General features: G+C 57.7%; 45 protein-coding genes and 1 pseudogene. 20 read left to right on the top strand and 26 right to left on the bottom strand.

Annotated elements, in window-relative coordinates; translation table 11 throughout:
- Positions 1-194 precede the first annotated feature (194 nt).
- The 4 genes from ACVW0C_RS09540 to ACVW0C_RS09525 form a co-directional block, all read right to left on the bottom strand.
- Positions 195-890 (bottom strand): chorismate pyruvate-lyase family protein, encoded by a 696-nt coding sequence (locus ACVW0C_RS09540; protein WP_457385110.1) that lies wholly within the window; start codon positions 888-890, stop codon positions 195-197.
- Positions 891-1,022: 132 nt separating this feature from the next.
- Positions 1,023-1,526, bottom strand: a complete 504-nt coding sequence (locus tag ACVW0C_RS09535) for an AbrB family transcriptional regulator (RefSeq protein ID WP_414330730.1) — start codon at positions 1,524-1,526, stop codon at positions 1,023-1,025.
- Positions 1,523-2,005, bottom strand: coding sequence for a Fur family transcriptional regulator (locus ACVW0C_RS09530; protein ID WP_457385108.1), 483 nt, complete (start codon positions 2,003-2,005; stop codon positions 1,523-1,525). Before ACVW0C_RS09530 ends, ACVW0C_RS09535 begins: the two co-directional genes overlap by 4 nt.
- On the bottom strand, positions 2,002-2,325 hold the full coding sequence (locus tag ACVW0C_RS09525; protein WP_011434128.1) for a DUF1825 family protein: 324 nt from the start codon (positions 2,323-2,325) through the stop codon (positions 2,002-2,004). Before ACVW0C_RS09525 ends, ACVW0C_RS09530 begins: the two co-directional genes overlap by 4 nt.
- Positions 2,326-2,475: 150 nt before the next feature.
- On the opposite strand from ACVW0C_RS09525, the gene cobT reads away from it, so the two are divergent.
- On the top strand, positions 2,476-3,603 hold the full coding sequence (cobT, locus tag ACVW0C_RS09520; protein WP_041436788.1) for a nicotinate mononucleotide-dependent phosphoribosyltransferase CobT: 1,128 nt from the start codon (positions 2,476-2,478) through the stop codon (positions 3,601-3,603).
- Here cobT and clpS read toward each other — a convergent pair.
- The 3 genes from clpS to ACVW0C_RS09505 all read right to left on the bottom strand — a co-directional run bounded on the left by clpS (position 3,552) and on the right by ACVW0C_RS09505 (position 6,406).
- Entirely contained in the window at positions 3,552-3,857 is a 306-nt protein-coding gene (gene clpS / locus ACVW0C_RS09515; RefSeq protein ID WP_011434126.1) for an ATP-dependent Clp protease adapter ClpS, read from the bottom strand. The two genes, cobT and clpS, sit on opposite strands and share 52 nt — an antisense overlap.
- 171 nt (positions 3,858-4,028) lie before the next feature.
- Positions 4,029-5,870, bottom strand: coding sequence for a hypothetical protein (locus tag ACVW0C_RS09510; RefSeq protein WP_457385106.1), 1,842 nt, complete (start codon positions 5,868-5,870; stop codon positions 4,029-4,031).
- A gap of 140 nt (positions 5,871-6,010) precedes the next feature.
- A complete protein-coding gene (locus ACVW0C_RS09505; protein WP_414349609.1) occupies positions 6,011-6,406 on the bottom strand; it encodes a hypothetical protein in 396 nt (131 codons plus the stop codon).
- A 112-nt stretch (positions 6,407-6,518) separates the two neighbouring features.
- Here ACVW0C_RS09505 and ACVW0C_RS09500 point away from each other — a divergent pair, with 112 nt between their 5' ends.
- The 3 genes from ACVW0C_RS09500 to ACVW0C_RS09490 all read left to right on the top strand — a co-directional run bounded on the left by ACVW0C_RS09500 (position 6,519) and on the right by ACVW0C_RS09490 (position 10,237).
- Complete coding sequence (locus tag ACVW0C_RS09500) at positions 6,519-7,187, top strand: RibD family protein (RefSeq protein ID WP_457385105.1); 669 nt, start codon at positions 6,519-6,521, stop codon at positions 7,185-7,187.
- Positions 7,188-7,802: 615 nt separating this feature from the next.
- On the top strand, positions 7,803-8,003 hold the full coding sequence (locus ACVW0C_RS09495; RefSeq protein WP_041436785.1) for a DUF2811 domain-containing protein: 201 nt from the start codon (positions 7,803-7,805) through the stop codon (positions 8,001-8,003).
- 428 nt (positions 8,004-8,431) lie between these two features.
- The gene (locus ACVW0C_RS09490) at positions 8,432-10,237 is read left to right on the top strand and encodes a tetratricopeptide repeat protein (RefSeq protein ID WP_457385104.1); all 1,806 of its coding nucleotides are present in this window, start codon (positions 8,432-8,434) and stop codon (positions 10,235-10,237) included.
- Here the strand turns inward: ACVW0C_RS09490 and rpaB are convergent.
- The 4 genes from rpaB to ACVW0C_RS09470 all read right to left on the bottom strand — a co-directional run bounded on the left by rpaB (position 10,210) and on the right by ACVW0C_RS09470 (position 13,633).
- Positions 10,210-10,950, bottom strand: coding sequence for a response regulator transcription factor RpaB (gene rpaB / locus ACVW0C_RS09485; RefSeq protein ID WP_011434119.1), 741 nt, complete (start codon positions 10,948-10,950; stop codon positions 10,210-10,212). The two genes, ACVW0C_RS09490 and rpaB, sit on opposite strands and share 28 nt — an antisense overlap.
- Positions 10,951-11,413: 463 nt before the next feature.
- Complete coding sequence (recO, locus tag ACVW0C_RS09480) at positions 11,414-12,271, bottom strand: DNA repair protein RecO (protein ID WP_457385102.1); 858 nt, start codon at positions 12,269-12,271, stop codon at positions 11,414-11,416.
- A complete protein-coding gene (deoC, locus tag ACVW0C_RS09475) occupies positions 12,268-12,963 on the bottom strand; it encodes a deoxyribose-phosphate aldolase (protein ID WP_011434117.1) in 696 nt (231 codons plus the stop codon). The genes recO and deoC overlap by 4 nt, the downstream gene beginning before the upstream one ends.
- Before the next feature lie 205 nt (positions 12,964-13,168).
- Positions 13,169-13,633, bottom strand: a complete 465-nt coding sequence (locus tag ACVW0C_RS09470) for a redox protein (RefSeq protein WP_414343843.1) — start codon at positions 13,631-13,633, stop codon at positions 13,169-13,171.
- 174 nt (positions 13,634-13,807) lie between these two features.
- On the opposite strand from ACVW0C_RS09470, the gene ACVW0C_RS09465 reads away from it, so the two are divergent.
- Entirely contained in the window at positions 13,808-14,689 is an 882-nt protein-coding gene (locus tag ACVW0C_RS09465) for a LysR family transcriptional regulator (protein WP_414343826.1), read from the top strand.
- A gap of 572 nt (positions 14,690-15,261) precedes the next feature.
- Here ACVW0C_RS09465 and ACVW0C_RS09460 read toward each other — a convergent pair.
- On the bottom strand, positions 15,262-15,900 hold the full coding sequence (locus tag ACVW0C_RS09460; RefSeq protein ID WP_011434112.1) for a response regulator transcription factor: 639 nt from the start codon (positions 15,898-15,900) through the stop codon (positions 15,262-15,264).
- A 508-nt stretch (positions 15,901-16,408) separates the two neighbouring features.
- Here ACVW0C_RS09460 and ACVW0C_RS09455 point away from each other — a divergent pair.
- Positions 16,409-18,469: a ribonuclease catalytic domain-containing protein gene (locus tag ACVW0C_RS09455; protein WP_457385100.1), complete on the top strand. Its 2,061-nt coding sequence runs from the start codon at positions 16,409-16,411 to the stop codon at positions 18,467-18,469.
- 104 nt (positions 18,470-18,573) lie between these two features.
- Positions 18,574-19,587, top strand: coding sequence for a phosphate ABC transporter substrate-binding protein (locus ACVW0C_RS09450; RefSeq protein WP_457385099.1), 1,014 nt, complete (start codon positions 18,574-18,576; stop codon positions 19,585-19,587).
- 257 nt (positions 19,588-19,844) lie between these two features.
- Here the strand turns inward: ACVW0C_RS09450 and ACVW0C_RS09445 are convergent, their stop codons facing one another.
- Entirely contained in the window at positions 19,845-20,642 is a 798-nt protein-coding gene (locus ACVW0C_RS09445) for an ABC transporter permease (protein ID WP_457385121.1), read from the bottom strand.
- Positions 20,643-20,908: 266 nt separating this feature from the next.
- A complete protein-coding gene (locus ACVW0C_RS09440; protein WP_457385097.1) occupies positions 20,909-21,727 on the bottom strand; it encodes an ABC transporter ATP-binding protein in 819 nt (272 codons plus the stop codon).
- A gap of 196 nt (positions 21,728-21,923) precedes the next feature.
- Here ACVW0C_RS09440 and argJ point away from each other — a divergent pair, with 196 nt between their 5' ends.
- The 3 genes and pseudogenes from argJ to hypA all read left to right on the top strand — a co-directional run bounded on the left by argJ (position 21,924) and on the right by hypA (position 24,194).
- On the top strand, positions 21,924-23,141 hold the full coding sequence (argJ, locus tag ACVW0C_RS09435) for a bifunctional glutamate N-acetyltransferase/amino-acid acetyltransferase ArgJ (RefSeq protein WP_457385120.1): 1,218 nt from the start codon (positions 21,924-21,926) through the stop codon (positions 23,139-23,141).
- 126 nt (positions 23,142-23,267) lie between these two features.
- Positions 23,268-23,792: pseudogene (locus ACVW0C_RS09430) on the top strand (arginase family protein); the annotation flags it as partial.
- 3 nt (positions 23,793-23,795) lie between these two features.
- Positions 23,796-24,194, top strand: a complete 399-nt coding sequence (hypA, locus tag ACVW0C_RS09425) for a hydrogenase maturation nickel metallochaperone HypA (protein ID WP_457385096.1) — start codon at positions 23,796-23,798, stop codon at positions 24,192-24,194.
- Here hypA and ACVW0C_RS09420 read toward each other — a convergent pair.
- The 4 genes from ACVW0C_RS09420 to ACVW0C_RS09405 form a co-directional block, all read right to left on the bottom strand.
- Positions 24,191-24,508 (bottom strand): TMEM14 family protein, encoded by a 318-nt coding sequence (locus ACVW0C_RS09420; RefSeq protein WP_011434105.1) that lies wholly within the window; start codon positions 24,506-24,508, stop codon positions 24,191-24,193. The genes hypA and ACVW0C_RS09420 overlap by 4 nt on opposite strands.
- A gap of 27 nt (positions 24,509-24,535) precedes the next feature.
- Positions 24,536-24,742, bottom strand: a complete 207-nt coding sequence (locus ACVW0C_RS09415) for a hypothetical protein (protein WP_238376795.1) — start codon at positions 24,740-24,742, stop codon at positions 24,536-24,538.
- A 329-nt stretch (positions 24,743-25,071) separates the two neighbouring features.
- Positions 25,072-25,878 carry a PPC domain-containing protein gene (locus ACVW0C_RS09410; RefSeq protein ID WP_457385094.1) on the bottom strand — a complete coding sequence of 269 codons (807 nt, stop codon included), beginning with the start codon at positions 25,876-25,878 and terminating at the stop codon, positions 25,072-25,074.
- A 165-nt stretch (positions 25,879-26,043) separates the two neighbouring features.
- On the bottom strand, positions 26,044-27,288 hold the full coding sequence (locus ACVW0C_RS09405; RefSeq protein WP_457385118.1) for a methionine gamma-lyase family protein: 1,245 nt from the start codon (positions 27,286-27,288) through the stop codon (positions 26,044-26,046).
- Between the two features lie 1,226 nt (positions 27,289-28,514).
- On the opposite strand from ACVW0C_RS09405, the gene hpf reads away from it, so the two are divergent.
- The 3 genes from hpf (at position 28,515) to ACVW0C_RS09390 (ending at position 31,168) form a co-directional block, all read left to right on the top strand.
- Positions 28,515-29,087 (top strand): ribosome hibernation-promoting factor, HPF/YfiA family, encoded by a 573-nt coding sequence (gene hpf / locus ACVW0C_RS09400; protein WP_011434101.1) that lies wholly within the window; start codon positions 28,515-28,517, stop codon positions 29,085-29,087.
- Positions 29,088-29,099: 12 nt separating this feature from the next.
- Entirely contained in the window at positions 29,100-29,840 is a 741-nt protein-coding gene (locus ACVW0C_RS09395; protein ID WP_457385092.1) for an urease accessory protein UreF, read from the top strand.
- 134 nt (positions 29,841-29,974) lie between these two features.
- A complete protein-coding gene (locus ACVW0C_RS09390; RefSeq protein WP_457385116.1) occupies positions 29,975-31,168 on the top strand; it encodes an RNA-guided endonuclease InsQ/TnpB family protein in 1,194 nt (397 codons plus the stop codon).
- Here ACVW0C_RS09390 and psbV2 read toward each other — a convergent pair.
- Together psbV2 and psbV are read right to left on the bottom strand one after the other, a co-directional pair.
- The gene (psbV2, locus tag ACVW0C_RS09385; RefSeq protein WP_238376794.1) at positions 31,140-31,610 is read right to left on the bottom strand and encodes a photosystem II cytochrome PsbV2; all 471 of its coding nucleotides are present in this window, start codon (positions 31,608-31,610) and stop codon (positions 31,140-31,142) included. The two genes, ACVW0C_RS09390 and psbV2, sit on opposite strands and share 29 nt — an antisense overlap.
- 26 nt (positions 31,611-31,636) lie before the next feature.
- The gene (gene psbV / locus ACVW0C_RS09380) at positions 31,637-32,179 is read right to left on the bottom strand and encodes a photosystem II cytochrome c-550 (RefSeq protein ID WP_457385090.1); all 543 of its coding nucleotides are present in this window, start codon (positions 32,177-32,179) and stop codon (positions 31,637-31,639) included.
- A gap of 330 nt (positions 32,180-32,509) precedes the next feature.
- Between psbV and ACVW0C_RS09375 the strand changes: the two genes are divergently transcribed.
- Positions 32,510-33,397, top strand: coding sequence for a hypothetical protein (locus ACVW0C_RS09375; RefSeq protein WP_414343577.1), 888 nt, complete (start codon positions 32,510-32,512; stop codon positions 33,395-33,397).
- Between the two features lie 10 nt (positions 33,398-33,407).
- On the opposite strand, the gene ACVW0C_RS09370 is transcribed toward ACVW0C_RS09375, so the two are convergent.
- Complete coding sequence (locus tag ACVW0C_RS09370; RefSeq protein WP_457385089.1) at positions 33,408-34,649, bottom strand: hypothetical protein; 1,242 nt, start codon at positions 34,647-34,649, stop codon at positions 33,408-33,410.
- Between the two features lie 71 nt (positions 34,650-34,720).
- A complete protein-coding gene (locus tag ACVW0C_RS09365) occupies positions 34,721-36,571 on the bottom strand; it encodes a M61 family metallopeptidase (protein ID WP_457385114.1) in 1,851 nt (616 codons plus the stop codon).
- A 305-nt stretch (positions 36,572-36,876) separates the two neighbouring features.
- Here ACVW0C_RS09365 and ntcA point away from each other — a divergent pair, with 305 nt between their 5' ends.
- Positions 36,877-37,551 (top strand): global nitrogen regulator NtcA, encoded by a 675-nt coding sequence (gene ntcA, locus ACVW0C_RS09360; protein ID WP_457385087.1) that lies wholly within the window; start codon positions 36,877-36,879, stop codon positions 37,549-37,551.
- A gap of 238 nt (positions 37,552-37,789) precedes the next feature.
- Entirely contained in the window at positions 37,790-39,073 is a 1,284-nt protein-coding gene (gene eno, locus ACVW0C_RS09355; protein WP_011434092.1) for a phosphopyruvate hydratase, read from the top strand.
- On the opposite strand, the gene ACVW0C_RS09350 is transcribed toward eno, so the two are convergent.
- Complete coding sequence (locus ACVW0C_RS09350) at positions 39,070-41,133, bottom strand: prolyl oligopeptidase family serine peptidase (protein ID WP_457385085.1); 2,064 nt, start codon at positions 41,131-41,133, stop codon at positions 39,070-39,072. The genes eno and ACVW0C_RS09350 overlap by 4 nt on opposite strands.
- Before the next feature lie 455 nt (positions 41,134-41,588).
- On the opposite strand from ACVW0C_RS09350, the gene treZ reads away from it, so the two are divergent.
- On the top strand, positions 41,589-43,415 hold the full coding sequence (treZ, locus tag ACVW0C_RS09345; protein ID WP_457385112.1) for a malto-oligosyltrehalose trehalohydrolase: 1,827 nt from the start codon (positions 41,589-41,591) through the stop codon (positions 43,413-43,415).
- A gap of 62 nt (positions 43,416-43,477) precedes the next feature.
- Here the strand turns inward: treZ and ACVW0C_RS09340 are convergent, their stop codons facing one another.
- The 3 genes from ACVW0C_RS09340 to ACVW0C_RS09330 form a co-directional block, all read right to left on the bottom strand.
- Positions 43,478-43,867, bottom strand: coding sequence for a hypothetical protein (locus ACVW0C_RS09340; protein WP_457385083.1), 390 nt, complete (start codon positions 43,865-43,867; stop codon positions 43,478-43,480).
- 299 nt (positions 43,868-44,166) lie between these two features.
- Positions 44,167-45,693, bottom strand: coding sequence for an NAD(P)/FAD-dependent oxidoreductase (locus tag ACVW0C_RS09335; protein WP_457385082.1), 1,527 nt, complete (start codon positions 45,691-45,693; stop codon positions 44,167-44,169).
- Positions 45,694-45,712: 19 nt separating this feature from the next.
- Positions 45,713-47,035 (bottom strand): four-carbon acid sugar kinase family protein, encoded by a 1,323-nt coding sequence (locus ACVW0C_RS09330; protein ID WP_457385080.1) that lies wholly within the window; start codon positions 47,033-47,035, stop codon positions 45,713-45,715.
- Positions 47,036-47,243: 208 nt separating this feature from the next.
- Here ACVW0C_RS09330 and phoU point away from each other — a divergent pair, with 208 nt between their 5' ends.
- The 3 genes from phoU to ACVW0C_RS09315 all read left to right on the top strand — a co-directional run.
- Positions 47,244-47,885, top strand: a complete 642-nt coding sequence (gene phoU / locus ACVW0C_RS09325; RefSeq protein ID WP_457385078.1) for a phosphate signaling complex protein PhoU — start codon at positions 47,244-47,246, stop codon at positions 47,883-47,885.
- A 67-nt stretch (positions 47,886-47,952) separates the two neighbouring features.
- The gene (locus ACVW0C_RS09320) at positions 47,953-50,238 is read left to right on the top strand and encodes a ribonuclease R family protein (protein WP_457385076.1); all 2,286 of its coding nucleotides are present in this window, start codon (positions 47,953-47,955) and stop codon (positions 50,236-50,238) included.
- Positions 50,239-50,437: 199 nt separating this feature from the next.
- Positions 50,438-52,576: AAA family ATPase (locus tag ACVW0C_RS09315; protein WP_457385074.1), on the top strand; the 2,139-nt coding region annotated here is incomplete at its 3' end.

The following is a 52,576-nucleotide window of genomic DNA, read 5'->3' as shown; positions in this document are numbered from 1 at the left end:
TCAGGACTTGGGTCATGGTTCTATCGTAACTTCCGCATTCCTCCCGACACTGACCCTACGGGTACAGTGCGGGGCTCCTGCGATTTCTAGCTGACCCCAGAGGACTATCAGCGCATCTCCGCCAGCGCCCAATTGGATCCGCAGGTGGCAGCCGCCATCACCGCAGCCGTGCGCCGTTGGAGGTCTCCGTCGCGCTAGCGGGACAGGGCCCTTGCGGCCAGCCGTGGAGAAAACACCTCGTAGATGACGGTCAAAGGCTGGCCCCTGTGCAACAAAAGATAATGCCTAGCCCAGAAGGGACCGGGACACTGCAGCAGCCGGGCAACCGGGTCTGCCTCGCCGTGGTAAAGGCCGCGCAGCTCGCGAAAGGTCTCCAGTTTTTCTTGGATCAGATTTTGGCCAATGGGCCGATCGGGATGGGGCAAGTATTGAACCAGATGTTCGGAGTTCCACCAAGAGGTGGCATAGAGCAAGGGCTGCTGAGAGGTTGCCCCGCACAGCCAAACCCGCCGCCGCATCAAAGGGGATCCCAGCCGCCCCAAATCTCTGGCCAGCTGTTGCATGGACTTGGGGGCAGTGCCCTGCTCTGCCTGTAAATCAACCCGGCCCGTGTCCAGCAGATGAGCCTGAATCGGCTCTTGGATCAAGGCAGCAAGATTACGGGTGGTAAAGCCATCCCCCAAAAGCAGCAAGCGCAGCACGGGATCCACCTGCACCAGCTCAGGCTGTACCGGGTCTGGCTCCCCCTGCCAATGCAGCTGTAGAGGCCACCAATCGCCTTGGCCAGAGGAGACATTGCCCAAAGAGCCATCTGCAGAACGGAGAGCAGCGCTCCAAGGGGATCCGGCAGCGGCGGCATGGCAGGTGAGGGGAGAAGGGGAAAGTTCCAAGGCGGCGGTTCAGTTGTTAAGTTCTGTATCGCCCCTAGTCTAACCCACCCACCGTCTCTGCTCCGAGGACTTTCGTGACATACTCCGGCACTCATGCTGATGCACAGAGGGCGGGGCTTCCCGGCGGTCTAGCTAACTCGTGCCCGGCTGAACCAACAGCCGCACCACCCAGGGGACGACCACGACGACACTGATCAGGCGTGCCAAGTGCATGACCACCACTGTGCTGGTTTGGGCTCCCATGTCCAGGGCTATCAGGCTCATGTCGGAAATGCCTCCTGGAGCTGTGCCCAAGATGGCAGTCAAGCGCTCGATCCCCAGCCAACGGGAGATCAGGTACCCCGACAAGACCCCCGTGCCCACCGCAATCACCGTACAGAGCAGGGCTGGTCGCCACAGATCTTTCAGGGCCAGAAGCGTATCGGCAGTGAGCTTAGTACCCAAAAGAATGCCCAACACCACCTGCATGGCAAAACGGATCCCGGCTGGGGGAGCGGGAATTGGGATCGCCCCCCAGACATTCACCAAACCCACCGCCACCATGGAGCCCACCAGCGCTCCTGCCGGAAGCCTCAGCTTGACCCCGATCAGGGCGCCGGCCAGCCCGATCAACACCGTCCAGAGATAGCTCATCATTTGGGCTTAGCTTTGAGAAAAGAGGAACGCCGTGAGTCCGGGCTTGGCCCAACCCCTCTACGGCACTGGGCACAGACGCCGTAGAAGTCAAGCACATGGTACTCGATCGCAAATTGGTACTGACTGGAAAGCTGTGCCTCCAAATCTTCCACCGGACAATCGGGCAAAGGCACCACCCGCCGACATTCGGTGCAGATCAGGTGGTGGCGGTTGTGGCCATTGCTGGGCAGAACCTGGTAGTAGGTCTGCTGATCTCCCAAGTTGACCGCCTGCAGCTTGCCCTCATTGCGCAGAGCATCCAAAACTCGGTAAACCGTGGCCAGACCGACGGTGTGGTTGGCATTGCGCAACTCCAAAAAGATCTCTTGCGCCGAAAGGGGTTGTGAACGATGCTCTAGCACCTCCAGAATCAATTTCTGGTTGCGGGTCTGGCGGGAAGAAGACATGATCCCTTCGTGTAGGTCGTTCTTGGGGGTCAACGCTCAGCGTCTGCCTCAGCTTTCATGCGCTCTAGGGTCTGGTGCATTTGGTCAAACATTTGGGTCAGGGAGAGCCCAAACCCCCCAAGCTGAGTTTGCAGTTGTTTGATGGTCATTTGAGCCATAAAGTCGTCGGAGAGTTCCAGCCGCTTCATGAAAATGCGCTGGCGCTCCAGCAACTCCTCCATCTGTTCGATGAAGATTTTTTTGCCTTCCCGGTCGAATTGGCCGTACCGTTGACCAAGCTGCATCAGGTTTTGGAAATCCTGAAACAGTTGCTTGGCTTCCTCTTGGACGATCTCAGAGTCGAAGAAGCTCATGGCCTTCCGTTTGCCCTGAATAAACTGCATTGGGTATACCCATCCTATCCGAATCCGATTGCCTCAGCAGGAGGCAACCCCTCCTGCGAGTACGGGATCCCGCCCTTCTGGCTCAGGATAGACTCTGGCTTGTTTGCCTCGGTGTCCGGTATGCTTCCGTTTCCTTGCGTTAAGGCTTACACTCAGCCGGCTGTGGCCCGGCGGTGGTGCGAACGGGTGCAGGGATCCCGACCTCTGTTTCTGGCCTGCTTGGGGTTTACCGAAACGGCTCTCGTTCCCGGCATTTCGGCTGCCGGCGCTACCCCCTCCTTGCGTCGCTACACAGCTCTTGCCGATGGGGAAGTGTTGCTAGCGGGCCATTCTCACCGCTTGCCCACCTCTCCGGATGGCTATCCTTCCCCAGTGGTGATCAGCTGCGCCATCCTGAGGGAGTTGGGGATCCCGTGCCGAGTGTTCGATTGTGGCTTGCCGGAACCTTTGCCGGGGGCAGAAATGGTGAGCTCTGGGGGAGTGGCCCGCTGCTTGAGCACAGGACAGGCTCTGTCTTTGGAGCAGGTGGGATCCCTGTGGCAAGAAGGGTACGACCGCGGATCCCGGCTGGAGCAAGGCTACTGTGTGATTGGGGAGTGTGTGGCAGGGGGCACCACCACGGCGCTGGCGGTGTTGTTGGGACTGGGGTGGGCAGCAGAGGGCATGGTAAACAGCAGCCACCCGGTCTGCAACCACGCCCAAAAGCTGGCCTTGGCCCGGCAGGGATTGGCCCGTCTGCCAAGGGGAGCTTCTGCTGCTGAGGTGGTGGCGGCAGTGGGGGATCCCATGCAGCCCTTTGTGGCCGGGTTGGCGATGGGCGCAGCGCAACGGGGAGCGGTGCTGCTGGCAGGGGGAACCCAAATGTTGGCGGTGCTGGCCTTGATGCAGCGCTGGGGGGAAGAGCAGGGGATCCCTTGGCCCCCGGAGAACGTGGTTGTGGGAACTACCCGCTGGGTGGCAGAGGATCCCTCGGGCAATACGGTGGCCTTGGCAGAGTTGTTGGGGGTTGCTCCCCTTTTGGCCACCCAACTGAGCTTTGCCAATAGCCGCTATCTGCCTCTACAGGCTTACGAGCGGGGCTATGTCAAGGAAGGGGTGGGGGCGGGTGGGCTGGCCATTGCCAGCAGCCTTTACGCCGGTTGGGGCCAAGCGGAGCTGTTGGCAGCAGTTGAGCGCAGCTACGAACGCCTGGTGCTTCAGGCCGGCTCCAAGGGGGCCATGGTCAACCCCTCCCGCAGCAATTGCTGATGGTAGAGCTCCGCCTGTTCTTGAGGGCCGACCCAAACAACTGCTTGCCCTTCGGCATCCACCTGCACGGTCAGTTGCCGCGCTAGGGGCAAAGTCATGCCGGGGATGTATTTCAGCAGACATTCCGTAACGTGCTGAAAGGTATTGAAATCGTCATCCAAGACGATCACCTTGAAGTGGGGGTAGGGCTGGCGAACCTGGGTTCTCGAGGGCGAGAACTGCTGAGCAGGTCGAGTTGGAGCTTCCGTAGTCATAGCAGAAGAGATCGACACAACTACCGAGTAACTTGGGTCTCTCAGGGGTGAGAAACCGGTCGCTTCTGATGATCTATCTAGTTTCTAGTCTAATTGGCATCTTGTTGGCAGCTTGTGTCTGTATTCGGATCCCTTGTCGGTCGTTGGCGTCAGCGATAGAGCATGGTTCCTCTAAAGCTCTTCCCGCAGCGGGCGGCGGGGCTTTTGCCTGCCGAAGTGGCGCTCGAAATACAGGGCAGTGGCCCGGCGTAGAATCCCGGCTTGGGCAAGGGCCTGACACAGGGATCCGCCTGGCGGCAGGTGCTTCTGGATCTGTTCGATTTGGGCGGCGCTGACCAACCCAGAAGCCTTGAGGTAATCGGCCACGTGGCGTCCCCCCGCCAGTTGAACGGAGTAGCCCCCTTCGCTGAAAAATTTGACGGTCTCCGGCTTGAGGCCACTGTGGTGGGCCAGCACATCTGTGAAGGTGCCCCCTTCCTTTTCCCAAGCGTGAATGACGGTTTCGATGCCGGCATTGTCGATTAGGCCAGCCGCCCGCAATTGGGTCAACACCCGCTGTACCCAGGGGGTGGCCCGCTGCAAGGCTTCCAAGTCCTCTTCCCCCAAATACTGCTGCGGGGGCAATTCGCTTTCTGGGGCACTCAGCTCGGCTGCCCAGTCGGCTACGGTCAGGGCCTTGAGATCCTCTGTCTCTGGCCGGGCTTTCTCCGAAGCTGGGGTCGGTGCAGCTGCAGGTGGGGAAGTTCGCCGGGCTTCGGCTAGCGCTGCGGCTAGAGCACGGTTTTCCGCTTGGGCCGCCTGCAGTTGGGCCTGGAGCTGGCTCACTTGGGCTTGGGCTTCCTGCAAGCGATCTTGAGTTTCTCGCAGTTGGGCTTGGGTTTCTTGGAGCTGCACCTGCAAGCGGTGGGTGGCCTCGGCAGCTTCTTGGCGAACGTGGGCTAGGTCGGCAGTTAAGCGCTGCTTCGTAGACTGGGCCAGTTGGAGTTGGTGTTGGTGCTCCTGCAGCGACTGGTTCAGGGCAGCCACTTGGGCTTCCATTTGCTGCAGAGCATGACGCAGGTGGGTTTGCTCTTGGAGCTGCTGTGCCTGAGCCTGCTGTATCTTCTGCTGCTCCTGCAGTTGGGATCCCAGCTCTTGCAGCTGGTGTTTGGCTTGAGATTGCCATTCTGTCAACTCGTGGCAGCGGCGCCGCAGGGTCTCCAGCTCTGCTTGGGCGGCTTGCAATTGCGCGGATCCCTGAGTTTGCTGGGCTTGGAGTTGCTCCTCCAGTTCCCGAATGCGCTGTTGGGCAGCCTTTTGTTGTTCTGTCTCCTGTTGAATTTGGGATTCCAATTGGGCAATGCGCTGCTGCTGTTCCTGCTGGCGGGCTTGATGGTCGGCGACCTGCCGCAGCGACTGTTCGACCAGGAGCTGTTGCTGCTGCCGCTGCTGCTCCAGTTGCGCTTCTAAGATGGCAATTTGCTCTTGGTAGCGCTCCAGCTGGGCTTTGTATTGCTGGGTAACTCTGTAGGTCTCTTGGGCTACCTGTAGAGGGGAGACATAAAGAGGGGGCTGATCGGGAATGGTGGACCACTGCTCCACCATCACTTCCCAACTGTTGGCAGCTCCTTTCTGGCGCCGCAGCCGCTGTTGCTTGTCCAAGGCCCATTCCAACCAGTGGGGTTGCACCCAGCCCTGCTGCACCAAGATCTCCCCCAGCTTGCGCTCCGGGTGCTGCCGCTGCTGAATCAGGGCCTGATGGATGTGCTCCAGCTCCAGATACCCATGCAGCACCAAGATCTCGCCGATGCGCACCAATTCGACCGGAATCAATGGGTAGAGATCTCGGGGGGCAACCCAGCCGTGCTGCATACACAGCTCCCCCAACATCAAGGGGTTGTCGGCCTTTTCCCACATGGCCTGAGCCAGTTGGGCGGGGGTGAGCAGTCCTGCTCGGTTGAGGGCTTCTCCCAAGCGGATCTCAAACTTTTCCTGCTCGATGGCGGTTGGGGTGGGGCTGGTCGGCGGATTCATTGGGCCTCTCGGACGGGGAGAGTAAGCTCTGCTACAACTATCGTAGTGGAAAATCCTTAGAGAAGTAGCATGCTTCAACCGAAACGCATTTTGTCAAGCCGAGGATCCACGGATTTTGCTGGAAGGTCGCTTTTTAAGTCCTAAGAGGGGCGCTGTTCTTGGCTTTGGGCAAACTGTTGCAGCCGCCGCAGCATCAGCAATTGTCCCAAGCCCAAGGGCAGGAGAGAGACGGCCTCTACCCGCAACTGCACCCAGCCGTTCCCCCACAGCCAGTCACAGTAGCCATCGGCTCCTCCCCACATCAGCAGGCGCAGCCGTTCCGGCAGCAGGGTTTCCACCTGGTGCATGATCGAGAGGGGGCCCCATTGGGCCGCAAAGGTGCTGCCCAGCTCCAGCCTTTCGGGAAGGGATCCCTGCAGTTGCTGGGGCCAGATCCACTGCTGCAACAATCCCACCTCTGTCAGACAGCGCTGCACGGTCGATGCACTGGCCTCGACTTCAACCCGGATGGTGGAGGATTGAAATGTCCCTAGCATATCCGTTCCGCGTGGGCGCTCTGGTGACCGGTGCCACGGTTCCCCCGGCGATGCCTGACTCTATTCTGGTCAATTTGTAGGGTTTGCCCACCCTTTCTCAGCAATCTTGTCTTTGAATCGTCCCCATTTGGTAGCCATCTTCGCCCAGAGCTTGGATGGAAAGATCGCAGCCCACCGAGCGCAGAGGCCCTCCTTCAGCAGCCCTGAGGACTATCGGCACTTGGAAACCCAAGCTGCTCAGCAACAGGCTTTGATCATGGGGGCCGCCACTCTGCGGGCCTACGGCACCAGTCTGCGTATTCGGGATCCCGAGTTGATCCAACGCAGAACCGCTCAGGGCCTCTCTCCCCAGCCCCTGACGATCATCTGTTCCGACAGCGGGGATATTCCTGAGGATTTGCCGTTTTTTCGCCAGCCCCTCACCCGTTGGCTGTGGACAACTCCCAAGGGATCCCAAATTTGGCAGAACCGAACCGGCTTTGAGGATATCTGGGTGGCTGCCGATTGGGATCTGCCGGCACGGCTGGCGCGCCTGCGCAGCTTGGGCATTGAACGGGTGGGGTTGTTGGGTGGGGGGCGGCTTTTGGGGGCATTTCTGCAGGCAGGAGCCTTGGATGAGCTGTGGGTTACCCTCGCTCCGGTGCTGCTGAGTGGATACGCCGATGCCCCTGCCAGCATTGAGGGTTGGCAAGTGCAGGGATCCCCGCCCCAGTTGAAGCTGCTGGAATGCCGCCGTGGCTCCAAGGAGCTGTTTTTGCGCTACCGAGTCGAGTGGCCCTGAGAAATGCTCTATACAAACACAAAAATTTTTGGACAAATTCAGATTTCCCAGAAATCCACAGGTTTTCCCCAGGCTTTCCACAGGCAGGCGGGCCGTTTTCCACAGGGCCTTTCCCTCAGGGGGCGGCATCGGGGGTTTCTGTGGAAAAGTGGAGGTGGGTAAGGTTCAGGCGACTACACCCTGAGAAACGTAACGGGATCGCGCCGTTTTTTTCGATCCCATCAAGGCCAATGGCAGGCTTTTGTCCGGTTGGATCCCTGACTTGGGATTGACACCCCCCGTGGGTTAAAGGGCAGAATAGCCGCACCTGAGGGTGAGTGGTGTGGAGGTGTTCCCAACCGCTCTCCTCAGAAAAGACTTCATCTGTTCTACAGCCCACGACAGGCTTAGGAACAGTTGTGCATGCCCTCCCTCCCATCCGCTGGGATAGGGGCAAGCTATGAACCTATATTGCTTGCTTTTCTGCTTGCGAGCCTGCTGAGGCTCTTGGCCTATCTAGGTTGGGTTTTGATGTTGCGGGTTCGCTCTGTTCGAGCTGCCCAAGTTTTGGCTGTGGCCGCAGGTTTTGCGGGATACCGTTTTCTCCCCTCTTAAGCCCGAGTGAGTAGTTGGACTATGAGTTCTCACAGCGTCAGCATTTTGAGCGAAATTCCTGAGGAGCTGCATGACACCCTCCAAAACTACCTCTCCCGCCATCCCGACTGGGATCAGGATCGGGTGGTGACGGCAGCGCTCTCGTTATTCCTGCTCCAAAGCGGGGAGAGCGACCGGCGGGCGGCACGCATCTACTTGGACAGCCTGTTTCGCCGCAACTGAGCCCCAAGGATGGCCCGTGAAAACCGGGGCAATGGGAACCTTTTGTTAGCCTGGGTAGGGATCCTGTCCCACCGCTGTCATTTGGACACTGGGGGGAGGGCGCTAAGAAGTGAAAAGGATCTCAAAAGAGGCAAAAAAGAGCATGACTCTAGTCAATAATAAGCTCAACTATACTGAAAATAATGTATAATATGTTCAGTACGGATTACTACCAGTTGATCTTTCTGTTTACTTTCGAGTCTGCCAACATGGTAGCCAAAGCAAAGCAGAAAATTGGTAGTAAGACGACACGGAAACTGCGCTTTGGGTATTCTACTCAAAGCTTTGCGGGATACCGCCATTCTGTTTGGAAACAAACAGAATGCTATCGCTGCATAGTTGAACAGTGATGTTCAGCAGTGTTCAGCGTAAATGTATCAGGCAAAGACGTGCCACGGGGCTTTGGGCGAGGAAAAGACAATCGGCAAGCGGCTAAGTCACAGGATCCAGAGCGGGGATCCGAGATCCCATCCTCTTCGCAGGCGGCTCTGACGTGGGTTCAACGCTACCGACAGGCGGGGGATCTGAAGACTGCTCTGCACCTCTGCCGGCAGCTTACCCGCGCCCATCCCCATCTGTTCGCCGCTCAGGCGTTGCTGGGATCCCTTTATCTCCAGATGGGGGATCCCCGCCAAGCTTTGACCCCCTTGCAACTGGCTCTGCACCTGCGGGGGGATTGGGTGCCGGCCTGGCAGGATCTGGGCGATGCCTGGATGCAGCTCGGCAACCCAGAGGAAGCGGCGCGAGCCTACGAACAGGGCCTGGCCTTTGCCCCCGGTGATGGGCAATTGCTTTTCCGATTGGGCAGTTGTTGGCTCACCCTGGGGAAATTGGCCCAGGCAATTGAGGTGTTGCAACAGGCAGCAGCAGCCCAGCCTCCCCAGGTCTATGCCTTGGCAGCTTTGGGGAATGCCCTGATGCTCGATGGCCAAGCTGAGGAAGCGGAAGGCTGGTTTCGCCAAGCTCTCGCCCTTGCACCCCAGGAGGGGCGAATTCTCGTTAACCTCGGCCACTGCCTGCACCTGCAAGATCGCTTGGAGGAGGCCGCCGATTGTCTGCAACGGGCCATCTTGCTGCTGCCGAGGGACGCCCAGCCTCACAACAACCTGGGCACCATCTTGCAGGAACAAAACCGGTTGGAAGCGGCCATTGAAGCCTATCGGCACAGCTTGCAGTTGGCCCCCCACTGGCCGGAGATCCACTACAACCTGGGCACGGCTTTGCTGACCCTGGGCCGCTACGAGGAGGGGTGGCGGGAATACGAATGGCGGCTGCAGCGACAAGGGGCGACCTACCCGCGCTTTCTTTCCCCTCTGTGGACGGGATCCCCTCTGGGCCGCCAGACCCTGCTGATCTACGCCGAACAAGGGTTGGGGGACACGATTCAGTTTGTGCGCTACCTGCCGCTGCTGGCCGAGGCCCATCCCCAAGCGCAAATCTGCCTCCGCTGTCAGGGATCCCTCGTGGAGCTGTTCAGAGGGTGCCTGCCCCAGGTGCAGGTGATCTCGGAAACGGATCCCTTGCCCTCTTTTGATTGCCATCTGCCTTTGCTCAGCTTGCCACAGCGGTTGGGTACCACCCTGGAGACGATCCCTGCCTGCATCCCCTACCTTGTCTGTCCCGTTCGCGCAAGTGGGCCGCAGACCTCTTCGAGCCTCTCCTGGCCGGAGCTTTCCCAGGAGCGGATGAAGGTGGGGCTGGTGTGGGCCAGCGGTCGGCGTGCCCATCCTGAGCTCAACCGCGTACAAAGGCTGAAAAGTTGTCCTCTGAATCTGTTGCTCCAGCACTTGCATGGGCCTTCCATCCAGTGGGTTAGCCTGCAGGTGGGGGAAGATCTAAGGCCGCTGGGATCCCTATTGGAGCAGCACCAAGTGTTGGAGCTGGGATCCCGTTTCCGCAGTTTTGTCGATACAGCCGCAGCCGTTGCCCAGTTGGATCTGGTGATCAGCGTTGATACAGCCGTTGCTCATTTGGCCGGGGCGATGGGCAAGCCGGTATGGGTGCTGCTCCCCTTTGCCGCCGATTGGCGCTGGCTGCTCCATCGAGAAGATAGCCCCTGGTACCCCGGGGTAATGCGACTGTTTCGACAAGACACACCGGGAGACTGGGTTGGCGTGTTGAGGCGGGTGCAGGCCGCTCTTGAAGAGAGGTTGCGAGGGATCCCTTCTCAAGACCGTGCCTGTTCCTCTCCCTGAACGATGCGCTGAAATAGATAGCCGGTGCCTCGGGCCGTCAGGATCAGCTCTGGGTTGCTGGGGTCATCTTCCAGCTTGGCCCGCAGCCGCGAGATGTGGACATCCACCACCCGCGTATCCACATGGCGCTCCGGGGTATAGCCCCACACCTCTTGCAAAATCTCGGAGCGGGAAAAAGGCTCCCCCGACCGACTGACCAACAACTCCAGCAGACTAAACTCCATCCCCGTCAGGCGAATGCGCTCGTCCCGTTTGTAGACCTGCCGCTTGTTGGTATCGATGCGAATATCCCCCACTTGAATCACCCCAGAACTGGGGATCCCATCGTGGGCCGACCGCGCCACCCGGCGCAACACCGACCGAATGCGAGCTTCCAGCTCCTTGGGCGAAAAGGGCTTGACCACATAGTCGTCTGCCCCCAGCTCCAGCCCTGTGATACGGTCGGCTACATCTCCCAGCGCCGTCAGCATGATGATGGGGATGTCCGATTCTTTGCGCAGCTCCTGGCAGACCCCATAGCCATCCAGCTTCGGCATCATCACATCCAGCACCACCAGGTCGGGATCCTGCTTGTGGAAAACCTCCAGCGCCTCCTCGCCGTCCGAAGCTGTGACCACATCGTATCCAATCATGGACAGACGGGTTTCCAAGATGCGTCGAATGCTGGCCTCATCATCGACCACCAGAATCCGTTCCTTACGCTGTGCTTCCACGGTGCTGCAACTCCTGAACTTCTAACGGTACTCGGTAAAAGAGAGATCTGAAAAAGAACTAAGGTGGGCGCTATCTTGAGTTGGGCGGATGCAGGAACCTCAGGGGCTGCTCCTCAGTTGGGCAGACTCACCGAGTGAAATTGAACACTCACAAGCAATCATCTGCAATTAACCAAAGCCGCACCCCAGGGATGCAGCTCCGGGAAACAAGCACAAAACAGAAGGCCCTCTCAGCAGTGGATTCAATCTTGTTAAAAGCTCCAACTTCAATCCCACTTGATGATGCTGTCCAGTACCTGGTGCAAGGCACTCCTCCCCCCAAACCATTGCTCAAACCTGAGAGGCCTTCGTAAGAAGTTACTTTCCATAACCTAATTTATCATCCAAAATCGGCTGCCAACCCGCCTCGATGCTCTATTTTGCGGCTATTGGGCCGGACTTGATACATACCTTCACAACTTTTTCAGACCGATGCCCATTTTTCGGGATGTCCCTCAGGAAAAGCTGGGGATCCCTGGCCGTTTGCGGTGGGAACAGCGTAGCAACTGGCCAATAGCTCGGCGGAACGGATTTCTCGATCTGTATGATGCTCCAAAACACGCCGCAACAGACGTTCTGCCTCCAGCCAAGCAGCCAAAGGCAGCGAATCCTCCGGCAGAGGCAGTGTGGAGCTGGGCAGGGATCCCAAGGCACGCAAGGCAGAAGCGGAGACCCAGGCAATCGGGCTGGGCCGCTGGGCCACCCGGCAGGGATCACAGATCAAGCCACCCCATTGGGGGCTGAAAAAAACGCTGCCGACCAACCCCCCTTGACAGAAGTAGCAGGCTTGTACCTGAGGGGCAAACCCTGCCAACGCCAGGAGGTGGTACAACCCGTGGGTGAGCAAGGGCAGAACGGCCCGTTCCGAAGCAGCCCGCTCGATGCGTTCCAAGTGTTCGACCAACACCACAAACAGCTCTTCCTGGGCTTGATCGGGCAAGGCCAACAGCAAGGCCACCTCCGCCAAATACTGCGCTGCTGTGAGATGGGCTAAGCTGCGGCTGAGGCGGGGAAAAGTCTGCAGGGTTTCCGCTTGGACAATGCGCTGTAAACGCTGGGAGGTATCTGCTTGGGCAGACCAGCGCCCCCGCACAATCAGCAAATCGTTGATGACAAAAGGCTCCATCCGCCCGCCCAGCTTGGAAGGCTGCTTACGGGATCCCTTGGCCACCGCCCGGATCAACCCTTGCTCGCGGGTCAAGATGGTAACAATCCGATCCGACTCTCCCAGGGGGATCCCTTTGAGATTGATGCCCGTAACCCGGTAGGTGCGGCCACTCATGGGGTTCCTCTGGCTTTCAGCTCTTGCATCAGCTCCAGCCCCCAAGAGGTGCCAATACGGCTGGCCCCCGCCTGGATCATGGCCTCTGCTTGAGCCACTGTGCGAATGCCGCCCGACGCTTTCACCCCCACTTTACCGCGGCTGAGTTGCCACAACAGTTGCACATCTGCCGGCGTCGCCCCCCCCATCCAGCCGGTGGAAGTCATCAGAAAAGCCGCCCCCGCATCGATACAAATCTCCCCGGCCAGCTTTTTCTCCTCCTCGGTCAGCAGAGCCGTTTCCAAAATGGCCTTGACGCAAACCCCCGTTTCTTCCACCAGTTGGGCAATCTCGGCATGGAGGCGATCCAGCTCTCCCGCCTTGAGCCAAGCCAAGTTGATGCGGACATCCAGCTCCCGGCACCCCTGCTCCACCGCCAGTTGGGCCTCGTAAAGCTTGGCCTCTGCAGTGGTTGTGCCCAGGGGAAACCCCACCACCGTGCTCACCTTGACCGGGGATCCGTGCAGCCGCTCCACCACCCGCGGCACGTAGCAAGGAGGAACACAAAAAGTGGGGAAGCCATAGCGCAAGGCAATCTCACACCCCTGGTCAATCTGTTCTGGAGTAACCATCGGCAACAGCAGAGTATGGTCGATGTACTCCGCCAAATTGAGCGAGCTATCCGCTATGCCCTTGCGCTCCAGAGAGAGCATTGGTCGATCCCCCAGCACCCATCTTTACTCTAGCTTCAGTTTTCACCTACAGGGATCCCCAAAGAGGGCTGAGCCTCTGGCCACAGCCAACCCACCAGGGCATCCCTTCGACCCCACAGTGTCCATTCCCTCGGCACAGCTCACACAGGCTGCTGCCCGATTGCGAGCCCTGATTGACTCGCGGGGGGGCATGGGTTAACTGTACTCAGGCACAAATGCGGGGCAAAGGTGCAGGCGCCGAGGTCACCTGCAGCAATCGGGGGATGCGGCTGCTGTCGTAGATGCGAAATTCTTTTTCCAAGATGGCTTTTTCGTCGCGCACCGCCTGGTTCAATACGATGGATCCCTCTGGATCGGAGACGGAACGGTGAAAAGTGCCGGGAGGAATGCGCAAAATGCCTCGGTTCGCTTCCAGGCGCACAATATGGAAGGGATCCCTCCAGCTAAAATTCACCAGGTAAAACGTCCGTCCGCCCCATAGAGCCAGTAGGTTGTCCTCTTGGTGTGGATGCATATAAAACTGCCAATAGCCCTGAGGATTATTGGGGGGACTGATGGCCGGCCCATCGTGGTAAACCAAATCGCGGGCGTTGGATCGCGCAACCGTGATGTCAAAAAAACGCACGCCGGGAGTATCTCGAAATTGATGGAAAGGCAATAGGGCAAACATGGATCTCGACATAGGGACACTTGACCAACGACAGGAAGATAAAGATGATTTCACACTGTTTCGCGTTATTTCGCAGTGTGAAGGGGGAGCTATGTCGTAGTTTAGTCAGGTGCGGCGGAGGGTTCAAACCTGAGATAGCATCACATCTATGCGCAGATCGAATAGATGGGATCCATGAACATCTCGCAACTGCAAACCCTGGTGGCTGTGGTGGAGCGGGGGAATTTCAGCGATGCCGCTCTGCAATTGCACATTTCCCAGTCGGCGGTGAGCCGGGCCATTGCCAGCCTAGAGGAAGAATTGGGGGTGACCCTGTTGGTGCGCGGTCGCTTTGGGGCACGCCTGACGCCGGTGGGAGAGCGACTGCTGCGCCATGTCCGCAAAATGCTGCAACTGCGGGAACAAATGGATTATGAGGCCAACCTGGAAAAAGGGTTGCGGGGGGGAAATGTGCGAGTTGCCGCTTTTCGCAGTGCTGCAACCCATTTGCTGCCGCCGGTGATCGCCCGCTTCCGCCAACAATTTCCCCAGATTACCCTCACCCTCACAGAAGAAGATCCGGCCACTGTCGAACATCTGTTGCGATCGGGCCAGGTGGATATTGGCCTGTTGCCCCTGCCGCGGGCTGCTGAGGATCTCCAGACGTGGGAGATCGCCCGTGATGAATTCATTGTGTTGGTTCCGCTGAGTTTTGGGCCCCTGCCGGAAACCCTGACCTGGGAGGATCTTTCCCGTTTTTCCTACATTCTCTACAACTACGCCGAATGCACCACCGCGGTGCGGAACCACTGGGAAGCCGCTCACCAAACCCTCAAGGTGGCCTACTTGGTGAAGGAAGACTCCACCATTGTGAACATGGTGGCGCAGGGTCTGGGGGCTGCCATTTTGCCTCGCTTGGCCGCCATCCCCATTCCCGAAGGGATCCAGATCCGTCGGCTGCCGATCCCACTGGAGCGGGTGATCGGGGCTGCCGTTCTGGCCTCTGCGCTGCATCCGCCTGCAGTATTTGCCTTCCTGGAAGCCTTGCGGGGAAACCCATCCCAGTTGCCAAGTTAACATTGCATCGGGAGTACAAGGCAGCTTTGTTGACACCACGCTCATCCATCCAGTGACGCAAGCATTGGTTGCGGACAAACTGGGCAGGGCCTCATCCAAGGCTTGGTATGGCGCTGGAGCGGCGTTGAGGAGTTTGGCTTCCCTGACCAGCATGGGTTTATTTCATTGCAGGTCTATATCATTGCAGGTCTATAGTCATTTCAAACTAGATTGAGACACCCCCGCTGCTGCCCAAACGTTCCACGCCGCTTCCACAATCACCTTTAGATCCTGTCCCAGAGGGAGAAAGGAGCTAGGAAGCAATGCAACGGAAATGTTTCATTCCTGTTTAAAATGACAACAACAGGGCAAAAACTGTCCTGGAAGGACGGGGCTTTAGACCCAGTTTTTGGGTAACGCAGTGAAAATCGGCGGCCAATGTACGTTGGGGCAAGGCCAGCAGATCCTCCCCCGCCAATTTTTGAAAAGACTTGCCCACCCCAGTTACCTTGCCCTTCAAGTGCGATCACTACCCTATCTCCAATCGCGCCGAGGAGATAGAGTTCTCCAGCCGTTGAAAGGGGCGGCGGGAATTACAACGGTTTTTTGCCCAGACCACTTTCTATCGCCCAGCGGGCCAGTTCTGTGCGGTTGTGCAGGCCGGTTTTGCCCAGCATGTTGCTGACGTGGCTTTCAACGGTGCGCTGGCTCACCCCAAGAACTTCGGCAATCTCGCGGTTGGACAGGCCCCTGGCCACGTACTGGATCACCTTGGTTTCCGTTGGCGTAAGTTCAATTTCCCGATCCAGTTTTATGACCGGCTGAATGCCCACATTCTGCACTTGTAACAGGCGCTCGGTATGTTTGAGAGAAGACTCCACCTGCGCCACCAATTCTTCCGGCTCAAAGGGCTTGACCATGTAAACATCTGCCCCTGTGGTCAGGCCGCGCACCCGATCCGCCGTCTGCCCACGCGCCGACAGAAAAATCACAGGTATCCAGTCCGTAGCACTGTTGGAGCGAATGGTTTCCACAAAGGTATAGCCATCCATCTCCGGCATCATCACATCGCAGATGATCAGGTCTGGTGTGAAATGGCGCATCGCTTCCAACCCCTCCAGACCGTTGCTTGCCGCCACCACCTCATAACCGCGAAACTCTAGGTAGTCCTTGGCCAGAAGGATCAAGTTTGGATCGTCATCGATGAGCAACAGTCGCTTTGGGTTGTCCACGGTTTACCTTTTGAGCGCTAAGCTAAAAAGTTTTAGGTGAAGAAGTACGGAATCTCTTGTTTCCGTGACCTTCACTGTAGGGAAACGACTCTTGAGTACCACCCTTTTGCTTGCTCAATTGGGGAGCAGCCTATGGTAACTGTGCCCTACCCCTAGGATATCACACATGGAAGAAGTGGAAGTATCCACTTGCGAAATGCTGGCAACAGTATCTCTACGCAATTTAGGGACTCCAGTTGGTAACCTCATCCCAGGAACTTGGCAGAGCTGGCCTCTGCTTGAGACTCGCAGTACCCAATACATAGCCGTAATCTACCTGAGAACCCGTATCTCATATGTCTATATGTCATATATCTATATGCTTAAGTACCCATGTATCTGACATCTGCTACCTGTTCATAGTGTCCGTATGTCTTCTGGCCGGGGTTTCCAGGTAGGCAGGCGGACAGAGCTGGTGGAGAATGGAAGAGAGCCTGCAATCTGACGACAGCCGACATAAGGAGAACGGGTGGAAAAGGGCACACTGGTGGAGTTTCGTTACAATAACGACCGTGTGTTGGCAGTGGTTCAGGGCACTGAGGGTAAGAAGAACCTACTGCTGGGGGTGCCTTCTGGGCAGGTTCACAGTGTTCACCCTCGCCAGATTACCTTTGCTTTGAACGGGGGATCCAACTTCACGGCTTCCGACATTCCCGGCTTTTGGCAGGCGGTGCAGGCAAAGTTGGATCCCGAAAGTTTGGCGTTGGCCTGGGAACTGGTGCAGGAGGAGCGTCAGCCCCTGAGCTTGGCGGAGATGGCTCGGCTGTTGTTTTCTGATGATTCCCCGGTCTCTACCTATGCCGCCTACCGCCTCTTGAGCGAGGATCGCACCTACTTCAAGCAAAAGGGGGAGAGCTACGAACCCCGCACTCCGGCTCAGGTGAAGGAGATCCTCCATCAAATGGCCGTCGCCCAACAACGGCAGCAGGAACAAGCAGAGTTTGAGGCCCACCTGCGGGAGGCTCTGGCTCATCCCGGCCAAGGGTATCCCTGGACTCCTGCCGAACGGGCCCGTTTGGAGTTGCTGGAGCGCCTGGCCCTGCAGGGAGCAGCAGCAGCCATTCGCAGCCACGAGGATCTCTCTTCCAATCTCAACCCGTCGGATCGGGAACGGGCCTCGCAACTGCTGGAGCTGATGGGGTTTCCTGACACTCCGCAGGGGGCCTTTGAGGCTTTGGTGGCTCTGGGCCTGTGGAGCCGCCACGAGAACCTGGCCCTGCGCCTCACCGGGATCCCAACCCAGTTCCCGAAGGCGGTGGAGCGATACACCCAAGCCCTGCTCAGCCAGCCTCCCTCTTTCTGGGATCCCCACCTGCGGCAGGATCTCACCCATCTCCACACCTACACCATCGATGATGCCAGCACCCGCGACATTGACGATGCCCTCAGCGTCGAGTTCTGGTCGGATGACGCGGTGAAGCTCTGGATCCACATCGCTGATCCCAGTTGTTGGGTGCAGTGGGGGGATCCCCTTGATTTGGAAGCCCGCAAGCGTGGCACCAGTGTCTATTTGCCGGAGCGGGTGATCCCGATGTTCCCACCGGAGTTGTCCACCGGCCCGATGAGCTTGGTGCAGGGAGAGGTGCGGCCCGCCCTCAGCTTTGGCATCCTCCTGGGATCCGACGGCCAGATCCGCGATTCCAAGATTTGCCTCAGCCAGATCAAAGTGACCTACCGCCTCACCTACGAAGATGCCGATGAAATGTTGGAGTTGGGGGCAGAGGCTCAACTGACAGCCATTGCCCGGGCAGCCCAGTGGCGTTATGGGTGGCGCATGGCTCAGGGGGCCATTCAGATCGGCCTGCCGGAGCAAGATATCAAGGTCATCGACGAGATCCCCCACCTCCGGGTAATCGAGGATACTCCTGCGCGGCAGATGGTGGCGGAAATGATGGTGCTCACCGGCGACGTGGCGGCCCGCTTCGCCAGCCAAAATGGGATCCCGGTGCCCTATCGTCTGCAGCCGGCTCCCGACTTACCTCCTCCCGAAGTGCTGGATAGGTATCCCCAGGGGCCAGTTCGGTCTTTTGCCATCATGCGGTGTCTATCGCGGGCGGAAGTAGCCACCCAGCCGGGGCGACATACAGGGCTGGGTCTCGATGCCTACTGTCAGGTTACCTCCCCGATTCGGCGCTACCTGGACTTGGTGGCCCACTACCAGATCAAGGCCTTTTTGCGCGGGGATCCCTTGCCCTTGACGGAAGCGGATGTGCAGCAGTTGCTGCTGGGGATTGAGCCGGGCACCGCTGAGGCCAACCAGGTGGAGCGGAAATCCAAGCGCTATTGGAGCATCGAATACCTGCGCCTGCGACCGGGGCAAATTTGGCGGGCTCTGGTCTTGGGCTACCTGCGCGAGCAGGAAAACTTGGTGTTGGCCATGCTGGATGAGATTGCCTTTCGGGTGCCGGTGCGCCTAGAACGCCAAACTCCTCTGGGGGCTTGGATCGAGTTGGAAGTTGTGCAGGCGGATCCCCGTGCGGATGTGATCGAGCTACGCGAGGTGGGACGAGAGGCGGCCATGTGCGGATAGATGCACCTTAACCTGCTGCTCACCCAATCTGCGTGGATAGCTGATACAACAGAGGGGGGAAGTCTCAGAAGTCTGGATCGTGAATTTTCTTTAGGGGGGATCCCATGACTGCACGACCTTCCGGCCCACCTCCAATCGTTTACATTCTTTTGTTCGCGATACTGGGAGGCGGCGGCTGGTATGCCTATCGTTCCGGCCTGTTGGACTCATTCCTGAATAGAGAGAACACGCCTCCTATCCCCAGCCAGATTCCAGCTGCCCGGCCCCAAGCCCCAACAGCGCCCAACCCCCCTCAGGCTCAAGCGCCCAATCCGCCTGCCAACGCCGTTAATCTGGATACTTCTCTGCCCAACCCAGCAGTGCTCCAGGTGGATGGCAGCGTCACGATGATCCGGCTCGTCTTGGCCCTGAAGGGAGGCTACACCCAGCGCAACCCCGGCATTCCCCTCACCTATGGGATCCCGGATGGCAAGCCCAATGGATCCAATGCCGGCCTGAAGGCCCTGATGGAAGGTCGCATCCAGATGGCCGCTAGCTCCCGCCCCCTCAATGCCAGCGAAGTGCAGGCGGGTCTACAGGCGATCCCGGTGGCCAAAGATGCCCTGGCGGTGGCGGTGGGGGTGAACAACCCCTACAAAGGAGGACTGACGCTGCAGCAATTGGCCGATATCTTCCAGGGTCGGATCACCAATTGGAGCCAGGTGGGCGGCCCGGATCGGCGGATTCGGGTCCTCAATCGCGCCCCCCAGAGTGGCACCTACAGCGTTTTCCAAGAGCTGGTGTTGTTGGGGTCGCCCTTTGCTCCCGATAACCCTCCCTACTTCACCACCGCCACAGAAGATGTCACCACCCCGCTGCTGCGGGCTTTGGGAGAAGATGGCATCACCTACAGCACTGTCGATCAGGTGCAGAACCAGCAAACGGTGCGGATTGTGCCCATCGACGGCCAGATGCCCACCCGTGAGGCCATCCAGAGGGGCAGCTACCCCTTGGCGCGGAATGTGTTTTTGGTGGCACCTCAGAGGACTAGCCCTGTGGTGGCCGATTTCATCAACTACGCGCTCTCGGATCAAGGCCAGCAAATCATTGGCCGCACTGAGTTCATCCCCCTCCGATAGCAACCCACAAGTAGGACTGAGATAGCCGCCGACAGCAAGCGCAGCGATATCTCTGGGCTTTTCCAGAAGACGCCTTCCACCTGCTCCTATTCAAGGCACTTAGTCGTTTCAGGTTAGAGTGAGGCGCCTGAGCTATTGAGAAAAGCCTTTGGCCGCGTGCGTTCAACGTTTTAGGGGTGGGTGCAGCGTCCTAGTTTGAATCCAAATGACCCTAGATGTTAGAGAGGGGGCCCTAATTTTCACCAAAGTTCAATTTTTCAGTTCTCTCGGCGCACAGCACTCTCATGCCACTTGCCCAACACCATGTCGGATAGAGCACTCAAGGAAATGAAGATCAGGATCCCCAAGCCGGTGACCAAAATCAAGGCCGCAAACATGCGGGGCACCTGCAGGTTGAAGCTGGAGATCAAGATCTGGTAGGCGATCCCGGCCCGCTGCCCGCCAGTACCAGCGACAAACTCCGCCACCACCGCCCCAATCAAAGAGAGGCCACCGCTGATGCGCAGGCCCCCCATGAAATAGGGCATGGCACTGGGCAGCCGCAAGTAGATCAACGTTTGCCAGCGGTTGGCCTTGTACAGTTGGAACAGGTTGAGCAGGTTGTGATCGACGCTGTTCAGCCCCAGAGTGGTGTTGGAAAGAATCGGGAAAAACGCCACAATCCAGGCGCACACCACCATCGCAGCAAAGGTGTTGTTGCGCAGCCAAATGATGATCAGCGGGGCGATGGAGACAATGGGCATCGTCTGTAAAATCACCGCATAGGGGAAAAAGCTGCGCTCAATCCACTTGCTCTGGGTGAACACAATCGCGACCAAAAGCCCCGATACTGTGGCAGCCAAAAAGGCCACCACCGTAATTTGCACGGTGATCAACAGGGAAGGAAAAAGCGTTCCCCAGTCGCGGATGAGGGTTTGCACCACCAAAATCGGCCCCGGCAAGAGGTAGTGGGGCACTCCCGTTACCCGCACCGCCACTTCCCAGCCCACCAAGAAGAGGATCCCGACGATAAGGGGGGCAATCACTTCCAGGTTGAACCAACGGCCCAGATTCAACCCCTTTGCAGGCACCCCTGAGCCGGCACTCGGTATGTCTGCCTCATCCGTGGGTTGGGATCCGAGTTTTTCTCCAACTGCGCCGGTCAGCTTGGGCAGAGACCAATCTGGCCAATGGAGAGGCCAGCTCTCCCCCAAGCCAACAAGGGATCCCAGCCAACGGCGCCATGGCTCGAGAAGCTGGACAAACAGGTCGAACATATCGTGAGGTTGGGGCATCAAGGGACTTACGCAACAGAGAGAACACCGCTAAGCCAGGGATCCCATCAGCGCAAACGTCCAGCAGAGAGGGGGCGCAAATAAGGATCCTGAGCTGAGCCGTGCATGGCCTCGTGCAGACGGGCCGACACTTCACGGCAGTAGTTGTTGTAAAGGGAAGAGGTGCGAAAGTCTTCCGAGCGGGGATAGGGCGCATCGATGGGAATATCGGCTACCACTCGCCCTGGGCGAGCCGCCATCACCACCACGCGGTTGGACAGGTAGACAGCCTCGTAAATGTTGTGGGTAACGAAGAGCACCGTCCAGCGCTTTTCTTGCCACAGCTCCAACAGATCGCTGTTCAACTTGCTGCGGGTGATTTCATCCAAAGCGCCGAAGGGCTCGTCCATCAGCAACACTTGGGGCTTGGTTACCAGGGCGCGAGCAATGGAAACCCGCATGCGCATGCCGCCCGATAGCTCGCGGGGAAAACTGCGCTCAAACCCCTGCAGGCCCACCCGTTGTAGAGCTTCCAAGACATCTCGATCGGCTTTTGGCTTGGGCTCACCTGCCAACTTTAAGGGTAGCCCCACATTGTCCATCACCGTCGCCCAAGGCATAAGGGCCGGTTCCTGAAACACAAAGGCCAACTTGGGTTCCCCTTGGGGAGCATCCTTCTCAAGATTTTGCCCCCATTCGATAAAGCCTGTGGTCAGATGCCCCAGACCCGCCACCAACCGCAGCACCGTGCTTTTCCCACAGCCGGATGGCCCCACCAAGCTAACGAACTGCCCTTCTTGGATGGTCATATTCATGTCCTGCAAAGCCACCGTGCCATTGGAATAGACCTTGCTGACATGGTTGAGGGTAATGACAGGGGTGGGCATGGCTGGCAATTCCCGGAGCAGAGGAAGCACACACTTTCAAAATAACCCTCTCTGCCGCCTCTGCTTGGTAGGCGTAACTACAACTCTTTCCCTCAGAACCGGTTTCCAGAGAGTTTCTCACGGAAAGCTTGCGATGACCCAAATCGGAGCAGCAAGTCGGTATGATGTTGCCGACCACCCTCTGGCCAAGGAACACATGGGATCCCCATTTAAACCGGTTGCAGGTGCTGTTACAGCCCCGCGAGGATTTCGAGCCGCTGGAGTGGCCGCTGGCCTCAAGCCCTCAGGAGCTGCGGATCTGGCTTTGATCGTTTCCGAGTGCGATGCGGTTGGGGCAGGCGTTTTCACCACCAATCAGGTCAAAGCAGCCTGTGTCACCTACAACCAAGGGATCCTTTCCCAGCAGCAGCCGGTGCGGGCCATTCTCTGCAATGCCGGGCAAGCCAATGCCTGTACCGGCGAAGAAGGGGAGCGCAACAATGCCCAACTGGCCCTCTGGGTGGGAGAACGGTTGGGGATCCCGGCCCATCAGGTGCTCACGGCCTCCACAGGGGTCATCGGGCGACAACTGGAAATGCCGAAAATCCAAGCAGCCCTGCCTGGCCTTATCGACAGCCTCTCTCCAGAGGGGGGGGAGAGCGCCGCCCGCGCCATCATCACCACCGACTTGGTGACCAAAAGCGTTGCCCTGCAAGCTGAGATCGACGGGTACACCGTCAGGGTCGGGGGCATTGCCAAGGGATCCGGCATGATCCACCCCAACTTGGCCACGATGCTGGCTTTTTTAACCTGCGACGCGGCTGTGGATCCCCGCCTGTGGCAGCAGATCCTCAAGCAAGCTGCTGACCTCAGCTTTAACCAAATCACGGTGGATGGGGATACCAGCACCAACGACATGCTCTTGGCTCTGGCCAACGGCCAAAGTGGGATCCCAACCCTGCAAGCCGGCACAGAAGCTGCCCAGACTTTGGCGGAGATGGTCAACCAAGTTTGCATTCATCTGGCTAAGGCCATTGCCCGCGATGGGGAAGGAGCTACCAAGCTGCTGGAAATTCGGGTGTGTGGGGCTGTGGATGATGGGGCAGCCCGGCATATGGCCCGTGTGATCGCCAGCTCTCCCTTGGTGAAGGCGGCAGCTTTTGGCAACGATCCCAACTGGGGACGGGTGGCAGCCGCCGCCGGCCGAGCCGGGATCCCTTTTGACAGCCGCCGGTTGGATATTCGTCTGGGGGATTTTCTGCTCATGCAGGCGGGAATGCCCCTGGCTTTCGATCGCAAGGCAGCCTCTGAGTACTTGAAAGGGGATCCGGTGACCTTCACCGTGGATCTCCATCAGGGATCCGGCCAGGGCGTGGCCTGGGGCTGCGATCTCAGCTACGATTACGTGCGCATCAACGCCGAATACACCACCTAATGGGGGATCCCAGCCATGACCACCGAATCGAACGCAAATAACGGCTTTTCCACCGAAGCCCAAGCGGCTCTGGCCAAGGAAGCGAGGCTTTCCCTATCCGGCTGGCAACAATGAGTCGAGGCTTAGCCTTGGTTTCATGCCACCAACATCCGCAACGCACCGGCCCACAACCTGGTGCAACTGGGCATTGGTGGCTGGCAAGTGCCACGGCAAGGGGTGAAGGTGTGCCGGGAGCGGGCCACCCACATCCTCACCGTTACCGACATCACCGAAATGGGCTTGGATGCAGCCGCCGATTTCGCCCTCGAAAAAGCCCTAGACGGCACCGATTGTGTGTACATCAGCTTCGATATCGACTGCATCGATGCCGGCTTTGTACCCGGTACAGGCTGGCCAGAGCCGGGTGGGCTGCTGCCGCGGGAAGCGCTCTACTTGCTCAAGCGCATTGTGCGGGAAGCACCGATCTGTGGCCTGGAGGTGGTGGAAGTCTCTCCCCCCTACGACATTAGCGATATCACAGCTCTAATGGCCACCCGAGTTATTTGCGATACGCTGGCCCATTTGGTGGTATCTGGGCAGCTGCCGCGCCGAGAGAAGCCCGCCTACATCCACCCGGAGGCGACGCCAGAAATGGCCGGCGACTGGAGGTAAGAGATGCACGAGACCGACATGACCCGCGCCTTGATCCAAACACTACGTGACTGGTGGCAAAGTCAGCCGGGACAGCCTCAGATCGCTCGGGTGCACCTGGTGGTAGGACAGTTCACCTGTGTAGAGCCGGCCAGCCTAACCTTTGCCTATGCCGCACAAACCCAGGGTACTTTCCTACAGGGATCCCAGTTGGTCATCCGGGAAACGCCGCTCATTGCCTATTGCCATCCCTGCGGCCAAGAATACAGGCCAGAAATAGGCCGGCGCTATGCTTGCCCCAACTGTGGATCCCCGATGGAAGAGATTCGCTCGGGCCGAGAGCTGAAAATTGACTACATCGAAATTGACTACATCGAATGTTCAACAAACTTCACCCCACCGGCGCAACCAGAAGTCGCCTAGGCCGCTCCAAAGCTAAGTCCCAGAAGGACAGCTGCTCCCAAGCTGAGGATGAACATCAAGCCGGCAGGCATTAACGTTCGGGTTTTGCGGTAGCGCAGGGCGAATACGATAGATCCCAGCACTGTCGTCCCCAGGCCCAAGCCCAGCCCCCAGCGGGGATCCACCCCCAGCAGCCCATAGCTGACTCCGCTGAGGGCGGCCCCAACCAGCCCCCCGATGAGAGACTTGGAGCTTTTGCCTTTGCTATAGCCGATTGCTCCGCCCACCAAAAGCAGTGCCCCGTAGACCAGCAAGGTGATTTGTGCGGCCAGCATGATGGGAAAACCTTGTCCTCTCTAGGTTTAATCCACGAGGATATCGCGAATCAAGGGCAAGCGAATGCTGATGTAGCGATTGAGAATTGAGGCATCGACACTGCTGAGGGCGTGTTTTTTCTGACAGGCGCTCAGAAGCAGGTTCACCAAGTCATCGTCACGCTTTGTGAGCCAATCTGGCCTGCCAATCTCGCTGACCAAAGACCAAAACTGGCGTACCATTTCAGGAGTCATGGCATCCATTTTGTGGAGATAGGGGCTGAACTGCAAAAGAATGGTCTAGGCCATCGATTCGATTCTAGAAAAAAGACCTCATCCCCGAGGACAATATTTCAGCTCCGTCACAACTTAGGATAAGATGTTATGCTTTCCCACAAAGCTCAGCAAGCAGTGCCCCTTCTGGCTTTGTGAGGATCTTAGGAAGGTAAACTGGCAACTCCTGACACATATCAACATTAGGCGTTAAAAAACGATGATTCCTGTCAAAATCTCGACATCAGCATCAGAAGGTTCACAAGCCCCCTTATCCAAGCTGTAAGACAGGGAATCTGGGCGAGCAGGGGCTAGCGCAAGGCGTACTGTAACCTATAGGCTCCTTCTTCTCGTGGCTTATGGGTGTTGGCCCGCAGGGTATAAGTGCCGGTGCGGGGCAGAAAGGCAATCATCAGAGCATCGGTTCCACCCCCTTGGTCATCATCCCAAGCCCTGACTTCTCCACTGGGATCCAGCAGCTGCAAAAAGGCATCGAAATCGGAGCTGGTCATGGAAGCGATCAGGATCTGGCCGGCGCGGGCGGCAATGGGATATTCGTCCATCCAACTGCCATCCTCGGGATGCTGAAGGGATCCCTCCTGCAGACGGCCCGATAGGCTTTCCTGCCAATCTACCTGGGTGAGGATATAGGTGAGCCGGTAGTTGCCGGTGGATTCCGGCTCAAAGCTGGTGGCCCGCAGGGTATAGGTGCCTCCCTCCGGCAGACGCACTGCCAACAGGGCATTCACATCCAGGCCAGAGTCATCGTCAAAGCCAATCACCCGCCCTTGACCGTCCACCAGCTCCAGATAAGCATCAAAATCTTCGCTCTCTAGGGCCGCAATCAAAATCTGTCCCGGCTCAGCGGTGACGGGGATCCCATCCCAAAAGCTGCCGTACTGGCGGCTGACTTGATCTCCCACCTCCAGCGCTCCCGTCACGGTTTGGCTGCCTCTCCACAGAGCAGAACGGGTCAGCGCAGATCCCACCGGCAAGCCTCTCTCTCCCACCCGATCCAGCAGCCGACAGCCGCCGGCCAACCCCAATGCCACCAGAGCCAGAGCCAAACGGGATCCCCAACGGCGAGGAGATGCGCAAGAACGATACCAGCTCAACATCGGAAGGGATCCCTTTCTAAAGAATGGCAACTGTAGACTGATCCTACGCCCTGATTGATTGAGCGAAAAGTTGGCCAGAGACGACAACTTCTGCCGAACTTCATGCTGAGTTTTGAGGTTGTTGGCCTGCCCCTTCCTTGCTTTTCCAGCCGAGAGCATACTGGTCTACAGAGCCTCCCAAGCTTGCAAGACGGCTTCTAGGGCCAGCCGCCCATGGTAGAGATGGGTTCCCCCCTGCAAGTAGACGGTGTAGGGATCCCGCATCGGCCCATCGGCAGAGAGTTCTGCACTGCTCCCGGCAATAAAGGTGCCTGCTGCCATCACCACCGGGTCTGCATAACCGGGCATCACCTCCGGAACTGGGGTGAGGTAGGAATCCACAGGAGAACTGTTTTGAATGGCGTGGCAAAAGGCCTGCAGCTTTTGCGGGGATCCCAATTGAATGGCCTGGATGATATCGGTGCGAGGAGCTTGAGGCAGAGGCGAGACCGGGTAGCCCAGATCAGAAAACACCTGCGCCGCCAGATGGGCGATCTTCACCGCTTCGGCCACCATCTGCGGGGCCAAGAACAAGCCTTGAAACAGAAGGCGGTTGAGATCTAGAGTTGCCCCCCCCTCCGAACCAATGCCCGGAGCCGTTAACCGACAAGCGGCTTGCTCCACCAGCTCTGCCCGCCCGGCCACATAGCCCCCTGCGGGAACGAGGGTGCCCCCCGGATTTTTGATCAGGGATCCGGCAATCAGATCTGCGCCCACATGGGTTGGCTCCTGGGTTTCCACAAATTCGCCGTAGCAATTGTCCACAAAAACCACAACTTCGGGGTTTTGCGCTTTGACCATTTGGATCATCTCGGCAATCTGGGCAATGGAAAAGCTGGGCCGCCAATCGTAGCCACAGGACCGCTGAATGTGAACCAAGCGGGTTTGCGGTCTGAGAGCGGTTTTCAGGGCCTGCCAATCGACAGTTCCCTCCCGCAAATCCAACTGGCGGTAACCGATGCCGAACTCCCGTAGGGATCCCCGCCCGGAACCCCGCAGACCGATGACCTCTTCAAGGGTGTCGTAAGGGGGGCCGGTAATCGCCAGCAGCTCATCCCCCGGACGCAGCACCCCAAACAAAGCACAGGCAATGGCATGGGTACCAGACACCATCTGCAGCCGCACCACTGCTGCCTCACAGCCCATGATCTGGGCAAACACCCGATCCAAAACCTGCCGCCCCTGGTCGTCGTGGCCATACCCCGACACCCCGGCAAAGTGATGGGATCCCACCCGCTGGTCGCGAAAGGCCCGCAGCACCCGCGCCAGGTTCTCTCTGAGGGTCTTCTCCACCGCCTGAAACTGCTCCTGTAGAGCCTCTTCTGCTCTGTCTAAAAGCTCTGCCGCCTTCAACGGGATCCCTCCGCCCATCCAGTCTGCCCCACCTTTTGCACACCAAGCTGGTTTCGAGGGTAGCATTTCAGCCACCCCGGAAAGAGTTGGCCTTCTCCCCACCGCTCCTCAAGGTGACTGCAGCGGCAGAACCGAGTTCCAAGTTCCTATGTACTTATGTAGCTGATACATTCACGCTGAACTCTCCTGAACATGGTTCAGGAAAGAAGCGATCGCATCCTGCCTATCTCTGTTCGCGTCAGCGGGACGGAGTCCAAACAGGAAGGCGGTATCCCGCAAAGCCCTGAGGAATACCCCCCGAGCGCTTTCCCCCTTCACTTCCCGGCAACCGTTGCGGTGGACTCAAGGATCAGGGGGAAACTTGGTCTACTATATCCCTCTCAATGACTTTTGCCAAACCGCCTAAAGCTCAGTAAATTCAGCAAAGTTCAGGGTTTTGGGGGTTAGAGGCATGCTCTCCGATAGAAACCTTACAGCATGGAACAGTGAACAACAGGCTTGTCAAAGCTAATACCGACAACAACACCATCTCTCAAGTCGAAAGCCTCATATTGATAAAAAATCGATAAAAAACTTAATTTATATCAATATCCCTTCATTTTTGCTGTCAATGGCTATCCAATCAAGATGCTGCTAGGCTGTAGGATAATACCAACATACCCTGGAGGAAAGCTGAAGCATCTGGATTGCCGAGCTTATGGGCAATACGGCCCACGTTTAGTCTCTCAAAAACAGGTCAGAGTTAGAGACATTGTTTAACCAACTCAAAATTCAAAATCCAGCTCAGGAAGATTTTTAGCAGGCTAGATCTGTCTATGGGTTTGATGATAGATTTGGCTTTTGACTGAGGAACTTGCAACTTAAACTCTAAAAAACCTTTCCCAAAGACACTCAACACAGCCAATAGAAGTGCATGTCTTGCAGGGCGGGGATCCCGCTTCTCTACAGAGCTCCTGCGATTCGGGAAAATCTGGAATTCAACATCTCTGAAACATTAAGAGAGCCTAAATTTATTCTTAACCTCTGGCAGAGATCCTTGAGCGAGATGTTAACCTAGACTTAACCCAAGAGGTTAGTGCCACTCCCAAAGCCGATCTGCTCACCCTTGATGACAGGGCTCCATTTTTGCCAATTAAAGGGCTGACGTCGCCTGTGAGCTGGGATCGCTTTCCAGAGTTAGAGGGATCCCGGGTGGGGATGAGGCGCTATCTCAGGTATAAACCGACATGACTGGGAGAGTCCTCATGACTAAGCTTGTGATCCAAGGGAAAAACGTCGAGATTACCGACGCCATCCGCAGCTACGTTCAAGAAAAAATTGAGCGCGCTGTCAGTCATTTTGCCCAGATCACCAGTGAGGTTGATGTCAATCTATCGGTAGCCCGCAACCCCCGTATCAGTGCCAGCCAATCTGCCGAAGTGACCGTCTACGCCAATGGCACCGTGATCCGGGCGGAAGAAAGCAGCGAAAACCTCTATGCCAGCATCGACCGTGTGGCCGACAAGCTGGCCCGCAAGTTGCGCAAATACAAAGAACGGAACGGCATTCACCGCGTCCGCCACACCCCCAAAACCTCCGTGGCAGTGGCCCAGCAGCCCGTCACCGATCCGCTAAATACGGAACGGCAAGCGGAGTTACCGGCAGAGGTGGTGCGCACCAAGTACTTCGCCATGCCACCCATGACGGTTCAGGAAGCGTTGCACCAGTTGGAGCTGGTGGATCACGACTTCTACGTTTTCCGCAATATCGAAAATGGCGAGATCAACGTTATCTACGTCCGCAACCACGGTGGCTACGGCCTGATCCGCCCCCGCTAAAGCTTCGCGAAAATGCGTGGTGAATTTTCCCCCCGACTTGCTTCTCTAGGATCCAGCGGCGCTTTCTATCTGTTGCTACAACTTACCGATTCTGCTCTGCCGATTGGGGCCTATTCCCACTCCTGGGGCTTGGAAGCTGCCGTTCAAGCGGGTCAACTTCGCGATCGGGCTGGGGTGCAGCAATATCTGCTGGGGGTTTTACACATGGGCCTAGCCCCCACCGAGGGCAGAGCCTGTGCCTTGGCCCATTGTCTGTCCCGATTGGGAGCCGAGTCAGGAGTGGAGAAACTGCAGCAGCAACTGCAAGCAACCCGTTGGGCGGCAGAACCGCGCCAAGCCAGCTTGGATTTGGGCAAACGCCTAGCTCAACTGGCAGAACGCACCTGGGGAATCTCCGTCCCCAAAGCAGAGGGGGATCCACTGCATCATTCCGTGGTGTTTGGCTGGATCTGCGCTCAGGCGGGCATTGGGTTGGAAGATACCCTGCGTGCCTTCTTGTTCTCCTCCCTCACTGGGCTGGTCTCGGCAGCGGTGCGTCTGGTACCTTTGGGGCATACCGAGGGGCAAAGCCTATTGGCTCAGTTGTACGAGCCCATCGAGGCAGTGGTACACCAAGAGATCCTGCCGGTTGTGAAGCGGGCCGAAAGGCCAAACCTCTCCCCCAGCTGGCCGGCTTTGGGCAGCTTCACCCTCCTACAAGAACGCGATTGTCAAGTCCACCAACAGCTCTATTCCCGCCTTTTTCAATCTTGAAAGCCGTCAACCCTCACCCCTAAACCCTTCTCCCAGAGGGAGAAGGGAGTTCAGCTAGAAATCGCAGGAGCCCCGCACTGTACCCGTAGGGTCAGTGCCGGGAGGAATGCGCTTTGATGAAGTACAATGGACTTATGAGCCAAGTCCTGACCATATCCTGTAAGCTCAAGGCGTTCCCGTCACAAGCCGCCAAATTGGACGCGACGATGGATGTCTTTGTGCAGGCATTGAACTGGGTCAACCAGAACACGCCGGAGAAGATCGTCAACGCGGTCAAGTTGCAATCCCTTTGCTACTACGAGATTCGAGCTCGGTTCGGCTTGTCCAGTAACTTGGCTCAACAGGTGTGCAGACGGGTGGCGGGCGCTCGCAAAGTGGCGAGACAGCGCAACCGTCCGGTTAAAGAGTTCAAGCGTAGGTTCGTTACCTACGACGCGCGTATCTTCTCATTTCGCGAGAAAGACTGGACGGTGTCACTAACCACGGCTGAAGGGAGAGAGCGCTTTGAACTGGCCATTGGCAGCTACCAGAGGGGAATGCTGGCTGGTTCTAACCCCAAATCGGCCACCCTAGTCCAGCGGAAGGACGGCTCCTACTACATCCAGATTTGCGTAGAGAAAAAACCACCCAAGCAACAAGATACCGACAGGGTGATCGGGGTGGACTTGGGCAGGACAGATATTGCCCATACGTCAGAGGGGGACAACTGGAATGGACAGCAGTTGAACAGAGTCCGAGACCACTACTCCCGGTTGAGGGCGGTACTCCAACGCAAAGCCAGTAAGGGCACACGCAGTTCGCGGCGCAGATGCAGAGAACTGTTGCAACGGCTGTCTGGCAAGGAGAGACGCTTTCAAGTGTGGGTCAATCATCGCATCTCCAAAGCTATTGTCTCTAGGGCAAAAGCTACCAACAGCGCTATTGCTCTGGAAGACCTGACAGGGATCCGGAAAAGAGTCAATCAACAACCCCGCAGCAAAGCTGAGCGGCGTAGGACCAACAGTTGGGCGTTCTACCAACTACGTCAATTTCTGGAATACAAGGCGAGGGTTGCAGGGGTTTCTCTGATTCTTGTGCCGCCTGCCTACACGTCGCAGACCTGCCACCGGTGTTTGCACATCCATCCCGACCCTGCGCAATCCTATCGCAGTGGCAAGTCGTTTAAGTGTGGGCACTGTGGATGGGAAGGGGATGCGGATTTGAATGGTGCGAATGTGATTGCGCTCTTGGGGGCTGTCGTAAACCAGCCTAGAGGTCCGGGCCTGTTTTGTTCTCTGGTAGAGCAGAACAGGCTCAGGGCTACTGAAAGCCCGCTCCGTACCGCTTAGCGGTCGGAGCCGGGTAGTTTACGGCTTCGTCGTCCATCCAGGAAGGGGGTACAGGTCGGCATCCATAGCTGGAATCCGAGCCATCGTAGCTGCGGGGATCCCGCTGGTACTCCATCAAGGCTTGAAGGGTATCTCGGGGTGGAGTGGCACCGCGCAAGTCCTTCAAAGAGAGGGAAATGTTGGGAGCCGGCAAAGTGGCACCGCCCACATGACAATTCAAACAGGCGGACTGAAAACGATTTTTGCCGTCCGTGAGCTGCTCTGGGGTAAAGGTGAGGGTATGCCCTGCGGCATCTAGAGGCAATTCCACAGGGCCACTCACCCGCAAATACTGGTTCACGTAAGGATCAATGCGGGCAGCCACCGGACTGGCCAGCCCCAGCCACAACAAAGCTAGGATCCCGACCCAGGCCCAGAGGCGAGACGGGATCCGCCATCTCATAGGCAACTTCTGATCCAGATGGGGCATTAGAGATAGGCTGATAGGTCGCTGTGGCTTTCGCTCTTGGTACCACCCCAGCCGGGAACGGTCTTTGCCTGCACCAGAATGTAGCCCGCAATCAGCTTCAGATCCTCGTCGGTGAGGTTGCGCAGACGTGGATACTCACTGGTGAGCTGGGTGTTGGGGTGATACTCCAACAGAGACTCCACCCCGTCATAGGTGACTGGATTCTTGATGTAATCCACAATCGCCAGCACATTATCCCGTGGGGGAGTTGCCCCCTCCAGATCCGAAAGCTTCAAGCTCACATCCGGGTTGGGATAGGTCTGGCCGCCCACATGGCACTGGGCGCATGCGGTTTTGAATAGCTTCTTCCCTTTGGCCAACTGGGCTTCGGTAAAGGTAATAGACTCAGTTGGCGACAGAGCCACTGCAGGAATATCCCTAGCTGCAAACACTGGAGCCAGACCCCAGCCAAACCCAGCCATCAACGCAGCCAACAGCAGGACAAGCAACCGACGACGCGCTGGCGCAAACACCTTCTGAAAAGAAAAAGCTTTGCTAAACATGGTTCTCCGTAGATCAGCCTAGAAAGAGGAGAGGTGGGCTCCACTCCAGCCACAAACCCGACAACAGGATCAAGAATAGACCATTAAGAGATCATTTGCAGATGGGATCCGGGATAGTTTCCCAATGGTTCCATTTGCCTTTGGTGTTAAGTTTGATTACGGAGCTATGGCCTGTTGGGAGTCTGTTGGCCGAGAGCTGACTTGGCCACAGCCCAGTCGAGAGAACTGAGCAGGTAATGAGCAGGTAATGCAGGTAATATAGAGCTTGGCTTGCTTGCCTGGCAACCTCAGAGCAGGAGAATACGGCAGACTCCGTTCCAGGTTTTCCCCATGTCCTCTATCCGATTCCAGCCGTTGCGGGTGGCTTTCACCTGTGCGGATCCCAGTCAAGTGCAAATGCCCGTTGCCGATTTGCTGGCGGCCTTGCCGGCCTCACCGCTTCTGACCTACACAGACCCGGAAGCAGCGGACTTGCGGGTAGAGCTGTTGCCCGATGCCACTTATCACTTTTACCGGCGGGGGGAAGAGGTGGCTCTGGCGGCCTTCCGGATCCCGGTGAAGAAGCTACTGGCCCTGCCTCGCAAGCTGGTGCGGCTGTTGGAGCACGTGGCTGCTTTTGGTAATCTTTTGAACCTGCAACCTGCCAGCGATGCGCTGAGCAGCATCTTGGAAGTGGAATTTCTCCAACTGGAAACCCCGGCCAGCAGCTCTGCCCCTGCCGAAGTGAGCCCCCTGCCGCGGGATCCCCAAGGGAAAGTGCAAATCCAAGCAGGCCGCAACCTGGCCATTGCCTTGAGAAACAGAGCCCCCACTCCAGTGCATGTTTATGTCACCGTCTTTGACGAGCGGCGGTACAGCGTGGATTTGGTTTACCCCTATCAACCAGATCTGCCTGCCCGTTTACGCCCCAACGAGAGCCTGCTGATTGGCTCTGGCCCCCGCTACCTGCTGCAGATGCAGCTGCCAGAAGGAACAGACGTAGCGGTGGATCGCTTCAAAATCTGGGTCAGCAGCACCAGCATGCAGCCAGGCATTATGGTGATGCCCCCTCTGGGGCAACGGCTGGAACCTCCCTCAGAAGATCCCTACGGGGCCGGATCCCGCCTGGATCGGGAAGTCCGGCTGGCCATTCTGGGCAAAGCAGGCAGCACTCCCATGCCAGCTTTTGCGGAGGATCCCTGGTGGTGTATGGAACAAGCTGTCAAGATTGTAGCCTAGCTAGCTTTTGTCAGGTGCTCTTTCGGACATGACTTTTCAGAATTTTGATAAAGGTCGGCTCAACATCGTCAACGCCGATTACTGACAGCTTATAACTGGAAGACAGGCTAATTTTCTTATCCTGATCAACATCAGTCAAGACTACAAAAGCCTGATTCTGCTGAAGACCAAGACTGGAAGCCAACCTAGAGTACTTGTCTATACTTTCATGATAATCACCCGTTTTGGATTCTACCCAGTAAAACTTATCATTGACATAAAAGAATAAATCTATTTCAAAATCATTTCCATCCGGCAAAGTAACTTGAGTATTCATGATGTAAGAAAAACTGATCTTTTTGCCTTGCTGACTGGCAATCTTTACTAGCTTTTCTTTGACATATCGCTCCAGCCATCCTCCTGATAGAAAGTTCAATGCATTTGGGTCTCTGCTCGGCTTTGCTTCTATAGATCTAGGAGACTTCAAATAATGGTACTCCTCCAAGAAGGCGATACTATAGAGCATATTCGCAAGTTGGCAACTATCTGATACTACCTGGTTTGGCTCGTCTTTCAGAATCAGGGAGAAAGCCTCTCCTTCGTTCATGTTTGACTTTATCGACTTGTAGAGTTTTCTAATTGAATAATATCTATCTCCCATAAAGTTGGATATCTGATTTAGCTTGCTGTTCAGTTTGCTACCAACCCTACTTGCTTCCTTGGTTTCCAAGCTTTTAATTCTTATTCCTTTAGACCACAGAAACAGAAATAAAGCTAACCTCAACTTATCACGGCTGATATGATCAATGACTTCCTGGGAACTTTCCTCAAGCGCTTTGACAACAGCAACTTCTTGTGAGTCCCAACTTACTGCTTGATTTGTCGCTCGATTTTCCAGAATGGCTAGCTGATTGTTCAGTTGCTGGCCATGTTCGGCCAACTTTACAGATATAGCTTGTAGAAGGTCTCTGCCCCAGTCCTGTAGCAAGCTTTGCTGGCTGTCAGCAAGGCGAAATTTAAACTCTTCAAGGGTAGCTTGGACGGCCTGTAACTTTTCCTGTAACTTTTGAGAAATCTTGTCTACCAATCCTTCGCTCAACTTGATGAGTGCTTTGTCCGGGTTGTTGAGTTCTTGGCTGCGTTGGCTTAGCTGCGAAGATATATCTCTGATAATCTCTCGTTTCCAGATTTCCAGTTTAGGACTGGCCCCATACTGGCGAGCAACGTAAATGCCTACCGAGAAACCAACAGCTGCCCCAATCAATAAGTCCATCAGATACTCCTGTCCTCTGCTGCTGTTACTTTTCTTTCCAGTTAACTGGATTACCTGCTTGCCTCAACATGCTAGGAGGAGATAGGTGAATTTTCAAGCAGATGGGGACCTGCCTCTGACCGAAGCTGGGCGCCGACAAGGGATCCCAGCCAGCCTTGCTGAAGAGCTTCTTGAGCAGGAGTCAGCTCAGGCAATACCTCCAACGTGTAGACATCGGGCCGAGGGGGATCCAACGGGATCCAAAAGTGTTTCAACTGGTCCGCTTGAAAGACGCTTAAACAGATGATCTGGTGGGGCTGATAGGCTGTCAAGCGTTCCGCCAAGTTGGCAGCGCTCACCCTGAACCCATCCAGGGCCACCAGCTCATCGCCGGCCCAGATGCCCGCTTTTTGCGCCGGGGATCCCATCTCTACTGCGCTGATGCGATTGCCCTCGCCGTTGAAATTGAGGCCCAGGTATGGGATGGGGTTGGGGCGGCTGAAGTGGGCTTTAAGGGTGAGGCCAAAGGGGTGTAGGTAAGTGTTGTAGTCTAGCTCTTCCGTGCCTTCCACATAGGCTGCGAAAAACCGGCCAAGATCGGCACCGGCTGCCCGCTCAAACGCCTCCCGCAAGTCTTGGTCGCTGTAGCCCTTCCCTGACCGACCAAAGCGCTGCCACAGATCCTGCAAAGCTGTATCCAGGGATCCCCGACCGCCGGAAAGGTGACGGATGTGCAGATCCAGCAGCCAACAGACCAAAGCCCCCTTTAAGTAATAAGAAACCTGGCTGTTGAGGGTGTTTTCGTGGGGGCGGTAGAGTTTGATCCAGGTATCGAAGCTGGACTCCCGCAGTGATTGCACGGCCCGGCCCGGAGTACGCTGCAAGCGACCAATCTGTTCGGAAAGAACTTTTAAAAAATCGCCGGCACTGAGGATCCCTGCCCTCAACAAGATGACATTTTCGTAGTAGCTGGTCGCTCCCTCACAAAACCACAGGCATTCCAGATAATTTTCCTGGTTGTAGTCGATCTTTTCCAATGCCAGAGGACGCAGACGCTTGACATTCCAGGCATGAAACAACTCGTGGGCCAGCAAAGACAAAAAGCGCCGATAGGACTCCGGCTGATGCAGCTCCAGCCCAGAGTAAAGAAGGGTGGTGCTGTACTTGTGCTCAAGGCCACCAAATCCTCCCGGCGACAAATGCACAATGAACCAGTAGCGGTCGTAGGGTAGCCCACCGAAAAACGCGGCTGTGGTTTTGACAATCGCCTTAGCATCAGCGACAGCCCGCTCTACATCCAGAGTGCCCGCCCCCCAAACCACAAAGTAATGGGGGATCCCTTCCACCTCAAACGATTGCACTCGATGTGGACCCACCTCCACCGGGCTATCCACCAGCTCGTCGTAGTCTTCCGCCACAAAAGACTGGCCGGAAGTGGGATCCTCAGAAGGAGAGGTCAAGGGCCGCAAACTGGTGGCGATGTGCCAATCGGGCTTGGGGGGGATCACCGTCAAAGTGTAGGGTTCCCGCTCGCGACCGGGCACGTAGAGGAAGAGCGCTGCCCCGTTGAAATAGGCGTGGGTCAAATCCAGATGGTTCGTGCGCACCGTCAGCTCATAGGCATAGACCCGGTAGCACACCTTCACGGCAGAACAGCCCGGCGGATCGATCTGCCAGGTGTTCTTGTCCACCTTCCGCCAGGCCAAAGGGATCCCTTGCTCAGTTGCCGCCTGAAACTCCTGCACATGACGGGCATATTCCCGCACCAAGTAGGATCCCGGCGTCCACACCGGCAGTCGCAGCCGCAAAGGCACCTCTGGATCCACCTCTTGGATCTGCAGTTCCACCTCCAGCAGGTGATTGGCCGGATCCGGCATCCGCACTGTGAAATGCTGGCGGCTCAGTTGAGAAGGTGCAGCAACGATAACCTCTGGGATCCCCATAGATAGATAGATAGAATGTTCCAACCCACTCCACTCTCTACCGCCAAGGGCCGACGCAACCCCCAGCGACAATGGCTCTTATCCTAACCCCTGCTTTCGGTTGGGGATCCCTTTCTGGGGCAAAAACGAGACTCAAAAATGTAGCGCGTGCTACAAAGATACCTAGGCAGAACCTTCTACTTTAGGGTAAATCTTGGTATCCTCGTAGATTCTGAAGTCAATGGGTTGCAACCTAGCCTAATGCTTCTAGATTGATCTTAGTAGGTTGATCTTAGGTATAAACTGACCTTAAAAGGTTGATGAGTATGGCGGTGGCCGTAGCGGAAAAATCTCTGATCACAGCCTTCAAGCAATTGGGAGGCCCTCACCATCCTCCGGTTATCGAAACGTTCGAGCGCGGGAAGACCATTTTTTTTCCAGGGGATCCGGCGGAGCGGGTTTACTTTTTGGTAAAGGGAGCCGTTAAGCTCTCGCGGGTCTACGAAATGGGGGAGGAAATCACCGTCGCCCTCCTACGCGAAAACAGCATCTTCGGCGTGCTCTCCTTTATCACAGGACAGCGCTCTGATCGCTTTTATCACTCGGTGGCTTTTACGCCTACTGAGTTGCTCTCTCTGCCGATCGAGCAGGTGGAAAAATCCTTGCAGGAGAACGCCGAACTGGCCATGTTGCTGGTTAAAAGCCTGTCGTCCCGCATTTTGCAAACGGAGATGATGATCGAGACACTGGCTCATCGCGACATGGGATCCCGTCTGATCAGCTTTTTGTTGATCCTCTGTCGCGATTTCGGAGTGCCTGGCCCGGATGGGGTCACCATCGATCTCAAGCTGTCTCACCAGGCCATTGCCGAAGCCATTGGCTCAACCCGCGTCACCATCACCCGCCTGTTGGGAGAGCTGCGCAAGAAGAAGTACATCTCCATTCACAAGAAAAAGATCACCGTACACGACCCGATGCGGCTGAGCCATCGCTTTGCCTAGAAGGAAGAGGAGAACACTTCCTGAGCAGCACCTTGCCCAGGCAAACCCCGCTCGACGGCTGGTTGAAGCTCTGGCCGGCCTATGTTCAATCTACTGCTGCAGCCTTGAAGAATCTCTGTGCCCGAAGGACAGACTTAAAGTTTTCTGGAAGCTGACCGGATCCCGGGCAAGAATCCACTAGTCTATGTGGGGATCTGGCTTTGGCCAGAGCTATCTAGCCAATTGCTGAGGTGTAACTGTGGAAACGGCCATCGAGTGGATTACCGCCCATGAGATCCTCGACTCGCGAGGGCGTCCCACCCTAGAAGCCCTGGTGGGTCTAGCCAATGGGGCGACGGGCTTGGCGCAGGTTCCCAGCGGCGCTTCGACCGGTACCTTTGAGGCCCATGAGCTGCGGGACGGGGATCCCAAACGCTACGGCGGTAAGGGTGTGCTGAGGGCGGTGGAAAACATCCTTGGCCCCATCCAGTCGGAGCTGCAGGGAGAAGATGCCCTCAACCAAGCCCGTATTGACCAGTTGCTGATCGACCTGGACGGCACCCCCAACAAGTCCCGCCTGGGGGCCAACGCCATTTTGGCAGTTTCTCTGGCGACAGCCAAAGCGGCTGCGGAAGCAGTGGGCTTGCCTCTTTACAAATACCTGGGGGGGCCCTTTGCCAACCTGCTGCCGGTGCCGCTGATGAACGTGCTCAACGGCGGCGCCCACGCCGACAACAACGTCGATATTCAAGAATTTATGCTTGTGCCCATTGGAGCGGCCAGCTTTCGCGAGGCGCTGCGCTACGGGGCTGAGGTGTTTGCGGTACTAAAACAAGTGCTGCAGCAGAAGGGGCTGTCCACCGGTGTGGGGGATGAAGGGGGGTTTGCTCCTGATCTCGACTCCAATGCGGCGGCTTTGGATCTGCTGATGACGGCTATTGAACAGGCAGGCTACAAACCGGGAGCAGATATCGCCTTGGCCTTGGATGTAGCCGCCAACGAGCTGCTGCAGGATGGGCAATATCACTTTGAGGGCAAAGCCCACAGCGCGGCTGATATGGTGGCTTACTACCAGCAACTGCTGGCCAACTATCCCATCCTTTCCATTGAAGATGGGCTAGCGGAAGAAGACTGGGCCGGTTGGCAAGCCATGACCGCTCAACTGGGATCCCGGGTACAGCTGGTGGGAGATGACCTGTTTGTAACCAACCTGACCCGCCTGCAAAAGGGTATCGACAGCGCCGCCGCCAACGCCATTTTGATCAAGCCCAACCAAATCGGCACCCTGACGGAGACCGTCTCGGCCATCCAATTGGCAGTTCAAGCCGGCTTTCGCACCATCATCAGCCACCGCTCTGGCGAGACGGAAGACACCACCATTGCCGACTTGGCGGTGGCCACCCGTGCCGGGCAGATCAAAACCGGATCCCTCTGCCGCAGCGAGCGCATTGCCAAGTACAACCAACTGCTGCGCATCGAAGACGAGCTGGGGGAAGCGGCAGTTTATGCCGGTCGGGTGGGCCTGGGTCCTAGAGCTCGCTAACTTCCCGTTCCGTCCCAGGGGATCCCTAGCACCTGCACCAAAAAGGCCCAGCGGTCGGCAGCTTCCTCAATCAGCTTGCTGGTGGGCTTGCCGGCCCCGTGCCCTGCCTTGGTGTCGATGCGGATGAGGATGGGCTGGGATCCCCCCTGGGCTGCCTGCAGGGCAGCGGCAAACTTGAAGCTGTGGGCGGGCACCACCCGGTCGTCGTGATCTGCGGTGGTGATCAGGGTGGCGGGATAGGCAGTGCCGGGCTTGAGGTTGTGCAGAGGGGAATAGGCGTAGAGGGCCTTGAATTCCTCCCGGTTCTCCGGGGATCCGTACTCGGAGATCCAGGCCCAGCCGATGGTGAACTTATGAAAGCGCAGCATGTCGAACACCCCCACTGCCGGCAGGGCCGCTGCAAACAGCTCCGGCCTCTGAACCAGGCAGGCCCCCACTAAGAGGCCGCCGTTGCTGCCGCCAGAGATGGCCAACTTGGCGGGGTTGGTGTAGCCATGGGCTATCAGCCACTCAGCAGCGGCAATAAAGTCGTCGAACACCTTTTGCTTGTTGAGCTTGGTGCCCGCCTGGTGCCACTCTTCTCCGTACTCGCCGCCGCCGCGCAAACTTGGCTGGGCATAGACACCGCCCATTTCCAGCCAGGCCACCAGACCCACTGAAAAGCTGGGGGTAAGAGAGATGCCAAAGCCGCCGTAGCCATACAGCAGAGTGGGGTGATCCCCTGTCCGAGCCAGGCCGCGGCGGTGGACAAGAAACATGGGGATGCGGGTGCCATCTTTGCTGGTGTAGAACACCTGCTGCACCTCGTAGGCCTGGGGATCGAAATCCACCTGGGGCTGACGGAACAGGGTGCTGGTGCCGCTGGTGAAATCGTAGCGGTAGATGGTGGGTGGGGTGGTGAAGCTGGTGAAGGTGTAGAAGGTCTCGGTGTCGTAGCGCTTGCCGCCAAAGCCGCTGGCGGATCCCAGCCCGGGCAGCGGAATTTCCCCCAGGTAGCTACCGTCTAAAGCAAAGGTCTTGATCTGGGTGTGGGCGTCTTTGAGGTAGAAGGCCACAAACTGATTGTTGATCAAGCTAACCCCCTGCAGGGTCTCCTCCGCCTCGGGGATCACCTCCTGCACCTGGTCGGGCTGCTCCAAGTCAATCGCCACCAGTCGCCGCCGAGGAGCTTGGCAGTCCGTCAACAGCCAAAAGCGGGATCCGTCGTTGCCCACGAAGCTGTATTCGGCCTCAAACTCGCGGATGAGCTCTACTACAGGAGACTGGGGATCCCGCAAGTCTTTGTAGAAGATGAGGTTTTTGGGATCCGTGCCCCGCCAGACGGAGATGATGAGGTAATTCCCATCTTCAGTAACCCCGCCGGCAAAGCCCCACTCTTTTTGGTCGGGGCGGTGATAGACCAAGACATCTTCTGACTGGGGGGTGCCCAGGCGGTGGTAGTAGAGCTTCTGGAAGTAGTTGGCGCTTTCGTATTCGCTGCCGGGGGCCGGTTCGTCGTAGCGGCTGTAGAAAAATCCTTGCCCGTCCAGCGTCCAGCTTACTCCCGAGAACTTAATCCAGCGCAGGTGATCCGGCAAATCCTCGCCGGTTTCGATGTCCCGCACCTTCCATTCTTGCCAGTCGGAGCCGGAGCGGGAGAGACCATAGGCCAGATACCGCCCATCACGGCTGATGGCAATGCCCGATAGAGCCACCGTGCCGTCTTCCGAGAAGGTGTTGGGATCCAGCAAAACCCGCGCCTGGCCCTCTAGACTTTCTTGGGTGTAGAGAACGCTCTGGTTTTGCAGGCCGTCGTTTTTGAAGTAGAAGTAGCGGCCCCCTTCTTTGAAGGGCTGGCTGTATTTTTCATAGTTCCAGAGCTGGGTCAGGCGTTCTCGGATCCGCTGCCGGGCTGGGATCTGCTGCAAGTAGTTAAAGGTAAGGTGGTTTTGCGCCTCAATCCAGGCCCGCGTCTGCTCCGAATCCAGATCCTCCAGCCAGCGGTAGGGATCCGGCACCGGCTGCCCGTGGTAGATGTCCACAACAGTGGGATCGGGATAGCTGGGCGGGTAGTTGAGCATGAGACCTAAGCGCTAGAGCATGACTCTAGTCAATAATAAGCTCAACTATACTGAAAATAATGTATAATATGTTCAGTACGGATTACTACCAGTTGATCTTTCTGTTTACTTTCGAGTCTGCCAACATGGTAGCCAAAGCAAAGCAGAAAATTGGTAGTAAGACGACATGGAAACTGCGCTTTGGGTATTCTACTCAAAGCTTTGCGGGATACCGCCATTCTGTTTGGACTCCGTCCCGCTAACGCGAATGGAAACAAACAGAATGCTATCGCTGCATAGTTGAACAGTGATGTTCAGCAGTGTTCAGCGTAAATGTATCAGACCCATTCCACTATGGCAGAGGAGAAGCCAAAAACCCACTCTCCGGCTTTTGCCAGGCATGCTCGCTATAGTGGAAGCCGAGTTGCGGGATAGATTCTGTGTTGCAGGCTTCTCCTTTCTTCCAGGCCGGGCGGATGGGCGCCTATCCCCTGGGCTCAGGCTGCTATCACTTCTCGGTGTGGGCGCCCTTGGTTGAGCAGGTGGAGCTGAAGCTGCTCAGCCCTGTCCAACGTTGCTTTACTCTAGTGCGGGATGAGCAGGGCTATTGGCAGGGGGAGGTGGACGGGATCCCACCTGGGCCAGTGGACTACCTCTACCGCCTGCACACCTCAGCAGGGGTAGTGGAGCGGCCGGATCCCGCTTCCCGCTGCCAGCCCTACGGCGTCCACGGCCCTTCGCGGGTGGTGGATCCCCGCTTCGACTGGCAGGATCAAGGGTGGAAGGGGATCCCCCTGTCTCAGTGGATCCTCTACGAGCTGCATGTAGGCACCTTTACCCTCGAGGGCACCTTTGCTGCTCTGATCCCTCGCCTGCCGGAGTTGGTGGAGTTGGGGGTGAATGTGCTGGAGCTGATGCCGGTGGCCCAGTTTCCAGGAGAGCGCAACTGGGGCTACGACGGTGTTTATCCCTACGCGGTGCAGACCAGCTATGGAGGAGCGGCAGGCTTCAAAGCCCTAGTCAATGCCTGCCACCAACTGGGTTTGGCCGTCATCTTGGATGTGGTCTACAACCACCTGGGGCCGGAGGGGAACTACCTGCGGGATTTTGGCCCCTACTTCACCGACAAGTACCACACCCCTTGGGGGGATGCCCTCAACTTCGACGACTGCCATTCCGATGGGGTACGGGAATTTTTCCTGCAAAATGCCGAGTACTGGCTGGAGGAGTTTCATCTCGATGGGCTGCGGCTGGACGCGGTGCATGCCATCTACGACTTCAGCGCCTACCCCTTCTTGCAGGAATTGGCAGAGCAGGTGGATGCCCTAGAAGCTCGCACTGGCCGGCCCAGGGTTCTCATTGCCGAAAGCGACCTCAACGATGTCCGCCTCATCACCCCCCGAGAGCAAGGGGGCTACGGGCTAGATGCCCAGTGGTGCGATGACTTCCACCACTCACTTCACACCCTGCTTACCGGGGAAAAGACAGGCTACTACCAGGACTTTGGCGAATTGGAGCACCTGGCCAAGGCTTACCGGGAGAGCTACGTTTATTCTGGCCAGTACTCCTGCTACCGCGCCAGGCGTCACGGCAACTCCGCTGTTGGGCGACCGGGATCCCAATTTGTTGTCTGCATTCAAAACCACGACCAGGTGGGCAACCGCATGTTGGGAGAGCGCCTCAGCCAGCTCACCTCTTTCGAGGGCCTCAAGTTGGCTGCCGCTACCCTGCTGTTGGCCCCCATGCTGCCGCTGCTGTTTATGGGGGAAGAATACGGGGAGGTGGCCCCCTTTCTGTATTTTGTCAGCCACGGGGATCCCGATTTGGTGGAAGCGGTACGACAGGGACGCCGCCGCGAGTTCAGCGCCTTTGCCTGGCAGGGAGAGCCGCCGGATCCCCAAGCTGAAGAGACTTTCCTGCGCTCCAAGCTCAATTGGGACTTGAAAAAGGCCGGTCACCACCAGGTTCTCTGGAAGTGGTACCAGGCCCTGATCCAGCTGCGCAAAACCCAACCGGCTCTCCAGCACTTGGAGCGGGATGGAGTGGAAGTGGAGCTCTTTTCCAACTCTGGCCTAGCTCTGCACCGCCGCCAGGGATCCCAGGCTTTGCTTGCCCTTTTCAACTTCAGCCCCAATCAGGCGGTCACCTATGCCCATTGGCCCGGCGGCACCTGGGAGAAGCTTTTGGATAGCCACGAGGCCCAGTGGTTGGGAAAGGGATCCCAACTGCCGGCAGAAAGCCAAGGGGATCCGGTTGAGGTACTGGGCTATGGGGTGGGCCTCTATGGTGCTTTGCACCGCTAACGCAGATGGCTGCGGCCAGAAGGGAAATCTCGACCGCTCCAGACCTGGCAAACGGAAACGGTCTAGCCGATCTTCGCGCCGCGGAAATAGAGGGAGTCAGGCAAGGGCCTGCGGGCGAGGCTGGGATTTCGGGAAGGTTTGCTCACCGGTTGGCCGCGATAGGTCAGCTTGGGCTTGGCAGGGTTGCCCGTAGGAGCAGCCTCTGGTTGGGACTGCACGGGTACGCCCGGCGACAGTTGAGCCCACACTTCCGCGTGATTCTCAAACTGCACCACAATGCCAAGAAATCCCCTTTCAATGTCGGCGCGACAGGCAGATATCGCGTCTTGGGCGCGTTTGTACACTTGCCGACGGGCGTAGAAGTGATTCTGAAACTTGATCACCTCCACCAAACCCTGAGGAGTCGAAGCCCAGAAGCCACTGTCTGTATCGCTGTAGTCGAGAATAACCATGGCTAACTCCTACACTGACGAGTGGATGGATAAAGAATTCCCAACTCTTCCACTATGGATATCAAACGTCATGAAACGTAATGGTGAGCTTGATCACATTGACAATGTTTCGATATCTCTTGAGTGTCTTGATTGCAGCTATGTTGAATTACAGTAGTGCAACCGCTCCTTGGCTCTCAACTTTCCTCTTCCTAATGAGATAAAAACTGCGAGTTAGGGCCTCGGCGGTGCAGATTGTCAGGGGAACGTCTCAAGCTCGTTCAAAGCCCCTATTTTCAGATAGAATATCTACAGAATCACTATGGAAATAACTTGTAATCTTGACCGCAGCCGTAGCGCCAAGCCTCGCGGCGCCGCTTCCAGAAGTAGTCCTGGGGGTTGGTTTCCGGCTCCGGGCGATCTGTTAGCCTTTGCAGCAGCTCGTAGAGGCCAAGGGCGCCAAAGTGGCCCGCCCATGCCACCAGCTCCGGCAACCCCAACCGAGGCAAAAGTCTGGCTACCAAGCTGGGATCCCGACGCGTCACCCCCCACAGGGCCTGGGCCAAGCCGCCAAACTGCACCACATCCTGCAAAAAGGGCTGCACCACCTGGGGGCCAGCGGCAACCATGGCCGCAAACACCCTGCTCAACAGGCGGTTAATGCTATTGGGATCCCAACTTTTGTTCTGCAGAGGGGGAATCATGGCCTTCTGAAATAGCCAGGTCACGGCCAAGTTGGGCTGGTAGGGTTGCAGCAGGGCCAGGGCTGCCTGGTTCAACTGCCGTTGCGCCAGGGCCTCGTGGATCCCCTGCTGTAGGCGATCCAGGTGGCGCAACATGGCGCCAAAGCCGCCAAAGCTTAGAGGGGACTGGCTGCCACTGCTATCCCCCACCGCCAATAGGCGATCCCAGGGCAGTTGCAGCGGACTGCGGCGGTAGGCGGGGAAAACGCCACATAGCTTGCGCACCCAGCGGATCTGGGCCAGCTCCACCCCCTGGTAGGCTGGCAGCAGCCGGCAGTAATCCCGCCAGAGCTGCTCTAGACTAGGCCGCCGGGGATCCCGGTCGCAGTAGGTAAAAAGATAGGTGGTGCGCCCATCGCGGGCGGGGAAGGCTTCCCAAAAGGGCTGGTAGCCATTCTGGGCCGGGGTAAAGCTGTAGAAGAGATCCCCGCTGGGTTGGTCTGGCAGCCCTTGGGCACAGGATCCCACCACCAGACAGACGCTATCTGGCGGCTGCCCTTGGCGAGCCTGGGCCGCGATGGGCGAGCGGTGCCCCATGGCATCCACCAGCAGTTGAGCACGGATCTGTCCCTTGGTGGTCTGGAGGCAGATCCCATCGGGGTGAACGGTGGCACTTTGAAAGGCAGTCTGCTCCCACACTTGGCCCCCCCAGGCCAGGAAATGCTGCTTGAGGAACTCCAGGAGGCTGACTGGATCCACGCCCACATTCAGCACTCCCTCCACCCACCAGTGGGGGCCCTCCCCAAAGCCAATCCGCCCCCTCGGGTAGTGGGTAACCTGGACTGCCTCCCACTCGGGCGGGGTAAGCAGCTCCAGCTCTAACAACACCTGCAGCTCCTGGCGTGAGGTGTTCCACTCCTGCTCCCGCCCCCGCAGGATCCCGCGCTCCAGCAGGATCACCCGCCAGCCCCGCTTGGCCAAAGCCGCTGCCAAGAAGATCCCCAGGGTGCCACCGGCAATGACAACATCCACCTCCCAGCTGCCCAAGCTCTGGGAAGCCTGCTGCACGACTGTCGGCGGTAACTCCCTCCGCCTCTGCCGCAGGGATCCCCACCAGCGATCCAAGGTGGGCAGGGCTTCTGGCGGGGGGACGAATTCAGCCATCGGCAGGAGGAACTTCACTCTAGACCAAGCCCCGACTTTTGAGGCGACGATGAATCAAAACCAGCGTATCCACCTCGCCGACATTGCCCGGAAACAACACCACCGGCAGGTTGGGAAAGCGGGGATGATCGGACGGGGTGATCACCATCGAGATCCCAGGGTAGACTTGCCCCAGCAGACGCACCGCCGGCAAGTTGAGGCCAACGCTGAGGGTGTCGTTGGAGGTGATGCCGCCCTTGCTGATGAGATAGCCAATTCCCGGCGGCAACCCCTGCACCACGCCCATCAACAACCGCGAAACCTTCTGCCCAAAAGCCAGGCGCCTTTCCACGGAGCCCTTTTCAAAAGTCAGTTCCTCCCGGCTGGTGTAGACCACCGGCGTCAGACCCTTCTCGTAGGCGCTGTGAACTTGGGCCAGGATCCCTGGCAGCAGCTCCGCGTCGGGATCCAATAGTCGCCTCACCTCCACCTCGATGCCTTGGGTTTCAGGCTCCTGCAGAAGGCGGGCCAACTGCTGGCTGGACTTTTGCACATGGGATCCCACAATCACCACCCCTGGTTGAGAGGAGCGAACAAACTGCCCCATCTGTTCCGGGGGAACGGGCTGTGGCGGCAACTGGGCCAAAGCCGTCAGGAGGCTGGCGGCGCTGCGGAACAAAAAGCGCTTCCCCTGCTCTATAGCCGCCCAAACATCCTGGGCAAAGCGATCCAGATCCGCCTGGGTTTCTCCATCCACCACACAGCAGACATTCCCCTCCAGACTCAAAAGCCGCTCCAGACAGCCGGCGCGAATCTGCTCTAGGGTCAATCGCTCCACCTGCTCAGCCCGGATCCGCCCCTGGGTTTTCTCCTGTACATAAGCGGGTAAATAGCTGTGGTGGTAGGCAAACACCGCATCCCGAGCAAACTCCGTCTCATGCACCGGGATCCAGCGGCCCTCCACCCGCAGGTAATGGGTGCTCTGCCGCGTGATGCGCCCTCCCTCAAAAAAGGCCGGCACCAGAAAATGGGCATCAAAAGGCCCCAGCTCTGCTGCCATCACATCCGTTTCCAGGGGGTAATGCCCCCGCAAAGTCGAGTCGGAGCGGCTGACGAAAATAGCCTGCTCACATCCCAGCTCCGCCATCACCTCCTTCAACGCCCCACATACCGACCGCGTCACCTCCGCTGCCTTCGCCGGGGGCAAAGCCCGAGTATTGGTGAGGATGAAGCGAATCGGCGAACGATCCTGCAACCCCAGCTTCAAAGTCTGCGGATCCCAGCGGGTGAGGAGCAGGCAACTGTGAACGGTTTGGGATCCGGTGGGATCATCGTCCAACACAACGATAGGGGGGAGAGCCATGAGACCGTCTCAATGACAAAGCAACCCGAGAACTCCAGACAGACGAATCCCCCTCAGAGGGCAACCGCTGTTCTCATCTTCGCCTAAGTTGGCCATCTTCCCTGCCCCTATTCCAGGCGAAGTTTGCCATGATTGAGATCAGCTGGCTCTGGTGATCCAAAACAACTGCAACCCTTCCCCCCCCTGCCCACATCCATGGGAGAAAGCCATGGGGCAAGCTGAGCTGCAACTTCAGATTAAGCGGATTCAGCAGGACGTGCTGCGTATGGGGGCATTAGTGGAAAAATCGGTGGTCTTGGCCCAGCAGGCCCTGTTTGAACAGAACTTGGCCGCCGCCGAACAGATAATCGCCCAAGACAAGCAAATTGACCGTTTTTATCGTCAAATCGAGAAAGACTGTATTAATTTGATTGCCTTGCGCTCCCCGGTGGCGCGGGATCTGCGCTGGATCAGTACCCTGATGCAACTGGTACGCGATCTGGAGCGGATTGGCGACTACGCCAAAGATTTGGCCGAAGTGGCCCTGCGCTTGGTCATGTACCCGCCGCCGCCGGAGCTGGGCCGCATTCGCGTGATGATGCAGCGCTGCCAGAAAATGCTCAGCCACAGCCTGGTGGCCCTGACGGAATTGGACGCCGACCTGGGCCGACAACTGAAGCGGGAAGACGACGCCGTTGATGAAGATTACACTAGCCTTTACAATACGTTGGCGCAGCAGTCTGACATTCGCGGATCGGTCGAGCCTATTCTATTGATGTTGCTGGCGATCCGTTACCTGGAGCGTCTGGCCGACCACAGCACCAACATCGGCCAGCGGGTTGCCTTCATTGTCACCGGCCAGCGTGACTAATGCCAATGGGTTGGGTCTTGTGATGTCTTAACCCCTCTTCTTCTCTCCTCTTTTGCCAATACCCAAAATGGACTTCTCTCGAATTTTTCAGCATTTTCTCTCTCAGCCTCCCGATCAATTGACCGACAAAGATACTCTTCTTGCCCTCTTGCAGTCCCCCGACCCAGAAGCGCCGGAAATGCTCGAGATTGCCCTAGATGGCCTGGTGCGGGCCGGGTTTCTGGAACGACTAGGGGATCCCCCTCGCTATCGGCGCAAGCCGGACGAATCTTTGGTGGTGGGGCGTTTGCGCTGTTCCAGCAAAGGCTTTTGCTTCGCCATTCGGGACGAGCCGGGGGTGGAGGATGTGTACATCCACGGCAGCAACCTCAGCGGCGCCTGGAATGGGGATCAGGTGTTGGCGCGGGTCACCAAAGATGGCAACCGTCGCCGCAGCCCTGAGGGAGAGGTGGTGGCCGTTGTGGAGCGGGCCAATTCTGCCCTGGTGGGTCGCCTCAAACAGACGGAACAGGGTTTTCGGGTGGTGCCCTTGGACGACCGGCTGCTGTTCGAGCTGGCCCTGACGGAGGGATCCCCTGTCGAGCTGGCGGAAGGTCGGGTGGCCTATGTGGAGGTGAATCGCTACCCGCTGGGGGATCTGCCCCCAACCGGAACCATTCGCAAAATTTTGGGCGACGGCCCAGAGGCCTCCATCGATGCAGATTTGGTCTGTTGCAAGTACGACCTACCGCAGGAGTTTCCCGCTCCAGTGTTGGAGGCAGCAGCAGCTCTGCCCAAAAAGCTCAGCCGCTCTGACCAAAAGGGCCGCCGCGATCTGCGCGATTGGTTTTGCATCACTTTGGAGCCTTTGGATCTGCAGCATCCCCACGGCTTGGAACCCAACGTGGCTGTTTCCTTGCAGCGGCAAGAGAATGACCACTGGCTGCTGGGGATCCACATTGCCGACGTAGCCCACTGGCTGGATCCCGACCACCCCTTGGAGCAAGAGGCTCAGCAGCGGACGGCCACCGTCTACCTCGATACGATGGTGCTGCCTCTCTTTCCGCCGGAGGTGCACAACCGCCTGGCTCTGTTGCCACAGCAGGAGCGCTTGGCCTATTCACTGCTAGTGACCCTCGACCCAGAAGGGGTGGTACAAAACTTCGAGATTTACCCCAGCCTGGTGCAATCGCGGGCTCACCTGTCCTATGGTCAGGTGCAGGCTCTTTTGGCCACCACCGCCGACTTGGGCCCCGACGAAGAAGTGCCGGAGTTGATGGCCCTGCTGCAAAACCTGCTGCGCCTTAGCCAGATCCTACGGGCCAAACGTCACCAGGCGGGGGGATTTGACCTGCCCCTGTTGGATTTGCTCACTCCCCACTCTGCGGACGAAAGCGGCTACGGCCCCCTCTTGATCAGCGATCGCCTCGGCGCCCATGCCCTGATGACGGAAATTCTCCTGCTGGCCAACCAAATCCTGGGCCACCATTTGCGCCAGTTGGGGATCCCTTCTTTGGCCCGCGTGCAGCCTGCCCCTGCCGCCGAGGCCCTGCAGAGCTTTTTGCGCCTGGCCAATGCCATGAAGCTGGATCTGAATTTGCAAGATCCCGCTGTCGTAACTCTGGCGGACTGGCAGCGGATTTGTGCCCGCATCACCGCTCCCGATGTGTTGGCCTCTGGCGCGAGCCCGGCCTTGGTGGCGCAGATGCTGGCCACCTTGCCCCCGGTCGAGTATCGTCTCCAGCCTCTGGAAGAACACCTGGGCCATTTTGGGTTGGGCCTCAAAGAACCCTACGCCACCTTTACGGCCCCCTTGCGCCGCTATGCCGACTTGCTCAATTTGCGTGCTCTGCACCTGGCCCTGAGCAAAGGACGCGATCGCCGCAGCCCTCGCTCCAAAACTGTGGTGGATCTGCACGGCCCCAGCGGCTACGGCCAAATCGACTGGCAAGTGTTGCCGCCAAAGGTGCAGGAGGAATGGCAGGCGTTTCTCCAGGCGCAACTGCCCAAAATTCAGGAGGGGTACCGGATCCGGCAGCAGGCGGAACGGGAGCTGATGGGCCTGAAGCGCTCTGAGTTCATGCAAAAGCACCTGGGAGAGGTGTTCCCCGGCCTAATCATCGGTGTCCAGAACTACGGCTTTTTTGTCCAGGTGGATCCCATCTTGGCGGAAGGCTTGGTGCGGGTCAGCACCCTGAAAAACGATTGGTACGAGTACCGCAGCCGTCAGCAGGCGCTGGTGGGACGCAAGAGTCGGCGCCAGTTTCGCCTGGGGGATCGGGTGGAGGTGCAGATTAAGAACGTGGATTACTACCGCCAACAAATTGACCTGGCGGTAATCGGGGAAGGCCGTCCCTACGAAGAAGAAGAATAAGGCGGGGATCCCTCCATGGATCGCAGCTGGAGAGGACGGTTGTTGCGAACTCTGGCTCTGGCAAAATAGGCGATACCTAGATCAGGAAGATCCTACCGGAGCTTCCGGCACCCAGCTCTACTGCCCCGAAAGAGTCCAGGGTGCTCCCTGTGTCTGTATTGCCTTCCTATACTGAGTAGCAAAGCTCTGCCGAACTCCTATGCAGCCCACCAATCCCAACCAATTTACCGAAAAAGCTTGGAGCGCCATTGTCCAATCCCAAGATGTGGCCCGGCGGCACCAGCAGCAACAGTTGGAAACCGAGCATTTGCTGATCTCCCTTCTGGATCAAGAGGGGGGGCTCACCCAAACCCTCCTGCAACGGGCAGGTATCGATCCGAGGCTGGTGCGGGATAAAGTGGAAAGCTTCATCAACCAGCAGCCCAAGTTGGCGCGGGTGGATCAGCTCTACTTGGGTCGCGGCCTGGAAACCACCCTGGATCGGGCCGAGGAGTTTCGCAAAGAGTACGGCGATGATTTCATCTCGGTGGAGCACTTGTTTTTGGGATCCCTGCAAGATGAGCGGGTGGGCAAGCGGGTCTTGGCACCCCTGGGCCTGACGGTAGAGCGCCTCAAACCGGTCATCAAAGAGGTGCGAGGCAAACAGCGGGTCACCGACAAAAACCCCGAATCCCGCTACGAAGCCCTGGAGCGCTATGGCCGCGATCTCACCCAGGCGGCCCGCGAAGGGAAGCTGGACCCGGTGATCGGGCGAGATGACGAGATCCGCCGCGTCATTCAGGTGCTCTCCCGCCGCACCAAAAACAACCCCGTCCTCATCGGCGAACCCGGCGTGGGGAAAACAGCCATTGTGGAGGGCCTAGCCCAGCGCATCAACCGGGGAGATGTGCCGGAGTCTCTGAAAAACCGGCGAGTCATTGCTCTGGACATGGGCGCTCTCATTGCCGGGGCCAAGTACCGCGGGGAATTTGAAGACCGCCTCAAAGCTGTGCTCAAAGAGGTCACTGAATCCGAAGGCCAGATCATCCTCTTCATCGACGAGTTGCACACCGTTGTCGGCGCCGGGGCCGGCGAAGGGGCCATGGATGCCGGCAACTTGCTCAAACCCATGCTGGCGCGGGGCGAGTTGCGCTGCATCGGCGCCACCACCCTGGATGAATACCGCAAGCACATCGAAAAAGATGCGGCCCTAGAACGCCGCTTTCAGCCGGTGTACGTGGATCAGCCTTCGGTGGAAGATACCATCTCCATCCTGCGCGGCCTCAAAGAGCGCTACGAGCTGCACCATGGGGTCAAAATCAGCGACTCCGCCTTGGTGGCGGCAGCGGTGCTCTCCAACCGCTACATCTCCGAGCGCTTCCTGCCCGACAAAGCCATCGACCTGGTGGACGAGGCGGCGGCCAAGCTGAAGATGGAGATTACCTCCAAGCCCGTCGAGCTAGACGAGATCGACCGGCGCATCATGCAACTGCAGATGGAGGAGCTCTCCCTGAAAAAAGAAGATGATGCTGCCTCTAGAGATCGCCTCAGCAAAATTGAGCAGGAGCTGGCCAACCTGACGGAGCGACAACGGGAGTTGAATGCTCGCTGGCAATTTGAAAAAGAGGCTATCGAACGCCTGCAAAGCCTTAAAGCCGAGCGGGACGCCGTCAAGCTTCAAATCGAACAGGCTGAACAAAAATATGACCTCAACCGCGCTGCCGAGCTCAAGTACGGCAAGCTGATGGAATTGGAGCGGCAAATCCAAGAGCAGGAGGCTCACCTGGCCAAGCTGCAGACCAACGGCGAGCCGCTGCTGCGGGAGCAAGTGACTCCTGAAGATATCGCTGAGATCGTCTCCCGCTGGACCGGGATCCCAGTCACCAGCCTGATGGAGTCGGAAAAGCAGAAGCTGCTGCGCCTGGAAGCCCATTTGCACCAGCGGGTGGTGGGCCAAGACGAGGCGGTAGCCGCCGTAGCGGCAGCCATTCGGCGCGCCCGGGCCGGCATGAAGGATCCCAATCGCCCCATCGGCTCTTTCCTGTTCATGGGGCCCACTGGCGTGGGGAAAACCGAGCTGGCCCGTGCCTTGGCGGAGTTCCTCTTCGACACTTCCGAGGCGATGGTGCGCATCGACATGTCCGAGTACATGGAGAAGCACTCGGTCTCTCGTCTAATCGGAGCTCCTCCAGGCTACGTGGGCTACGAAGAAGGCGGGCAGCTCTCCGAGGCGGTGCGGCGACGCCCCTACTCGGTGGTGCTGTTTGACGAGGTGGAAAAAGCCCACCCGGATGTCTTCAACATCCTGCTGCAGGTGCTGGACGATGGCCGCATCACCGACTCCCAAGGGCGGACAGTG

Source organism: Thermostichus sp. OS-CIW-26 (assembly GCF_054058395.1).
Note: the sequence above shows the minus strand (reverse complement) of the source record. Positions and strands in the feature narration are given on the sequence as shown.

What these genes read in the sequence shown, in the direction of transcription:
- ACVW0C_RS09535 (WP_414330730.1), bottom strand. Translation starts at nt 1,526, where the DNA reads ATGATGAGCTATCTCTGGACGGTGTTGATCGGGCTGGCCGGCGCCCTG.
- ACVW0C_RS09525 (WP_011434128.1), bottom strand. Translation starts at nt 2,325, where the DNA reads ATGAGCTTCTTCGACTCTGAGATCGTCCAAGAGGAAGCCAAGCAACTG.
- cobT (WP_041436788.1), top strand. Translation starts at nt 2,476, where the DNA reads ATGCTTCCGTTTCCTTGCGTTAAGGCTTACACTCAGCCGGCTGTGGCC.
- clpS (WP_011434126.1), bottom strand. Translation starts at nt 3,857, where the DNA reads ATGACTACGGAAGCTCCAACTCGACCTGCTCAGCAGTTCTCGCCCTCG.
- ACVW0C_RS09510 (WP_457385106.1), bottom strand. Translation starts at nt 5,870, where the DNA reads ATGAATCCGCCGACCAGCCCCACCCCAACCGCCATCGAGCAGGAAAAG.
- ACVW0C_RS09505 (WP_414349609.1), bottom strand. Translation starts at nt 6,406, where the DNA reads ATGCTAGGGACATTTCAATCCTCCACCATCCGGGTTGAAGTCGAGGCC.
- ACVW0C_RS09495 (WP_041436785.1), top strand. Translation starts at nt 7,803, where the DNA reads ATGAGTTCTCACAGCGTCAGCATTTTGAGCGAAATTCCTGAGGAGCTG.
- recO (WP_457385102.1), bottom strand. Translation starts at nt 12,271, where the DNA reads ATGAGTGGCCGCACCTACCGGGTTACGGGCATCAATCTCAAAGGGATC.
- deoC (WP_011434117.1), bottom strand. Translation starts at nt 12,963, where the DNA reads ATGCTCTCTCTGGAGCGCAAGGGCATAGCGGATAGCTCGCTCAATTTG.
- ACVW0C_RS09470 (WP_414343843.1), bottom strand. Translation starts at nt 13,633, where the DNA reads ATGTTTGCCCTATTGCCTTTCCATCAATTTCGAGATACTCCCGGCGTG.
- ACVW0C_RS09465 (WP_414343826.1), top strand. Translation starts at nt 13,808, where the DNA reads ATGAACATCTCGCAACTGCAAACCCTGGTGGCTGTGGTGGAGCGGGGG.
- ACVW0C_RS09450 (WP_457385099.1), top strand. Translation starts at nt 18,574, where the DNA reads ATGACTGCACGACCTTCCGGCCCACCTCCAATCGTTTACATTCTTTTG.
- ACVW0C_RS09440 (WP_457385097.1), bottom strand. Translation starts at nt 21,727, where the DNA reads ATGCCCACCCCTGTCATTACCCTCAACCATGTCAGCAAGGTCTATTCC.
- argJ (WP_457385120.1), top strand. Translation starts at nt 21,924, where the DNA reads ATGGGATCCCCATTTAAACCGGTTGCAGGTGCTGTTACAGCCCCGCGA.
- hypA (WP_457385096.1), top strand. Translation starts at nt 23,796, where the DNA reads ATGCACGAGACCGACATGACCCGCGCCTTGATCCAAACACTACGTGAC.
- ACVW0C_RS09420 (WP_011434105.1), bottom strand. Translation starts at nt 24,508, where the DNA reads ATGCTGGCCGCACAAATCACCTTGCTGGTCTACGGGGCACTGCTTTTG.
- ACVW0C_RS09415 (WP_238376795.1), bottom strand. Translation starts at nt 24,742, where the DNA reads ATGACTCCTGAAATGGTACGCCAGTTTTGGTCTTTGGTCAGCGAGATT.
- ACVW0C_RS09410 (WP_457385094.1), bottom strand. Translation starts at nt 25,878, where the DNA reads ATGTTGAGCTGGTATCGTTCTTGCGCATCTCCTCGCCGTTGGGGATCC.
- ACVW0C_RS09405 (WP_457385118.1), bottom strand. Translation starts at nt 27,288, where the DNA reads ATGGGCGGAGGGATCCCGTTGAAGGCGGCAGAGCTTTTAGACAGAGCA.
- hpf (WP_011434101.1), top strand. Translation starts at nt 28,515, where the DNA reads ATGACTAAGCTTGTGATCCAAGGGAAAAACGTCGAGATTACCGACGCC.
- ACVW0C_RS09395 (WP_457385092.1), top strand. Translation starts at nt 29,100, where the DNA reads ATGCGTGGTGAATTTTCCCCCCGACTTGCTTCTCTAGGATCCAGCGGC.
- ACVW0C_RS09390 (WP_457385116.1), top strand. Translation starts at nt 29,975, where the DNA reads ATGAGCCAAGTCCTGACCATATCCTGTAAGCTCAAGGCGTTCCCGTCA.
- psbV2 (WP_238376794.1), bottom strand. Translation starts at nt 31,610, where the DNA reads ATGAGATGGCGGATCCCGTCTCGCCTCTGGGCCTGGGTCGGGATCCTA.
- psbV (WP_457385090.1), bottom strand. Translation starts at nt 32,179, where the DNA reads ATGTTTAGCAAAGCTTTTTCTTTTCAGAAGGTGTTTGCGCCAGCGCGT.
- ACVW0C_RS09375 (WP_414343577.1), top strand. Translation starts at nt 32,510, where the DNA reads ATGTCCTCTATCCGATTCCAGCCGTTGCGGGTGGCTTTCACCTGTGCG.
- ACVW0C_RS09370 (WP_457385089.1), bottom strand. Translation starts at nt 34,649, where the DNA reads ATGGACTTATTGATTGGGGCAGCTGTTGGTTTCTCGGTAGGCATTTAC.
- ACVW0C_RS09365 (WP_457385114.1), bottom strand. Translation starts at nt 36,571, where the DNA reads ATGGGGATCCCAGAGGTTATCGTTGCTGCACCTTCTCAACTGAGCCGC.
- ntcA (WP_457385087.1), top strand. Translation starts at nt 36,877, where the DNA reads ATGGCGGTGGCCGTAGCGGAAAAATCTCTGATCACAGCCTTCAAGCAA.
- ACVW0C_RS09350 (WP_457385085.1), bottom strand. Translation starts at nt 41,133, where the DNA reads ATGCTCAACTACCCGCCCAGCTATCCCGATCCCACTGTTGTGGACATC.
- treZ (WP_457385112.1), top strand. Translation starts at nt 41,589, where the DNA reads ATGGGCGCCTATCCCCTGGGCTCAGGCTGCTATCACTTCTCGGTGTGG.
- ACVW0C_RS09340 (WP_457385083.1), bottom strand. Translation starts at nt 43,867, where the DNA reads ATGGTTATTCTCGACTACAGCGATACAGACAGTGGCTTCTGGGCTTCG.
- ACVW0C_RS09335 (WP_457385082.1), bottom strand. Translation starts at nt 45,693, where the DNA reads ATGGCTGAATTCGTCCCCCCGCCAGAAGCCCTGCCCACCTTGGATCGC.
- ACVW0C_RS09330 (WP_457385080.1), bottom strand. Translation starts at nt 47,035, where the DNA reads ATGGCTCTCCCCCCTATCGTTGTGTTGGACGATGATCCCACCGGATCC.
- phoU (WP_457385078.1), top strand. Translation starts at nt 47,244, where the DNA reads ATGGGGCAAGCTGAGCTGCAACTTCAGATTAAGCGGATTCAGCAGGAC.
- ACVW0C_RS09320 (WP_457385076.1), top strand. Translation starts at nt 47,953, where the DNA reads ATGGACTTCTCTCGAATTTTTCAGCATTTTCTCTCTCAGCCTCCCGAT.